The organism is Pseudomonas sp. NPDC078416 (genome assembly GCF_050268485.1).
Classification (GTDB): domain Bacteria; phylum Pseudomonadota; class Gammaproteobacteria; order Pseudomonadales; family Pseudomonadaceae; genus Aquipseudomonas.
In genome coordinates, this window is record NZ_JBNNGV010000001.1 from 338,136 (window position 1) to 395,806 (window position 57,671).

The following is a 57,671-nucleotide window of genomic DNA, read 5'->3' on the forward strand; positions in this document are numbered from 1 at the left end:
CGAAACTCAGCTATTACCTGCTGCGCGGCTTCGTCAAAGCCATCGACCGGCGTTTCAGCGAAAACTCAAACGCCCCGACCTTTCTGCCTTTCTTGCTGGCGGATCCGTTGCAGCCACGACACCTGCCGACGGTATGGGTGGGCGCGTTGGCCAAATGGATCGAGCGCATCGAACGTGCACCGCGAAGCCGCCGCAGCCCGCTCATCGTGCAGGGCGAGTCGGACATGACCGTGGACTGGAAACACAATCTGCCGGTGCTCAAGGACAAGTTCGCTGAGCTGCAGATCTTCATGCTGCACGAAGCGCGGCACCATCTGGTCAACGAGTCACCCGAGCTGCGCGCGCGGTTTTTTGAGTTTCTGACGGAGCGAATGGGGTAGGGGCTATCCATTCTGTAGGAGCGTGGCTTGTCCCGCGATCTGCCGCGCAGCGGTAGCAGCTGCGGTGATTACGGCATGTCAGGATGATGGGTTTACGAACTTGCGGCCGGTTCCCGTCCGATCGCGGGACAAGCCACGCTCATACGCTTCCTGGAGCAGCGATAACAGCTACTTTACGTTCTGCCCGACCGCCAATCCCGCGCGAACAGCGGCCAGTGCTGCCTTGTAATAGGCTTTGCCTTCGTTGGACTCGGCGAAGGTCGCGAATTCGTCTAGCTCGCCGTCCGACAGGTCCCGGTACACATAAAGCAATGTGTTGTTCACGTCCTTGCCAATCTGCCCCATCAGCCGCTGACGCTGACTGTCGAGCATCGCCTGGGTCGTGCCGCCGCCCATCAGGCCTGGAATCATCGAGCTCAGGCTGTCGGCGGCGACGCCCGCAATGGCCATGCTGACCTCGGCGCCGGCTTCCTTGGCGGGGAGGGCGTTGGCCAGGTGCCCGATGATCAGCAGACGGTTGTCGTCGGCCTGGATGTGCGGCAGGCCTTGGGCGTTTTTGGCCAGTTGATCCGGGCGCGTCGCAGTGAGTTCGGCATTGACGATCTTGCGACCCAGAGGCGACTGGAAAAACTGCAGCGCAGGGTTCGGGTCCTGCAGCGTCTGGCGCAGCATTTGCTCCCCGCGCTGATCCATCGCCTGCGGCGCGAAACGCTGATTGCTGTTGCTCACCAGAGCGTCGAATACAGCGGGCGGAAGGCTGTTGCGGTAACGCTGCTGAGCGGCTTTCAAGGCATCGACAAAATGAGCGCGTTGTTCCGGCCAGCCGGCGAGCGTGTACAGCTGATCGTGGCCGTCTGCCCAAGCGGGCAAAGTGCAGAACATCAACAGCAGGAAAAACAGACGGCGCATTAGAGACTCCTGTCGGCAGGCCGCCATTCTCGGTGGGGCAGCGGGGATTTGTCGAGTTAACACTTGCCAGACCCCGCTAAAAACCTTGGGTTCGATCAGCAGTCGGGCGAAACCGCCGGGCGTAATCAAACCCGCAAAAATATTCCTCATTCGCCGTACTGCAGGCCCTGTCGGATTAATCGGCGTATGGATACTATGCGCGCCATGCGCATATCCCCTGATCACCCGCTGCTGTTGCGAATCGTCGACGACCTGGCCGAGCGTGGCTGGTCGCAGCAGAACATCTTCCTGCCCGACACCCTGACCCGCGAACTGGCGCTTGAATGCCGCACGCGTGCCGTTCAGGGCGAGCTCGCACCTGCTGCGGTGGGGCGCGGGCCGGCGCAGGAGGTTCGCGAGGGGATTCGCGGCGATCACATTCAGTGGCTGGAAGCGGGGCAGGCCGAGCCGTGCGATCGCTATCTGGACCTGATGGAGAGCCTGCGTCAGGCGCTGAACCGAGGCCTGTTTCTGGGTCTTGAGGATTACGAAAGCCACTTCGCGCTCTATCCGCCGGGGGCCTTCTACCTCAAGCACGTGGACCGCTTTCGCGATGACGACAAACGCATGGTCTCGGCGGTTGTTTATCTAAACGACGGCTGGTTGCCGGAGCACGGCGGCCAACTGAGGATGTACCTCAAGGACGGTGTCGAGTATGACGTGCAACCCACCGGCGGCTGCCTTGTGGTGTTTCTCTCCGGCGACATGCCACACGAAGTCATGCCCTCGACCCGCGAGCGGCTGTCGCTGACCGGATGGTTCAGACGGCGCGGGAACGAGCCGTTCGAGTTGTAACTGGCTTGCTGTCCGTCTGCATCCGCCCAACATGAAATCTTCTACATCCAGCCACTCAGCGAAATACTTCGCGTCCAACCGCAGCTAAGGTAAAGGTCGTTCCTGAGCGGTTGGCTGTCGGGATGAAGAGGCTTCAATCCCCGAACCCGCCAATCGCACATCGATAAAAACGGAGAGATCATGAAGACGTTATTCGCGAGAACTGCCCTGACCGGACTGCTGCTGGGGGCGAGCTTCCTCGCCCAGGCCGCCGACATCCCTCGCACGGCATCGCCGGCGGGCGCCGAGGTTTACATCATCTCGCCGAAGGACGGCGCGACCGTCAACGGCGCATTCAAGGTGCAGTTCGGCCTCAAGGGCATGGGCGTTGCCCCGGCCGGCGTTGACGTTCCGGACACAGGCCATCATCACCTGCTGATCGACGTCAAGGATCAGCCCGACATGACCGCGCCGCTGCCGACCACCGACAACATCCGTCACTTCGGCAAGGGCCAGACTGAAACCGAGCTGAATCTCACACCGGGTCAGCACACCCTGCAACTGCTGGTTGGCGACAAGAACCACGTTCCCCTGAACCCGCCGGTCGAGTCGCAGAAGATCACCATCACGGTGAAATAACGCGTATCGCGTATCGCGCATCGCGCATCGCGCATCCGCAGATGCCATAGATGGCGTGGACTCCGCCGTCCGATGGCTGGCGTGAGATTCGTAGGAGCCGGCTTGCTGGCGAAGGCGTCAGGCCAGATGCATCAATGGCGCATGAAAAAACCTTCGCCAGCAAGCCGGCTCCTACGGATTGAGGTACGCCGCATAGGCGTGTGTCGCCGCAATCCAGGTGTAGGAGCGCGCTCGCCCGCGAACGCGATCTGTCTGTGCCACCCATGTTGGATGACTCACCGCGAATGAAGGGGCGAATGCGCAGCGCACAAAAAAAGGAGACCCGAAGGTCTCCTTTTTTATCAACCTGAAACCAGCGATTTAGAACAAAACGCGGCTACGAATGGTGCCTTTGATGTGCTGCAGTTTCTCTTGCGCCAGATCGGAGTACTCGGCGTCGACGTCGATCACCACGTAACCCACTTTCTCGTTGGTCTGCAGGAACTGACCGGAGATGTTGATGCCGTTTTCAGCGAAGACCTTGTTGATCTCCATCAGCACGCCCGGAATGTTCTCGTGAATGTGCAGCAGGCGGTGCTTGCCAGGGTGAGCCGGCAGGGCCACTTCCGGGAAGTTGACGGAAGAAACCGACGTACCGTTGTCGCTGTACTTGACCAGTTTCTCTGCCACTTCCAGACCGATGTTGGCCTGGGCCTCAGCGGTCGAGCCGCCGATGTGCGGGGTCAGGATCACGTTGTCCAGGCCGCGCAGCGGGCTTTCGAACACGTCGTCGTTGGAGCGGGGCTCGACCGGGAACACGTCGATGGCCGCGCCGATCAGGTGCTGATCCTTGATCGCGTCAGCCAGTGCGTCGAGTTCGACCACCGTGCCGCGTGCCGCGTTGATCAGGATGGCGCCCTTCTTCATCGTGCGAATTTCTTTCTCGCCGATCATCCACTGGGTTTCGTTGGTTTCCGGAACGTGTAGGGTGACGATATCAGCCATGCCCAGCAGCTCGTTGAGGCTGGATACCTGAGTGGCGTTGCCCAGCGGCAGCTTGGTCAGGGTGTCGTAGAAGTACACCTGCATGCCCAGGCCTTCAGCCAGGACCGACAGCTGAGTGCCGATCGAGCCGTAGCCGATGATGCCGAGCTTCTTGCCACGAATCTCGAACGAATTGGCCGCGCTCTTGATCCAGCCACCGCGATGGCAGGAAGCGTTCTTCTCCGGGATACCGCGCAGCAGCAGGATGGCCTCGGCCAGCACCAGCTCCGCCACCGAACGGGTGTTGGAGTAAGGGGCATTGAACACAGCGATGCCGCGTTCGCGGGCTGCGTTCAGGTCAACCTGATTGGTACCGATGCAGAAACAGCCGACCGCGACCAGTTTCTTGGCGCTGTCGAACAGTTCTTCAGTCAGTTGGGTGCGGGAACGAATACCGATGAAATGAGCGTCGGCAATCTTTTCCTTCAGTTCGGCTTCCGGCAGAGACTTGGTGTGGTACTCGATGCTGGTGTAACCGGCGGCCTTGAGGACGTCGACCGCGGACTGGTGGACGCCTTCGAGAAGAAGGAACTTGATCTTGCTCTTGTCGAGGGAAGTCTTGCTCATCTGCGTAAACCTGTGTTCCGGAGAGAAATGGCAGTAAGTGAAGCGCGCGCAAATCGGCCGAAAGCTCGATTGGCGGGGGGCGTATGCTAGCATATGCACCCCGCGAAACATCCCATTCCTGGACGTGAGCCGTTCTCAGGATGACCATGAATTGTTCGAGAGTTCTGTTGATGACCCATCCTGCGCTGATAGATGAGCTGAAGACCCTGGTTGAGCCCGGCAAGGTCCTGACCGACGCCGATTCCCTCGAAACCTACGGCAAGGACTGGACCAAACATTTCGCCCCGGCGCCCACCGCCATCGTCTTCCCCAAGACCACCGAACAGGTGCAGGCGATCGTCCGCTGGGCCAACGACCGCAAGGTTGCGCTGGTCCCTTCGGGCGGCCGCACCGGGTTGTCCGCGGCCGCCGTTGCCGCCAATGGTGAGGTGGTCGTCAACTTCGATTACATGAATCAGGTGCTCGAACTCAACCTGACGGATCGCACTGCCATCTGCCAGCCTGGCGTGGTCACCAAGCAGCTGCAGAATCTCGCCGAAGAAAACGGCCTGTATTACCCGGTGGACTTCGCCTCGTCTGGCTCCAGCAATATCGGCGGCAACATCGGCACCAACGCCGGCGGGATCAAAGTGATTCGCTATGGCATGACCCGTAACTGGGTCGCGGGGCTCAAGGTGGTCACCGGCAAGGGCGACCTGCTCGAACTGAACAAAGACCTCATCAAAAACGCCACCGGCTACGACATGCGTCAGCTGTTCATTGGCGCCGAAGGCACGCTGGGGTTTGTGGTCGAAGCGACCATGCGCCTGGACCGCGCGCCGAAAAACCTCACCGCGATGGTTCTCGGTACCACCGATTTCAACGCCATCATGCCGGTGCTGCACGCGTTCCAGAGCAAGCTGGACCTGACCGCATTCGAGTTCTTCTCGGACAAGGCGCTGGCCAAGGTCATGGCGCGCGGTGACGTGCCGTCCCCGTTCGAAACCGAATGCCCGTTCTACGCGCTGCTGGAATTTGAAGCGACCACCGAAGAGGTGGCCAACCACGCGCTGGAAACCTTTGAGCACTGTGTTGAGCAGGGCTGGGTGCTGGATGGCGTGATGAGCCAGAGCGAACAGCAACTGCAGAACCTGTGGAAACTGCGCGAATACATTTCTGAAACCATCTCCCACTTCACGCCGTACAAGAACGACATCTCGGTCACCGTTTCGAAGGTCCCGGCGTTTCTCGCTGAAGTGGACGCGATCGTTGGCCAGCATTACCCGGATTTCGAAATCGTCTGGTTCGGCCATATCGGCGACGGCAACCTGCACCTGAACATCCTCAAGCCGGAAAACCTGAGCAAGGACGAGTTCTTTGCCAAGTGCGCGACGGTGAACAAGTGGGTGTTCGAGATCGTGCAGAAGTACAACGGCTCAATCTCCGCAGAACACGGCGTCGGTATGACCAAGCGTGACTACCTGCACTACAGCCGCTCGCCGGTGGAGATCGAATACATGAAAGCCGTCAAAGCGGTATTCGACCCGAACGGCATCATGAACCCCGGCAAAATCTTCGCGGTGTAAAGCGGCGTTCACTGTCGAATAACATCGCGATGCGCCTCACGCCGTTTGATGGTTTCGGCAGGGCGCAAATCTGTAGGAGCCGGCTTGCTGGCGAACTCGGTCGGTCAGATATGAAATGTCGACTGACACAACAAGCATTTCAGGAGCGCTCATGAGCTATCAGCACAAGTACGTCGACGGCACCAAGGTTCACTTTCCGCTGGGTAAAGTCGTCTGCATCGGCCGCAATTACGCCGAGCACGCCAAGGAGCTGGACAACCCGGTGCCGACCGAGCCGCTGCTGTTCATCAAGCCGGGCAGCTGCGTGGTCGGGATCGAGGGTGGCTTCAGCATTCCTCAGGACCGGGGTTCGGTGCACTACGAAGCCGAGATCGTCGTGCTGATCGGCAAGCCGCTGAGCAAGAACCCAAGCCGCGAAGAAGTCCTCGACGCGATATCCGGCTTCGCCCCGGGCCTGGACCTGACGCTGCGCGACGTGCAGTCGAAACTGAAAGAGAAAGGCCTGCCGTGGGAAATCGCCAAGTCTTTCGACGGCGCGGCGGTCATTGCCCCGTTCGTCTCCGCTGACGCTTATCCCGATCTGACCGACATCGCCATCCGCCTGACCATCAACGGCGAAGTCCGCCAGGACGGCAACAGCAGCCACATGCTCAACCCGATCGTGCCGATGATCCAGCACATGGCGTCGCAGTTCTCTCTGCAGGCCGGTGACCTGATCATGACCGGCACGCCGGCAGGCGTAGGTCCATTCAACGTCGGCGATGAGATCGTGCTGGAGCTGACAGGCCAGAGCCGTTTCGAAAGCGACGTGCGCTAATGGCATACCGCGAAAGTCGTCTGAGTTTCCGTTGGTGGTGGTTGCTCATCGCCGCGCTGGTGATTTTGGCCGGTCTGTCCTACGCCTGGCACTGGGACGATCGCGGCATGTTGTGGCTGCGCGAGCGCAACGTCACGCCGGCCGAGCGCGCGGCGGGCATCTGGCTGCCGGATTACAAGGTCGACATCGACGCCAAGCCACTGGCCGGCATGGAAAAGGACGAGGCCTCGGACCTGTCCTACGATCCGTCGACCAAAACCCTGTACTCGGTGATGGGCAAAAATCCTTTCCTTTCCGAGATCACGCTGACCGGCGATGTCATTCGCAAGATCCCGCTTGAAGGCTGGGGCAACCCCGAGGGTGTTGCCGTTCTGGGCGACGGGCTGATTGCCATCGTCGATGAGCGTCAGCACCTGATGACCATCGTCCACGTCACCCCTGACACCAAAACCCTGAACATCGCCGACTTCCCCAAGTACGATCTCGGTCCGTCGAAGGATCAGAACAAAGCCTTCGAAGGCATCGCCTGGGACCCTCGGGATCAGCAGTTCCTGTTTGGCGAAGAGCGTCCGCCTGCGTTGTACAGCTGGAAAGCCGATGGCAGCAGCGAAGTGAAGGGCGAGAAGCGCAAGCTGATCAACGACAACCTGATCGTGCGCAATCTGTCGTCCCTGTACGCGGACCAGAAGACCGGGCATTTGCTGGTGCTGTCCGCCGAGTCGCATATGTTGCTGGAGCTGGACGGCAAGGGTAATCAGGTCAGCTTCATGACCCTGCTGCGCGGTTTCAATGGCCTGAGCGAAACCATCCCGCGCGCCGAAGGGGTGGCGATGGACGAGAACGGCACCATTTACATGGTCAGCGAGCCCAACCTGTTTTACACCTTCAAGCGGCAGTAAGCCTCTGCCGGCTTCGCCTGGAACGTCTGTCGGGGCTTCTCATGGCCCCAAAAAGTCGAAACGAGATGTCACATGGCTTTCAGTTTGGCTTCAGAATACGGTGCTATTAAAGTCGCCCCACTGAAGTCGAGCCCCCTGCATGCGTCGTGTCACCCCGTTCCAGAGCGTCGCGCTCACGTTACTTGTCTTGTTGATACTGACCGCGTCCTTTTTCGTGGCGCGCGAATACCGGGTCATCGAGCGGCTCTGGTTCAACTGGTACGTGTTCTGGCAATCCAGCGACGCTCAAGCGCTGGGCCTCGACGCCTATGAGGTCGAGATTGAGGCGCGGGCCATCGACGGCCTGAAGGCCAATGTCTCGGCGCTCAGCTTCGATCCGCAGCGCAAAACCCTTTTCACCGTGACCAACAAAAATCCCGAGCTGGTCGAGTTGAGCCTGGAAGGGCGGATTCTCAGACGAATTCCCCTGACCGGGTTCGGGGACGCCGAAGCGGTCGAGTACATCAGCCCCGGTATCTACGTCATCAGCGACGAGCACAGTCAGCGGCTGATCAAGGTTCACGTGGATGACGACACGACATTCCTCGACGCCGCCGATGCCGAACAGTTGACTCTGGGCATCGACGCCGGCGGCAACAACGGCTTCGAAGGGCTGGCTTACGATAATCAGGGGCGTCGCCTGTTCGTCGCCAAAGAACGCCGACCGGTGCAGATCATCGAAGTGCGCGGCTTTCCTGACGCGGGAACCCATTCTCCAAACATTCTTGAAGTGACGTCCAGCAAACAGCGGGATGCGGGCCTGTTCGTGCGCGACCTTTCCAGCCTGCAGTTCGATGAACGAAGCGGGCATTTGCTGGCGCTGTCGGATGAGTCGCGGCAGATTCTTGAGCTGGACACTGAAGGCCGGCCGGTCGCCAACGTGTCGCTGACCAAGGGCAGCATGGGCCTGAGCAAAAGCGTGCCCCAGGCCGAGGGCATCGCCATGGGGGACGACGGCACGTTGTACGTCGTGAGCGAGCCGAATCTGTTTTACGTGTTCAAGAAACGCTGAGGGCAAGGCATCTGCGCTAGGATTCGCCTTGCCCCGCAATCATTAGCGCTTGAGGGTTTTCACGCCTTCTTGAGTGCCCAGCAGCAGCAGATCCGCCGGGCGCGCGGCGAACAGGCCGTTGGTGACGACGCCGACGATGTTGTTGATCTGCGCTTCCACTTCCGCCGGGTTGGTGATGTTCATGTTGTGCACATCGAGGATGATGTTGCCGTTGTCCGTCAGCACGCCTTCGCGGTAAACCGGGTCGCCGCCCAGCTTCACCAGTTCGCGGGCCACGTGGCTGCGGGCCATCGGGATCACTTCCACCGGCAGGGGGAACGCGCCCAGCACCGGCACCAGCTTGCTGGCGTCAGCGATGCAGATGAAGGTTTTGGCCACGGCGGCAACGATCTTCTCGCGGGTCAGGGCTGCGCCGCCGCCTTTGATCAGGTTCAGGTGCTCGTCACTTTCGTCAGCGCCGTCGACGTAAAACTCCAGGTCGCTGACCGTGTTCAGCTCATACACCGGAATGCCGTAGCCCTTGAGGCGCGCAGCCGTTGCGTCGGAGCTTGCGACTGCGCCGTCGAACGCGCCTTTGTGCAGGGCCAGTGCGTCGATGAAGCAATTGGCGGTAGAGCCGGTGCCCACGCCCACGACGCTTTTGTCGTCGAGTTTCGGAAGGATGAAATCGACGGCGGCCTGGGCAACGGCCTGTTTGAGTTGATCCTGGGTCATGCGAGGTGGGCTCCGGTTACAGGGAATAGCGATAGGTCCGAGGGCCGGCAGTATAACGACATGCCGTGGTCAAAGCCTGAGTCTTGATGTGGTCGTGCGCCGGGGCGAGGGGTAGACTTCCGGGTCTTGCCCCTTCGCCAGCGATTCTTCCCCGATGCTCGAGCACTACGTCAAAAAGATCCTCAATTCCCGCGTCTACGACGTTGCCGTGGAAACCCCGCTGCACGCCGCCCGCCAGCTGTCTGCGCGCTTGGGCAACAATGTGCTGCTCAAGCGCGAAGACCTGCAGCCGGTGTACTCCTTCAAGATTCGTGGCGCCTACAACAAGCTGGCGCAGCTGAGCCCGGAAGAGCTGGCGCGGGGCGTGGTGACGGCATCGGCGGGCAATCATGCCCAAGGCCTGGCGCTGGCGGCGAAGACGCTGGGCGTGTCGGCGACCATCGTGATGCCGAAGACCACCCCCGAGATCAAAGTCGAAGGCGTGCGCTCCCGGGGCGGAAAAGTCGTACTCCATGGCGATTCGTTTCCCGAGGCGCTGGCGTATTCGCTGAAGCTGGTTGAGGAACACGGCTACGTCTACGTTCACCCGTACGACGACCCTGACACCATTGCCGGGCAAGGCACGGTGGCGATGGAAATCCTGCGTCAGCACCAGGGGCCACTGGATGCGATCTTCGTGCCGGTCGGTGGTGGCGGGTTGATTGCCGGCATTGCGGCGTACGTGAAATACCTGCGCCCGGAGATCAAGGTGATCGGCGTCGAACCGGACGATTCAAACTGCCTGCAACAGGCCATGGCCTACGGCGAGCGCGTGGTGCTGCAGCAGGTCGGGCTGTTTGCCGACGGTGTGGCGGTGGCGCAGATCGGTCAGTACACCTTCGAGATCTGCAAGGACTACGTTGACGAAGTCATCACCGTCAGCACCGATGAAATCTGCGCGGCGATCAAGGACATCTACGACGACACCCGCTCGATCACTGAACCCTCCGGCGCCCTGGGCGTGGCCGGGATCAAGAAGTACACCGAACAGTACGAAGTCACCGGGCAGACGTTTGTGGCCATCGACTCTGGCGCCAACGTCAACTTCGACCGCTTGCGCCATGTCGCCGAGCGCGCTGAACTGGGCGAAGGCCGCGAGGCAATCATTGCCGTGACCATTCCGGAACAGGCGGGCAGCTTCAAAGCCTTCTGCGAGGCGATTGGCAAACGACAGATCACCGAATTCAACTACCGCTACCACACTGACCGCGAGGCGCACATCTTCGTCGGCGTGCAGACTCACCCCGACACCGACCCTCGCAAGGCCCTGATCGCGAGTCTGACGGAACAGGGTTTCCCGGTGCTCGACCTGACCGACAACGAACTGGCCAAGCTGCACCTGCGGCACATGGTGGGTGGGCATTCGGAGCGGGTCAGCGATGAGGTGGTGCTGCGCTTCGAATTCCCGGAGCGGCCAGGTGCGCTGTTCAACTTCCTGAACAAACTGGGTGGGAAGTGGAATATTTCGATGTTCCACTATCGCAACCACGGCGCGGCGGATGGTCGAGTGGTGGCGGGGTTGGTGGTGCCGGAAGACGAGCGGCATCTGGTGCCGCAGGCGTTGGCGGAGATTGGTTATCCATACTGGGACGAAACGAAGAACCCGGCGTACAAGCTGTTTTTGGGGTGAGCTCCGAAGACTGACACTGCTGACTTCAGCGGTTCATGCCCGGACCTGTAGGCGCGAGGCTTGTCCCGCGATCTGCCGGGAACCGGCAGCAATACGGTGCATGCGGTCTCCGGACTGAAGAAGCAAGGTCGCTCATGGGCTGCGGCTTCGCGCCAGATCGCGGGACAAGCCACGCTCCTACAGGATCAACAGCGGCGGCGACATACAACCGGCTGCTAATCTTCAAACACCGCCATAAACAGGGACACGAACACAATGGAACACTTCGCTGCACTGAAAATCCTGCACGTCGTCAGCACGGTCCTGCTGTTCATCTGCGCGCTGGGGCTGATCGTGTGGATCGTTCGCGGCCGCCGGGCGGGCGATGCGACGGTGCAGAACCGCGCCATGCAACGGCCGTGGGCATTCGTCTGGGTGCTGATGGGCGTATGCCTGCTGACCCTGCCGATCAGCGGCTGGTGGCTGGTGCACTACGCCGGCTGGCCGCTGGGGCAGACCTGGCTGCTGGCGGCGAGCGTACTGTATCTCTTCGGCGCCTTGAGCTGGGCCTGGCTGGCGGTGAGGGTCAACCGTCTGCGCCGGCCGGTCATCGTCGGCAACTCCCGCTTCACCCTGGCGCTGGCTATCTTCAGCGTCGTCTGCTTCGTGGCGATTGCCGGTCTGATGGGTGCCAAACCGGTTTAAACCTCATTTCGCAGTGACACCAGAGGCAGACCATGGATTGGGGTTGCCTGACCCATTTTTTCGCGGGCAAGCGCGCTCCTACAGAGGCGCGGTGACTTGTAGAAATGAGCTTGCCCGCGAAGGCTTTTCAATCGCGCAGTGAAATCACCGGCCAGCCGCGACGGGTGGCTTCGGCGCGCAGCTTCTCATCAGGATCGACCGCCACCGGGTTCGCCACCTGCTCCAGCAGTGGCAAATCGTTCATCGAATCACTGTAGAACCAGCTGTCATCCAGGTTGAAGCCGTTTTCTTCGATCCAGCGATTCAAGCGGGTGACCTTGCCCTCACGAAAGCATGGCACGTCGGTGGTGTGCCCGGTGTAGCGGCCGTCGACGATCTCGCACTCGGTCGCCAGCAGCGTGTCGATGCCCAGCCTTGCCACGATCGGTGCGGTCACGAAACGGTTGGTCGCGGTGATCACCACCAGCTTGTCGCCAGCGTCGCGGTGCTTGGCGATGAGGGCCATGGCCTTCGGCAGGATCAGGGGCTCGATGCAGTCGCGCATGAATTCCCGGTGCCATTCGTCGAGCTGCGCCATGTCAGTGCGGCCGAGAATCTCCAGGCTGAAATTCAAGTAGTCGGTCAGGTTCAGCGTGCCAGCCAGATAGTCCTGATAGAAAGCATCGTTGCGCGCCTTGTAAGCAGCGCCGTCCAGGATGCCGCGTTCGCACAGGTAATCGCCCCAGGCGTGGTCGCTGTCGCCGCCGAGAAGGGTGTTGTCGAGGTCGAACAGGGCCAGGCGCATGGGCTTTACTCGCTGAATTATCAGAAAAAAGAGCACAAGAATACGAGGTTTGCCTAAGAGATCGCATCTATTAATGCAGTTGTCACGATAAGCTGTCCCAGCCTCGTTGCTGCCTTCACGATCTTTGTGGAACAATGCGGCGACATGCGTTTGCGAGGTTGTGGCCGTGATCGACCCCGATGGTTTTCGCCCTAATGTCGGGATAATTCTGACAAATGATGCTGGCCAGGTCTTATGGGCTCGGCGCATCAATCAAGACGCCTGGCAGTTTCCGCAAGGGGGTATCAACCCTCAGGAGACCCCGGAAGACGCGCTTTACCGTGAATTGAATGAAGAAGTCGGGCTGGAACGGCATGATGTTGAAATTCTTGCCTGCACCCGGGGTTGGTTGCGCTATCGTCTGCCGCAACGACTGGTCCGTACCCACAGCCAGCCGCTGTGCATCGGCCAGAAGCAAAAATGGTTTCTCCTGCGCCTGATCTCCAACGAGCAGCGGGTGCGGATGGATTTGACCGGCAAACCGGAGTTCGATGGCTGGCGTTGGGTCAGTTATTGGTACCCGTTGGGCCAGGTGGTGACATTCAAGCGCGAAGTATATCGCCGCGCACTCAAAGAGCTTGCCCCGCGCCTGTTGGCGCGCGACTGACACGGAGTTCGACCCCGAGCCATGCTCAATACGCTGCGCAAGATCGTCCAGGAAGTTAACTCCGCCAAGGATCTCAAGGCGGCGTTGGGCATTATTGTATTGCGCGTAAAAGAGGCCATGAGCAGCCAGGTCTGCTCGGTCTATCTGCTCGATCCTGAAGCGAATCGCTTCGTGCTGATGGCCACCGAAGGCCTGAACAAGCGCTCGATCGGCAAGGTGAGCATGGCCCCGAACGAGGGCCTCGTAGGTCTGGTCGGTACGCGTGAAGAACCGCTGAACCTCGAAAACGCCGCCGATCACCCTCGCTATCGCTACTTTGCGGAAACCGGCGAAGAGCGCTACGCCTCGTTTCTCGGTGCGCCGATCATCCACCACCGCAGGGTAGTGGGCGTTTTGGTCATCCAGCAAAAGGAGCGCCGTCAGTTCGACGAGGGCGAAGAAGCCTTCCTTGTGACGATGAGCGCGCAGCTCGCCGGCGTTATCGCCCATGCGGAAGCTACCGGCTCCATCCGCGGCTTAGGCCGGCAGGGCAAGGGCATTCAGGAAGCCCGATTCGTCGGCGTGCCGGGTTCACCGGGTGCTGCCGTCGGCACCGCGCTGGTCATGCTGCCGCCGGCTGACCTCGAAGTCGTGCCGGACAAAACCGTCACTGATATTACCGCTGAACTCAAACTGTTCCAGACCGCCCTTGAAGGCGTGCGCAATGACATGCGCACCCTTTCGGCGAAGTTGGCGACACAATTGCGTCCTGAAGAGCGCGCGCTGTTCGATGTGTACCTGATGATGCTCGACGATGCGTCACTGGGCAGCGAAGTCACCAACGTCATCAAGACCGGCCAGTGGGCCCAGGGCGCGTTGCGTTCGGTGGTCAACGAACACGTTAAACGCTTCGAGCTGATGGACGACGCCTACCTGCGTGAGCGCGCATCGGACGTCAAAGACCTGGGTCGCCGTCTGCTCGCCTACCTTCAGGAAGCGCGTCAGCAAACACTGGTCTACCCCGACAACACCATTCTGGTCAGCGAAGAGCTGTCGCCCGCCATGCTCGGCGAGGTGCCGGAAGGCAAGTTGGTGGGCCTGATTTCGGTACTCGGCTCGGGTAACTCCCACGTCGCCATTCTGGCCCGGGCCATGGGGATTCCCACGGTCATGGGCGTGGTGGACCTGCCGTACTCGAAAGTCGACGGCATCCAGCTGATCGTCGACGGCTACCACGGCGAGGTCTTCACCAACCCCTCCGAGATTCTTATCAAGCAGTACTCCGTCGTCGTCGAAGAGGAGCGTCAGCTCTCTCAGGGCCTCGACGCGCTCCGTGAGTTGCCGTGCGTGACCCTCGACGGTCACCGCATGCCGCTGTGGGTCAATACCGGTCTGCTGGCAGACGTGGCCCGTGCGCAACAGCGAGGCGCGGAAGGCGTTGGCCTGTACCGCACCGAAGTGCCGTTCATGATTCAGCAGCGGTTCCCGAGCGAAAAGGAACAGCTCGCTATCTACCGTGAGCAACTGGCGGCGTTCCACCCGTTACCGGTGACGATGCGAACGCTGGACATTGGCGGCGACAAGTCGCTGTCGTACTTCCCGATCAAGGAAGACAACCCGTTCCTCGGCTGGCGCGGTATTCGCGTCACGCTGGACCACCCGGAAATCTTCCTGGTGCAGACCCGCGCCATGCTCAAGGCCAGTGAGGGCTTGAACAACCTGCGGATTCTGCTGCCGATGATCTCCGGCACCCACGAAACCGAAGAGGCGCTGCACCTGATCCACCGGGCATGGGGCGAAGTGCGCGATGAAGGCACTGACGTGCCGATGCCGCCGGTGGGCGTGATGATTGAAGTGCCGGCGGCGGTCTATCAGACCCGTGAGCTGGCGCGCCAGGTGGATTTCCTGTCTGTCGGCTCAAACGACTTGACCCAGTATTTGCTGGCGGTCGACCGCAACAACCCGCGCGTGGCGGATTTGTACGACTACCTCCACCCGGCGGTGCTCCAGGCCTTGCAGAGCGTGGTGCGCGATGCCCACGCCGAAGGCAAGCCGGTTAGCATTTGCGGCGAAATGGCCGGTGATCCTGCGGCGGCGGTGCTGCTGATGGCGATGGGCTTCGACAGCCTGTCAATGAACGCCACCAACCTGCCGAAAGTGAAGTGGATGCTGCGTCAGATCAACCTGAGCATGGCCAAGGACCTGTTGGCCCAACTGATGAAGAACGACAACCCGCAAGTCATCAGCAGCTCGTTGCAACTGGCGCTGAGGAATCTGGGCCTGTCGCGGATGATCAATCCGGGGTCGGTGAAGGGGCATTGAGGGCTGGCTGACTCAGTACCGATCTTGATGGCTGCCTATGGTCTTTACGAGCCGGCTTGCTGGCGAATGCGATTATTCAGCGACACTGATGGTGCCTGACACACACGGTTCGCCAGCAAGCCGGCTCCTACAGAGAAATCGTGGTATGTCAGTTACATCTGTGTCTGTGCGGTGTAACGCCTGCCGCTTTCCCGGCTAAATCCGGTCCCACAAAACCTGATGCCGGTTAAATCTGCAGGTCCACCTCTCCCAATCTCCCGCCATACGGCCCGAAGCTGCGCTCGATCAGGCGCCGGCTGCCGTCCCCATTAACCAGCAACACCGTGCTCGCCCGCGTGCCGTAATTGGGGCTGGCAATGAACACGCTCGACAGCAACTTTTCCGTCGCAAGCCCCACGCCGGTGTTCGGCAGTTCAGCCTCTGGCGCAGGCCCGTGATCGGCAAGAAAACCAAACAGCGCTTCGGGATCAGGAGTGTGCAGTTGTTCGGACAGGGCGGCTTTGGCTTTCACCAGCTTTGGCCACGGCGTGTCGAGGCCGGCGTTGGACACCCCGTAAACGCCTGCTTCCAGGCGAAGGGGTGTCGGATCGTTCGCATTGAGGAAATGCAACTGGTGACGATCACCCACCAGCAAGTTGAACCCGCCGTACTCCGTCGCCCGAGTCGCGGTGTCGCTCAGATACTCATCCATGGACACATCGCTGCTCAAAAAACCAGCAACCAATTCGCCCCGCGAACGACGGCCGGGCGGCTTGCCCGGCTCGCGGATATTGGTCAGCGCTGCGAATCGTCCGTCAGCATTGATCCCCAGCCACGTCCCACCCGCTTCTAGATCGCGCCCGGCATACACCTGCGGCGCGTCTTCCCACTGCGCCAGCGGCAGAGTAGGACGGGCGTAGAACTCGTCACGATTGGCCGCCAGAATCAGCGGCTGAGGGTGCGACGGTCGCCACGCGAAGACGATAAGGCACATGGATGACTCCTTTTTGAGCCACTTTACCCACCCCGCACGCCGACATCCATCGCACTCTGCTAGAGCGGATCGGCGCGGTCCGGTAACATGCCGCACTGTTTTTGAGAGATGTCCGCGCCAGCCGTGGCGACATCGTCGGCGTGCGGGTTTGCCAACGCGGTCGCTCTTGCACCAAGTTTCATCATTATTGGGTGGCACCACCTGCTACCGCCGCCGCATAGTTCTGCTTCGTCGCTCAATGAGCGCTTCTATTTCAAGGAGTCGCAATGCTGCCTTACCCGCAGATTGACCCGGTAGCCGTGGCCATCGGTCCGCTGCAAATTCACTGGTACGGCCTGATGTACCTGGTCGGCATCGGCAGTGCCTGGTACCTGGCATCCCGTCGCCTTAATCGCTTTGACCCGACGTGGACCAAAGAAAAGCTCTCGGACATGATTTTCTGGGTCGCCATGGGCGTCATCGTCGGTGGACGGCTGGGCTACGTGCTGTTCTACGATCTGCCCAACTACATCGCCAACCCGCTGCTGATCTTTGAAGTGTGGAAGGGCGGTATGGCGTTCCACGGCGGCTTCATCGGCGTGATGATCGCGACGTACTGGTTCGGCAAGCGCAACGGCAAGTCATTCTTCCAGCTCATGGACTTCATCGCGCCCATGGTGCCGATTGGTCTGGGCGCCGGGCGCATTGGCAACTTCATCAACGCTGAACTGTGGGGCAAGCCGACCGATCTGCCCTGGGCCATGGTGTTCCCGCCCTATAGCGATCCTGCGCAACTGCCGCGCCATCCGTCGCAGCTCTACCAGTTCGCGCTGGAAGGTGTGGCCTTGTTCGTCATTCTTTATTTCTACTCGCGCAAGCCGCGCCCGACCATGGCGGTTTCCGGCATGTTCGCGCTGTTCTACGGCATCTTCCGCTTCGTGGTGGAATTCGTCCGCGTGCCGGACGCCCAGCTGGGTTATCTCGCCTGGGGCTGGGTCACCATGGGGCAGATCCTCAGCCTGCCGATGATCATTGGCGGTCTGGTGCTGATCTGGCTTGCCTACCACCGCGCGCCCGCTGCCAACAACGCTGCAGCGTGACGCGCCGGGTACATCTGCTGAACGCCGGGCCTGAAGGGTTCGGCGGATTCACCGAAACAGAGGGCCTCTGGTCATGAAGCAATACCTTGAACTGCTGCAGGACGTCATCAACAACGGAACCCGCAAGGGCGACCGCACCGGGACCGGCACCACGGCCGTGTTCGGTCGGCAGATTCGCCACAACCTGGCCGATGGCTTCCCGCTGCTGACCACCAAGAAGCTGCACTTCAAGAGCATCGCCAACGAACTGATCTGGATGCTCAGCGGCAACACCAACACCAAATGGCTGAACGAGAACGGCGTGACCATCTGGGACGAGTGGGCCACCGAAGACGGCGACCTCGGCCCGGTGTATGGCGCGCAGTGGACCGGCTGGCCGACCAAGGACGGCGGCAAGATCAACCAGATCGATTACATGGTCGACTGCCTGAAAAACAACCCGAACAGCCGCCGCATCCTGTTCCACGGCTGGAATACCGAATACCTGCCGGACGAGAAGCTGTCGCCCCAGGAGAACGTCAAGGCCGGACGCCAGGCCCTCGCGGTCTGCCATCTGCTTTACCAGGCCTTTGTGGCCGACGGCAAGCTGTCCATGCAGTTGTACATCCGCAGTTCCGATGTCTTCCTCGGCCTGCCGTACAACATCGCTGCGCTGGCGCTGCTGACCCACATGCTGGCTCAGCAATGCGACCTGATCCCCCACGAGATCATCGTCAGCCTGGGCGATACCCACGCCTATTCCAATCACGAAGAGCAGATCGCGACGCAGCTGACCCGTACGCCACGACAGTTGCCGCAGCTGAACATCAAGCGTCGCCCGGAGAGCATCTACGACTACCGATTCGAAGATTTCGAGATCGTGGGTTATGACGCCGATCCGAGCATCAAGGCGCCAGTGGCTGTCTAGTCGCCGATCCGGCCCGTTCGCTGAACCTGTAGGAGCGCGCTTGCCCGCGAATGCGATCTGTCAGTGCTGTGACGTTGCCTGACACACCGCATTCGCGGGCAAGCGCGCTCCTACGCCCATTCGGGCAGAATCTGGTTCCAGATTGGCGTAATAATCCGTTCATGAGCGGAGACTATTGAGCAAGCGATAAGCGATTGAAAACCTCTATCTCCCCAGTGCGCAGTGACAATGAGCTAAAGCGCGTCCATTTCCCTATCGTTCTCCCCATCGGACAGACAAAGGGCGACCTCAACAGAGGTTGCCCGCCAGACCCTTTGTGGAGAAACACCCATGAGCAACAAACTCACGACCGCTTTCGGCGCCCCTGTAGTCGACAACCAGAATATCCAGACCGCCGGCCCCCATGGCCCCGCGCTGCTGCAGGATGTCTGGTTCCTCGAGAAGCTCGCCCATTTCGATCGTGAAGTTATCCCGGAGCGTCGCATGCACGCCAAGGGCTCCGGCGCATTTGGCACCTTCACCGTCACCCATGACATCACTCGCTACACTCGCGCGAAAATCTTTTCCGAGATCGGCAAGACCACTGAAATGTTCGCCCGTTTCTCCACCGTTGCCGGTGAGCGTGGCGCAGCCGATGCCGAGCGGGATATTCGCGGCTTCGCATTCAAGTTCTACACCGAGGAAGGCAACTGGGACATGGTCGGCAATAACACACCGGTGTTCTTCCTGCGCGACCCGATGAAGTTTCCCGACCTGAACCACGCCGTCAAACGCGACCCGCGCACCGGCATGCGCAGTGCCGAAAATAACTGGGATTTCTGGACTCAACTGCCGGAAGCGCTGCACCAGGTGACCGTGGTCATGAGCGAGCGCGGCATCCCTCGCAGCTACCGCGAAATGCACGGTTTCGGCAGCCACACCTACAGTTTCCTCAACGCCCAGCACGAGCGGTTCTGGGTCAAATTCCACTTTGTCTCGCAGCAAGGCATCGCCAACCTGACCGACGCCGAAGCGCAGGAACTGGTCGGCCGTGACCGCGAGTCCCATCACCGCGATCTGTACGAAAACATCGAGCAGGGCAACTTCCCGCGCTGGAAGCTGTTTGTGCAGATCATGCCGGAGAAGGAGGCAGGCTCGTACCCGATCAACCCGTTCGACCTGACCAAGGTGTGGCCGAAAGGCGACTATCCGCTGATTGAAGTGGGCGTTGTCGAGCTGAACCGCAACCCGGAGAACAACTTCGCTGACGTTGAGCAGGCGGCATTTGCGCCTTCCAACGTGGTGCCCGGCATCAGCTTCTCGCCGGACAAAATGCTGCAAGGTCGGCTGTTTTCCTACGGCGATGCCCAACGCTACCGTTTGAGCGTCAACCATCATCAGATCCCGGTGAACTCACCGCGAGCGGCGTTGCACGTGAACAGCTACCACCGCGACGGCTTGATGCGTATTGACGGCAACCGTGGCGGCATGACCTCTTACGAACCGAACACCAAGGGCGCGTTTCAGGAACAGCCGGATTTCAGAGAGCCGCCGCTGTCCATCGAAGGCGCAGCCGCTCACTGGAACCATCGCGTGGATGGCGACTACTACTCGCAGCCGGGCAACCTGTTCCGCCTGATGAACGCCCGGGAGAAGCAGTCACTGTTCGACAACACCGCCCGCTCGCTGCGCGGCGTGTCGGCGCCGATCATTCAGCTGCACATCGAACATTGCTCGATGGCCGACCCCGAGTACGGGATTGGTGTGGCGGCGGCGGTTGAGCGTATTCACAACGCCTGATCATCGCTGAACGCAAAGCCCCCGGCTGATGAGGCCGGGGGCTTTTTCATGAGTGCGGTTTAAGCGGGCGTACGCTGGGTTCGGGCCATTGCACGGATCTGTGTCGTACACAAATCCGTAGGAGCCGGCTTGCTGGCGAACGCAATTGGCCTGAAGCGGGGATGTCGACTGATGCAATGGGTTCGCCAGCAAGCCGGCTCCTACAGATCCGCGTTAGCTGTAGCATCCAAGAGCGATCGGGATGGCTATAGGCGTCTGGCCGTCCTTCGCTGCTCATCAATGCCCATGGCTGCGCCCGACATGGGAGTGTTCGACGTCTGCGGTCACGACACTTCCGCTGAGTTCCAGTCGATCCAGAATCCCGCAGTGATCCGGTGCGCCTTCGCTGCAGCGTTGGCGCAGGTCCACCAGTTGCTCCTGCAGCGCTTGCAGGCTCGCGACGCGGGCGTTCACGTGCTGGATGTGTTCGTCGATCAGCGCGTTGACGTTCTCGCACTGATCCCGCGGACTGTCGCGCAGGGCCAGCAGGCTGCGGATTTCGTCCAGCGTCATATCCAGGCTTCGGCAATTGCGGATGAAGGTCAGTCGTTCGACGTGTTCCTGAGTGTACAAACGGTAGTTGCCTTCGCTGCGCGCGGGTTCGCTGAGCAGACCCTCGCGCTCGTAGTACCGAATGGTTTCCACCGGACATTCCGTGAGTTTTGCCAGTTCGCCGATTTTAAATGAAGGGTTCATGCGCAAGATCTCAATAGGACGCTTGACCCTATAGTGGCTACAGGGTGTTCACTTGGCAACACGCACATTTAGAGACTCAATCCATGAGTGACTCTGTACACACATCTTCCCCGCACAAGCCTGCCCACGACGCGCACGACCATGCCGAGCACGAGCACGATGGGCATGACCATTCGGCCCATGACCACGCTGACCACGATCACGCCGGTCACGACCACGGGCAAGCCAAACTCACGCCCGTGCACAAACACGACCACGCTGCCCACGCCTGCTGCTCCCACGACAGCGCACCCTCCGTCGTGACCATCGATGGCGCGTCAGACGCAGACGGCCAGCTCAGCAGCTTCCGCATCGAAGCCATGGACTGCCCCACCGAGCAGACGCTGATCCAGAACAAGCTCGGCAAGATGAAGGGCATTCAGAAGCTTGAATTCAACCTGATCAACCGCGTGCTGGGCGTGTGGCACGAGTTGCCGTCTACCGATCCTATCCGTGAAGCCATTGGCTCGCTGGGCATGCAGGCGGACTTGATCGAAGAGGGCGCTGACAAGGAAACCGCGTCGCTGCCGCCCGCCAACAAGCCGTGGTGGCCGTTGGCGTTGTCGGGTGTCGCTGCGTTGACTGCGGAAGTCATTCACTTCACCAACGCTGCGCCGACGTGGGTCGTTGCCATCGTCGCGCTGATTGCCATTTTCAGCGGCGGCCTGACTACCTACAAAAAGGGCTGGATCGCCCTGAAAAACTTCAACCTGAATATCAATGCGCTGATGAGTATCGCTGTGACCGGCGCGGTGCTGATCGGGCAGTGGCCAGAAGCGGCGATGGTGATGTTTCTGTTCACCGTCGCCGAGCTGATTGAAGCCAAGTCGCTGGACCGTGCCCGCAACGCCATCGGCGGCCTGATGCAGCTGACGCCGGAAACCGCGACCGTGCAGCAGAACGGCGAGTGGCTTGAGGTTGAGGTCAAGGATATTGCGCTGGGCAGCGTCGTCCGGGTTAAACCGGGCGAGCGCATCGGGCTGGACGGTGAAGTGGTTGCTGGCCAGTCGAGCATCGATCAAGCGCCGATCACCGGTGAAAGCCTGCCGGTCGAGAAAACTGTGGGCGACAAGGTTTTTGCCGGCACGATCAATCAGGCCGGTTCGCTGGAATACAAGGTGACCGCCGCTGCCAACAACTCAACGTTGGCGCGGATCATCCATGCCGTCGAGGCGGCCCAAGGTGCGCGCGCGCCGACCCAGCGTTTCGTGGACAGCTTTTCGAAAATCTACACGCCCGCCGTGTTTGCGCTGGCGCTCGCGATCGCGATCATCCCGCCGCTGTTCATGGGCGCGGCGTGGTTCGACTGGATCTACCGCGCGCTGGTGCTGCTGGTGGTCGCGTGCCCGTGTGCGCTGGTGATTTCCACCCCGGTGACGATTGTCAGCGGCCTGGCGGCGGCAGCGCGCAAAGGCATCCTGGTCAAGGGCGGCGTTTACCTGGAAATGGGGCATAAGCTCGATTACCTGGCCCTCGACAAGACCGGCACCATCACCCACGGCAAGCCGGTGCAGACCGATTACGTATTGCTCGATACCTCACTGGGCGAGCAGGCGCTGGCGATCTCGGCGAGCCTGGCCGGTCGCTCGGATCACCCGGTGTCTCAAGCCATTGCCAAGGCGGCGCAGGACGGCACCCGGCTGCCGGTTGAGGCGTTCGAAGCCCTCGCAGGGCTTGGCGTGAAAGGCGAAGTGCAAGGGCGTTTGTATCACTTGGGCAATCATCGTCTGGTGCATGACGCCGGGTATTGCTCGCCGGAACTGGAAGCGCAACTCGAAGCACTGGAAAGCCAGGGCAAAACCGTGGTCCTGCTGTTCGACGCCTCCGGCCCGCTGGCGTTGTTCGCGGTGGCCGACACGGTGAAGGACAGCAGCCGCGAGGCCATCGAGCAACTGCATGCGCTGGGCGTGAAGACGATGATGCTGACGGGCGACAACCCGCACACGGCCAAGGCCATCGCCGCTCAGGTGGGCATCGATCAAGCCCAGGGCAATCTGATGCCGACCGACAAGCTGCAAGCCATTGAAGCCCTGTACGCGAAGAACCACCGGGTGGGCATGGTCGGCGACGGCATCAACGATGCGCCGGCGCTGGCCCGGGCGGAGATCGGTTTTGCCATGGCGGCGGCGGGGACGGACACCGCCATCGAAACCGCCGACGTGGCGCTGATGGACGATGATCTGCGCAAGATCCCGACGTTTATCCGCCTGTCGCGGGACACGGCGGCGGTGCTCAAGCAGAATATTGCGCTGGCACTGGTGATCAAGCTGATCTTTCTGGCGGTGACCTTCGCCGGGATGGCGACCATGTGGATGGCGGTTTTCGCCGACATGGGCGTGAGTCTGCTGGTGGTGGCCAATGGATTGCGGTTGCTGAAGAGGTAACCGGGCATGTTGCCAAGCTCGCGCCCGCGACAGGGTCGATGTTGCAATCGGACGTGCCGCAGCCTTTGTTGGAGCCGGCTTGCTGGCGAACGCGTCAGGCCAGTCACTTGCTTCGTCGACTGACCCAGTGCATTCGCCAGCAAGCCGGCTCCTACAAATTCAGACCCGCTGTCCGGGCATCAGAAGTCCATTTCCGCCGCGTACGCTGTTGGCAGACGCGGTGTTACTTCCCGTACGTCTCACGCCCCCACGCGATCATTTCTTCCAGCAGCCCTTTCAACACCAACTGCGTCGGCTCCGCCAGATCCGGGCGGTAGTGGAACGGCACGAACTCGTCCATGTACGTGCTCTGGGCCAATTCCAGCTGCACCGCGTGGACATGGTTGGCCGGGTTGCCGTAGTGGCGAGTGATGTGGCCGCCCTTGAAGCGCCCGTTGAGCACATGGCTGTAGTTCTTCGCCGCCGCGCACGCGCTATCCAGACGCCGGGCCAGCGCTTCATCACAGCTCGCACCGTTGAACGTGCCAAGGTTGAAGTCCGGCAGCCGACCGTCGAACAGATGCGGAATGTGCCCACGAATGGAGTGCGCATCGAACAGCAGCGCATAACCGAACTCGGCGCGCAGGCGTTCGAGCTCGCTGCGCAGCGTCTCGTGATACGGCGTCCAGATATTCTCCAGATAAGTCGCGCGTTCTTCCTTGCTCGGCGCCAAGCCTTCCTTGAACAACGGATCGCCTTCGAACAGCGTCGAGGGGAACAGCCCGGTGGTCGCGCCGGCGTACAGCGGCGTGTCGTCTGAGGGGCGATTGAGGTCGATGACGAAGCGTGAATACTCGGCCGACAGCACGCTGGCACCCAATTCATTCGCGAAATCGTAAAGGCGCGGAATGTGCCAGTCGGTGTCCGGCAGGCTCACCCCCTCGTCCACCAGACCGTCCCGCACGGCGGGCGTCAGGTGCAGTCCCGGGTGCGGCATGCTGATCAACAGCGGTACGCGACCGCGCGTGAAACTCAGAACCTTGTCCACAGTATTCCCCTGATTAGAGAGTGCGTTCCACGCCATGACGCACGACGCGTTTTTCCAGATCGCCGCCCAGCCAGTAGGCCAGATCGGAGGGCCGTTCGATGTGCCAGGCGACGAAATCCGCCGTCTTGCCCACTTCCAGCGAACCATGGGTCTCGGCCATGCCCAGCGCTTGAGCCGCGTGGAGGGTTGCGCCGGCCAGGGCTTCTTCCGGCGTCATGCGGAACAGCGTGCAAGCCATGTTGAGCATCAATCGCAGCGACAAGCCCGGCGATGTGCCCGGGTTGAGGTCGGTGGAAATAGCGATCTTCACCCCGTGTTTGCGCAGGGCATCCATGGGCGGCAACTGCGTCTCGCGCAGGAAATAAAACGCCCCCGGCAGCAACACCGCGACCGTGCCTGACGCCGCCATCGCGATGGCGTCCTCTTCGGTCATGAACTCCAGGTGGTCAGCCGACAGCGCCTGATAACGCGCCGCCAGACTTGAGCCGTGCAGCGAAGACAACTGCTCGGCGTGCAGCTTGACCGGCAGGCCCAACTGGCCTGCGGTGATGAACACCTGTTCGACCTGGGCCGGCGAGAACGCCAGGTATTCGCAGAAGGCATCGACCGCATCCACCAGATTTTCAGCCGCCAGCGCGGGCAGCATTTCGCTGCAGATGTGGGCGATGTAGTCGTCGGAGCGGTCTTTGTATTCGGGGGGCAGGGCATGGGCGGCGAGGCAGGTGCTGCGCACGGTGACCGGCAGGTTTTCACCCAGTTGGCGAATCACCCGCAGGATTTTACGTTCGCTGGCGAGGTCCAGGCCGTAGCCGGATTTCATCTCGATCGTGGTGACGCCGTCCCTGAGCAGGTGCAGCAGACGACGTTCGGCGCTGGCGTAGAGTTCTTCTTCGCTGGCGGCGCGAGTGGCGCGTACGGTGCTGGCAATGCCGCCGCCCGCTGCGGCGATCTCCGCGTAGCTGACGCCCTGCAAGCGCTGTTCGAACTCACCGCTGCGGTTACCGCCGAACACGGTGTGGGTGTGGCAATCGATCAGGCCGGGCGTCACCCACGCGCCATTCAGGTCGACGCGCTTGATGTCGCCCTGGTCCGGCAGGTCTCGGAGAGGACCGATCCAGCCGATCTGCGCTGCATCGGTCACGATGGCGGCGTCCTCGATGATCGAGTACGTGCCGTTCGCCATGGTTGCTGCGTGACAGTGGTGCCAGAGCGTTTTCATCAGTACCTCCAGAGAAAAAATCGATCCTGCCTCAGACACGCACCGCAGGAGCCGGCTTGCTGTCGAACCGGATGCGTCATTCAACGGAAACTGCCGTGATTCAGAGCGTTCGCCAGCAAGCCGGCTCCTACACGTTTTGCGTCAGCTGTTTGATGTGGCCTTTATCAGGTTCTGCTTCGGCTTCACCCAGATCCAGTACGCCACCACCAGCAAGCCAATCCACACCGCTCCCACCACCAGCGCGGCCTGGCTGTCCGGGAAATAACCCAGCACGCCGAATACGAACACCATGAACAACGTGGCAACAATCGGCGCGACTGGCCAGAACGGTACCGGGAATTTCAGCTGGGCGACTTCCTCTGCGCTCATCGAGCGGCGCATGGCGATCTGCGTGACCAGAATCATCAGCCACACCCAGACCGTCGCGAAGGTCGCAATCGAGGCGATCAGCAGGAACACGTTTTCAGGGATCAGGTAATTCAGCACGACGCCGCAGAGCAGCGCGACGCCCATCACCAGCACGGTCATCCACGGCACGCCCTGAGCGGATAACTGAGCAAAACCCTTGGGTGCCTGACCTTGTTTCGCCAAGCCGTACATCATGCGTCCGGCGCCGAAGATGTCGCTGTTGATTGCCGAGACGGCCGCGGTGATGACCACGATGTTGAGGACGGTGGCTGCCGAGGAAATCCCCAGGTGATCGAAGATCTGGACGAACGGGCTGCCCTGGCTGCCGATCTGCTGCCATGGATACAGGGACATCAGGACGAACAGCGTGAGCACGTAAAACAGCAGAATCCGCAGCGGCACCGCGTTGATCGCGCGGGGAATCACGCGCTCCGGGTTGCGTGCTTCACCGGCGGTGATGCCGATGATTTCGATGCCGCCGAAAGCGAACATCACCACCGCCAGCGAGGCCACGAGGCCGCCGATGCCGTTGGGCATGAAGCCGCCGTAGGCCCACAGATTGCTCACGCTGCTGACGCCGCCGCCCGAGTCCGAGCCGATGCCGAACAGCATGATGCCGAAGCCTGCGAGGATCATCGCGATGATCGCGCCGACCTTGAGCAGCGACAGCCAGAACTCCGTTTCACCGAACACCTTGACGCTGCACAGGTTGAGCGCGCCGATCAGAAAGACGATGCCGAGCACCCAGATCCAGCGTGGCACCTCTGGAAACCAGAAGCCCATGTAAATGCCGAAGGCGGTGACGTCGGCCAGGCAGACGATGACCATCTCGAAGGCGTAGGTCCAGCCGAGGACAAACCCTGCGAGCGGACCCAGATACGTGGTGGCGTACTCGCCGAACGAGCCGGACACCGGGTTGCGCACGGCCATCTCGCCCAAGGCGCGCATGACCATGTAAACCGCAGCGCCGGCGATGATGTACACCAGCAGAACGGCGGGACCGGCCAGCTTGATAGCCGACGCGGAGCCGTAGAACAACCCGGTGCCAATGGCCGAGCCCAGCGCCATGAAGCGAATGTGGCGAGCGCTGAGCCCGCGTTTCAGATCTGTAGCGTTTTGCGATGTCATTTCACACGTTCCTAGTCTTACTTTTTGCTGCGAAACGAGAGCTGCGCACATCCCTGTAGGAGCGCGCTTGCCCGCGAATTCGGTGTATCAGTCAGCACATCCGTAGCTGACACACCGCAATCGCGGGCAAGCGCGCTCCTACAAAATCATTGCGCTTACATCCTCATTTCAACGACAGGCCATCCCGGCCTGTCCCGATCAGAAGCTCGGCAGCAGGTCAGCAGAAACCAGGTCGCTCAGGCAGTTGGAAGCCAGCAGCTCGATGGCGGCCTCGATATCAGGGGCGAAGAAGCGGTCTTTCTCGTAGAACGGGACTTTGCCGCGCAGCGTGGTGCGGGCGATTTCCAGTTTTTCCGAGGTCTTCAGACCGTTGCGCAAGTCCAGACCCTGACACGCAGCCAGCCATTCTACAGCCAGCACGCCGCGCGTGTTCTCCGCCATTTCCCACAAGCGCTTGCCAGCGGCCGGCGCCATCGACACGTGGTCTTCCTGGTTGGCGGAGGTTGGCAGGCTGTCGACGCTGTGCGGATGGGACAGTGCCTTGTTTTCGCTGGCCAGCGCTGCCGCGGTGACCTGAGCGATCATAAAACCCGAGTTAACCCCGCCGTTGGCCACCAGGAACGGCGGCAGCTGGGACATGTGCTTGTCCATCATCAGCGAGATGCGGCGTTCGCTCAGCGAGCCGATTTCAGCGATGGCCAGGGCAATGTTGTCGGCCGCCATGGCAACGGGTTCGGCGTGGAAGTTACCGCCGGAAATGACTTCGCCTTCGGCCGCGAACACCAGCGGGTTGTCTGACACCGCGTTGGATTCGATTGCCAGCACTTCGGCGGCCTGACGCAGTTGGGTCAGGCAGGCGCCCATGACTTGGGGCTGGCAGCGCAGGGAGTAGGGGTCCTGAACCTTGTCGCAGTCGCGGTGGGAATCGGAAACCTGACTGCCCTCGCCGAGCAGATCGCGATAGGCCGCAGCCGAATCGATCTGGCCGCGCTGACCCCGTGCCGCATGAATGCGCGCGTCGAAGGGCGCGCGGGAGCCGAGCACGGCTTCAACGGTCAGCGCGCCACAGCTCAGGGCACCCGCGAAGAGGTCTTCCGCTTCAAACAGGCCGCGCAACGCGTACGCCGTCGACACTTGCGTGCCGTTGAGCAGTGCCAGGCCTTCTTTGGCCGCCAGCGTCAGCGGCGTGAGCCCGGCAATCGCCAGGGCTTCCACGGCGTTCAGCCATTCGCCCTTGTGGCGCGCCTTGCCTTCGCCCAGCAACACCAGCGACATGTGCGCCAATGGTGCGAGGTCGCCGGAGGCGCCGACCGAACCCTTGAGCGGGATGTGTGGGTAAACCTCGGCGTTGATCAGGGCGATCAGCGCGTCGATGACCTGACGGCGAATCCCGGAGAAGCCCCGACTGAGGCTGTTGACCTTGAGCACCATGATCAAACGGACCAGCTCGTCGCTGATCGGCCCGCCAACGCCCGCGGCGTGGGACAGCACCAGCGAGCGCTGCAGGTTTTCCAGATCGGCGCTGGCGATGCGCGTCGAGGCCAGCAGACCGAAACCGGTGTTGATGCCGTATGCGGTCCGGTTTTCGGCGAGGATCTGCTCGACGCAGGCCACGCTGTCTTCGATCTGCCGATTGGCGCTGCCGTCGAGTGTCAGCCTAACGGGCCGCTGGTAGATCGCGCGCAGTTGGGCGAGGGTCAACTGGCCGGGGATCAGATTCAGCGGGGTCGCCTGATGGGTGTCGGTCACGATGCTGCTACTCCTGAATGGGTATCGGTCGTCTGCGCTGAACCGGCTCCTGCCTGTCCTGCGCGGGGGGCGCTTGCGCTGCGACCGTTGTTGTCGGTGTCGGGGTGAGCGTCTGCCGCATAGTCGCGGCAACGCTGGAATACGGTTTCCAATGACTCTTCGTTCTTCAGCAGGGTCACGCTGCTGGCGATGTCCGGGGCCAGCCAGCGGTCTTCGTCGTAGGCCGGTACGCGCTCGCGCAGCAGACGCCATGCCGCTTCGGTGCCGACGCCAAAGCGCGGCCCCTTGAAAAATTCGAACGCCTGGGCGGCCAGCAAATACTCGATGGCGAGGATCTGCGTCACGTTCTCCAGCACCTTGTGCAGCTTCAGGGCGGCGCTGGTGCCCATGCTCAGATGATCCTCCTGCAGGCCAGACGTCACGTAGTTATCAATGACCGCCGGTTGTGCCAGCTGGCGGTTTTCCGCGCACAGCGAGGCGGCGACGTATTGGGTGATCATCATCCCGGAGTTGACCCCCGGCTGGCTGACCAGAAACGCCGGAAGGCCGCTGACCGTCGGGTTGATCAGCCGGTCCAGCCGTCGCTCGGCAATCGAGCCCAGTTCGGCCATGGCAATCGCCAGCAAGTCAGCGGCCATCGCCACGGATTGGCCGTGGGGGTTGGCCTGGGAGACAACGCGATACGCGTCGGGTGTGCCGAGCAGCAGCGGGTTGTCGGTGGCCGAGTTGAGCTCGATCTCGATCTGCCGTGTGGCGTGGGCCAGCTGGTCGCGGGTGGCGCCGTGGACCTGCGGGATCGAGCGGATGCTCAAGGCGTCCTGGGTGCGAATGCCCTGACTGTTGGCGAGCACTTCACTGCCGGCGAGCAGGCCGCGCAGGTTTTTGCCGACCTGTTGCATGCCGGGGTGCGGCTTGAGCGCGATGATGGTTTCGTCGAAGGCGTCGAGCTGGCCGCGCAGACCCTCGAAGGTCATGGCGCTGATCACGTCCGCCCACTGCATCAGGCGATTGACGTCGGCAATCGCCAGGCAGCTGAGTCCGGTCATACACGGCGTGCCGTTGACCAGGCACAGACCGTCCTTGGCCCCCAGCTCCACCGGCGACAGGCCTTCTTCGCTGAGTGCCTGCAACGCCGACATGACTTGCCCGCGATAACTGACCTGACCCACGCCGAGCAGCGCGACGCCGATGTGCGCCATGTGTGTGAGGTAACCCACTGAACCCTGGGACGGCACTTGTGGCGTGATGCGTCGATTGAGCAGAGCGAGCAAGGCCTCGACCACCTGACGGTGAATCCCGGACTTGCCCTGGCTGTAGTTGATGATCGCGGCGCAGGTGATCGCGCGAGTCTGCTCGTCCGGTAACGCCGGGCCAACGCCGCAGGCATGGCTGAGCAAGGTGTTGCGCGACAGTCGACCCAGTTGCTCGCCCGCCAGCGACACGTTGCACAGCGCGCCGAGGCCGGTGTTCACGCCATAGGCGCGCTCCCCGCTGGCAACGATGCGCTGCACGATCGCCTGGGCATTGTCGATGCGCGCCCACGCGCCCTCGGACAACGACAGCGTCGCGCCATGACGGGCCACGGCGGTCACATCCCGCCAACTGAGCGGGCCTTCGCCGATGATGATCTGTTCTGCTCGCGACATGACCACGGCGTCCTTAGAGAGTCGCCACGCGCCGCTGCACGAAACGATCAACGTAATCGTCGGCAGGCGAGTAGAGGATTTCTTTCGGTGTCCCGACCTGGATCAGCCGACCGTCCTTGAGAATCGCAATGCGATTGCCGATGCGCACGGCTTCGTCGAGGTCGTGGGTGATGAAAACGATGGTCTTCTTCAGGTTCGATTGCAGCTCCAGCAACTGGTCCTGCATCTCGGCGCGGATCAGCGGATCGAGCGCGCTGAACGCTTCGTCCATCAGGATGATGTCGGTGTCAGCCGCCAGCGCCCGTGCCAGGCCGACACGCTGACGCATGCCGCCGGAGAGCTGATGGGGGTACTTTTTCTCGTAGCCCTTCAGGCCCACCGTGGTGATCCAGTGCTGCGCGCGCTCGGCGCATTGCGCTTTGCTTTCGCCACGAACGGTCAGGCCGTAGGCGACGTTGTCGATCACGGTCTTGTGCGGCAGCAGGCCGAAGCTCTGGAACACCATGCTGATCTTGTGCCGACGGAAGTTGCGCAGCGCTTCCATGTCGTAAGTCAGGATGTTCTCGCCATCGACCAGAATCTCGCCGCTGGTGGGGTCGATCAGGCGATTGAAATGGCGCACCAGGGTCGATTTGCCGGAACCTGACAGGCCCATGATCACGAAGATCTCGCCGCTGGAGATGGACAGCGACAGGTCGTTCACGCCGACCACGCAGCCGGTCTGCGCCAGCACCTGATCCTTGCTCTGATTCTGCTGGACCATCGCCAGTGCATCCTTGGCGCGGTTGCCGAAGATTTTGTACACGTTCTTGACGACGATTTTGCCGTCCGGGCTCACCGCACTGTCTGGGCCGCCCGAGTTCGCTGGATTAATTATCTCGACGCTCATTTGTTCGCCTCATGCCGTGGACGGCCGTAGGCCTGCGTAATGCGGTCGATCACGACCGCCAGAATGACAATGGCCAGGCCCGCTTCCAGGCCGCGTCCGACGTTGAGGGTCTGAATGCCGACCAGCACGTCTTCGCCCAGACCGCGGGCACCGATCATCGAGGCGATCACCACCATCGACAGCGCCATCATCGTGGTCTGGTTGATCCCGGCCATGATGCTCGGCAGGGCCAGCGGCAGTTGCACGCCGAACAGTTGCTGCCAGCGGTTGGCGCCGAAGGCGTTGATCGCTTCCATGACCTCGCCGTCGACCTGACGAATGCCCAGATCGGTCAGGCGAATCAGCGGCGGCGCGGCGTAGATGACGGTGGCGAAAATCGCCGGGACCTTGCCCAGGCCGAACAGCATCAGCACCGGAATCAGGTACACGAAGCTGGGCATGGTCTGCATGATGTCCAGCAACGGCATCAGCACCGAACGCAGGCGATTGCTGCGCGCCGACAGAATGCCGAGCGGTATGCCGATGATTACCGAAATGAGCGTGGCCACCAGCATCAGCGCCAGGGTCTGCATCAGCTTGTCCCACAGGCCCACGGCCCCGACCAGGAACAGCAGGCCGACGATGACGACTGTGGTGGTGATCTTGCGGGTCGCGTGCCAGGCGATCAGGCCGACGATGGCCAGCAACAGCCACCACGGCGCAACGCGCAGCAGGCCTTCGAGCTTGACGATGGCCCACAGCAGCGTGTCGGAGATGTGCCGGAACACGTCGCCGTAGTTGGTGACCAGCTTGTCGACCCAGTCATTGACCCAGTCGGCGATGGAGAACGTGAAGCTTTCGGGGAACATATCGTTATCTCGATGTTTAGAGTGGCGGCCTGGTTCCTGTAGGAGCGTGGCTTGTCCCGCGATCTGCCGCGAAGCGGCAGCAAAATCAAACGCTGCGGTGTGTCTGACATACCGCATTCGGCTTATCTACGACCGGTTCCCGGCCGATCGCGGGACAAGCCACGCTCCTACAGACAGCGGTGCCTGTCAGAGAGAGGCATCCACCTTCTTCGCCGCATCCTCGCTTACCCACTGATGCCACACTTCCGGGTGTTCCTTGAGGAAGATCTTCGCCAGCTTCGGCGACTCGATACGCTCCTTGGTCATGCGCGCCAGATTCTGGTTGAGCAGGTCGATCGGGATGTTGACCTTCTCCATCACCGATACAAGCTCAGGCGCCTGTTCGTGGAACGCCTTGGACAGGCCGACCTTGATCTCGATGGTCTTGTTCACGCCGGCTTTCTCTTCCAGACGCACCATGTCCACCTGGCCCATCAGCGGGGTCGGCGACCAGTAGTACGCCAGGATCGGCTCGCCACGCTTGTAGCTGGACAGAATCGCCGCATCCAGCGCCGGGCCGGTGCCAGGGCGGAAGTTGGTGTATTTGCTTTCCAGGCCATAGCTTTTCAGCATCTCGCTGTTTTCCAGCTCGCAGGTCCAGCCGGCCGGGCAGTTATAGAAACGGCCTTTCTCCGGTTCTTCGGCGTCTTTGAACAGGGCTGCGTATTTGCCTAGATCGGCGATGGACTTGAGGTCCGGTGCCTTGGCTTCCAGCTTGCGCTTGGCATCGCCTTCAATCACGTAACGCGGCACGTACCAGCCTTCCACCGCACCCTTCACCGGTGAGCCGACGCCGACCACTTTGCCGGCGGCTTCAGCCTTGTTCCAGACCTCGCTGCGGCCGACCCATTCTTCGGCAAACACTTGAATATCATTGGTGCTCAGGGCGTTTTCCATGGTGATGGAGTTGCCCGGCAGGCTGTCCACTTCGCAGCCGTAGCCCTTGTTCAGCACAACTTGCAGCACGTCGGTCAGCAGCATTGCGCTTTCCCAGTTCAGGCCGGCGAATTTCACCGGCTTGCCGGACTCACACCATCCCGCCGCCTGACTGGCGCCACTGGCGAGCACGCCCGCGGTGAGCAACGTGGATAGCAGGGCCTTTTTCGTGTTCATTGAGTGACGCTCCGGTCTTTTAGTGGATGACGGCAGTAACGAAAACAGACGGCTTCCAGCCAAGGGGAGAGGCACTTGTCGGCCTCGTCCCGCTTCTCTCTCCAGCATGCCCCCTGCAACAGACGTGCATGACGAACGGTCAGTTCACCGCGATGTGCGCAGGTGCAACGGCGCGGCTTGTCTGAGGCGCCTCGGCGTCCGTTGGCAGGATCAGGCGATCGGCCACGTTGCCCGGCCACCTCTTCGCCGCCACGTAGTACAGCACAGCAGGCACGATGAGGCCGATGATCCACGAGATGTCGGTGTCATCAAGGCTCGCCACCAGCGGCCCGGTGTAGAAGTGCGTAGAGATGAACGGCATCTGAATCAGCACGCCCAGCACGTAAATCCCGATCCCCATCCCGTTCCAGCGGCCATAGCGACCGTTCGGGTCCGAGAGCGCCGGGATGTCGTAGCGTTCTTTGGTGATGCAGTAGAAGTCCACCAGATTGATCGCGCTCCACGGTGTGAAGAACGCCAGCAGAAACAGGATGAAGGCCGAGAAGTCCTTGAGGAACGAGTCCTTGCCCAGCAGCGCCAAGGCCGTGGCAATGCCGACCATGGCGAAGATGTACGTCAGCCGCAGCGCGCTGGAGATGTGCCGGTTGCCGCGAAAGCCGCTGACGATGGTGGCAATGGACATGAAGCTGCCGTAGGCGTTGAGCGTGGTGATGGTCACCTTGCCGAACGCGATGCTGAAATACAGCGCTGCCGCGACCGCGCCGGTTCCGCCGAGGCCGACGATGAACGAAACCTCATGATGGGCAAAGTTCTTGCCGGCCAGCGCCGCCGCGAACACGCCGAAGACCATGGACGCCTGCGCGCCGATCACCGAACCCAGGCCCACCGCCCAGAAGGTTTTGCCGGCCGATGTGCTGCGCGGCAGATAGCGCGAGTAGTCCGCCACGTAAGGGCCAAAGGCGATCTGCCAGGACGCCGACAGGGAAATCGCCAGCAGGAAGCTGCTCAGCGAGAAGTGCTTGTTGCCCAGCAACGCGCCAACGTCATTGCCCGCCAGCAGCGCGGCGAACAGGTAGACGAAAGCGATCACGCCGATGAGGCTGGCGACCCGGCCGATCAGGTGGATGACCCGGTAGCCCAGAATGGTCAGTACCACGATGGCGGCGGCGAAGATCACCACGCCCTGCCAGTCCGGCACGTTGATCAGTTGCGCCACTGCTTGCCCTGCGAGCAACGAGCCGCTGGCGGAAAAGCCGATGTACATCAGGCACACCAGCACCAGCGGAATCACCGCGCCATAGACGCCGAACTGCACCCGGCTGGAAATCATCTGCGGCAGGCCGAGCTTCGGGCCTTGTGCCGCGTGGAGCGCCATGACGCCGCCGCCGATGAGCTGTCCGATGAAAAGCCCGATCAGCGACCAGTACACATCGCCGCCCAGCACTACGGCCAGCGCCCCGGTGACGATCGCGGTGATTTGCAGGTTGGCGCCCAGCCAGAGGGTGAACTGGCTGAACAGACGTCCGTGTCGTTCGGCATCAGGGATGTAATCGATCGAACGCCGCTCGATCACGGAAGCAGGTGCAGCACGATCATCTGGAACAGCCATCTCAAACATCTCCGTAAATCGAGTGTTGGCACGCGTACTTGTGCTGCCGAACTTCTGTAGGAGCGCGCTTGCCCGCGATCGCATGATGTCGGGCGCTATCAATGTTGAATGGTCCGACGCTATCGCGAACAAGGTGGAGCGCCACCCCGGTCACTCCTACAGGGAAGTGCTTCTAGTCGTTAATCATCGGCAGGTTCAAACCCTGCTCTTTGGCGCAGTCGATCGCGATCTGATACCCGGCATCGGCATGACGCATCACACCGGTGGCCGGGTCGTTGTGCAGGACGCGGGCGATGCGCTCGGCGGCTTCATCGGTGCCGTCGCAGACGATGACCATGCCCGAGTGCTGCGAGAAGCCCATGCCGACGCCGCCGCCGTGGTGCAACGAGACCCAGGTCGCGCCGCTCGCGGTGTTGAGCAGGGCGTTGAGCAGTGGCCAGTCAGACACGGCGTCGGAGCCGTCCTGCATCGATTCGGTCTCGCGGTTCGGGCTGGCGACGGAGCCGGAGTCCAGGTGGTCCCGACCGATCACCACCGGCGCCGACAGCTCGCCGCTGCGGACCATTTCGTTGAAGGCCAGGCCCAGTTTGGCGCGCTGACCCAGGCCGACCCAGCAGATGCGTGCCGGCAGACCCTGGAAGCTGATGCGCTCACGGGCCATGTCCAGCCAGTTGTGCAGGTGCGCGTCGTCCGGGATCAGTTCTTTGACTTTGGCGTCGGTCTTGTAGATGTCTTCAGGGTTGCCTGACAGCGCAGCCCAGCGGAACGGCCCCACGCCACGGCAGAACAGCGGGCGAATGTAAGCGGGCACGAAACCGGGGAAGTCGAAAGCATGGGCGACGCCCACTTCCTTGGCCATCTGACGGATGTTGTTGCCGTAATCGAACGTCGGCACGCCCATTTTCTGGAAGGCCAGCATGGCTTCGACGTGCTCGGCCATGGATTGCTTGGCGGCCTTGACCACCGCGGCAGGCTCGGTGGCGGCACGCTCGCGGTACTGCTCCCAGGTCCAGCCTTTTGGCAGGTAGCCGTTGAGCGGGTCGTGGGCGCTGGTCTGGTCGGTGACCATGTCCGGGCGCACGCCACGGCGGACCATTTCCGGAAGGATCTCGGCAGCGTTGCCGCACAGCGCGATGGAGATCGCCTCGCCTTCGGCGGTGTATTTGGCGATGCGGGCGAGGGCGTCATCGAGGTCAGTGGCTTGTTCGTCGACGTAACGGGTTTTCAGGCGGAAATCGATGCGGCTCTGCTGGCATTCGATGTTCAGCGAGCAGGCGCCCGCCATGCCGGCAGCCAGTGGCTGCGCGCCGCCCATGCCGCCAAGGCCGGCGGTCAGGACCCAACGGCCTTTCAGGTTGCCGTCGTAATGCTGGCGGCCGGCTTCGACGAAGGTTTCGTAGGTGCCTTGAACGATGCCCTGGCTACCGATGTAGATCCAGCTGCCGGCGGTCATCTGGCCGTACATCGCCAGGCCTTTTGCATCCAGTTCGTTGAAGTGTTCCCAGCTCGCCCAGTGAGGGACCAGATTGGAGTTGGCGATCAGCACGCGGGGCGCGTTGCTGTGGGTCTTGAACACGCCGACCGGTTTGCCGGACTGCACCAGCAGGGTTTCGTCGTCATTCAGGTTCGTCAGGCTTTCGACGATCTTGTCGTAGCATTCCCAGTTACGCGCCGCACGACCGATACCGCCGTAGACCACCAGTTCGCTCGGGTTCTCGGCGACTTCCGGGTCAAGGTTGTTCATCAACATCCGCAACGGCGCCTCGGTCATCCAGCTCTTGGCGGTCAGTTGCGTGCCACGGGCTGCGCGGATTTCAACATCGCGGCGTTTGGTCCATTGCTGAGCAGGGGTGTTGTGGTCAGTAGTCACTTAACAATCCTCGATGATCAATCCGGCCTGGACGCGGGGTCCGTGACGAACGTGGGAATAAGGTTCTGCATGAGTGCCGCCGTTGTCATCCGAACTGGCATGGGGACTTCTTACCGACTCATGCTTACTTGTACATACAAGCATATGCAACCAAGGGGCCAATGTTGGCTTTGAATGCGGATAAAAGGCTTTGGGCCTCTCTGGCGCAGGCTTTTCAACGATCAGCGGGGCGGGGCGGGGAAAGTCGCAGGAGTGGTTGCAGGAAGGAAATTGTTACTTTTCGGTGCGAACGCCCCAGCGCAGTGCGTGGCTGGGGGTAACAAAGGGGTTGAGGACGACCGAGTGCCTGTAGGAGCCGGCTTGCTGGCGAACGAAATTGGTTTGAAATGAAGATGTCGACTGAAACACCGCATTCGCCAGCAAGCCGGCTCCTACAGGCTGCGTGCGAGGTCGACCATCATCCACCGCAAAACCATTCCAGGAGCGCGCTTGCCCGCGATTACGGTGTGTCAGGCAACGGTTAAGTTGGCAGACCTGACGCATTCGCGGGCAAGCGCATTCCTGCATCGGGATCAGCGATTGAGATCAGTGCTGAGCCAGCTTGCTGCGCAACAGCCACACCCCGGCAAGCGCCGACGCGATCGAGCCCAGCAACACGCCCACTTTCACTTCATCGATCAGATGCGCGGCGCCCGGGAAGGCCAGGTTGCCGATGAACAGGCTCATGGTGAACCCGATCCCGCAGAGCAGGGCCACGCCATATAGCTGCGGCCAGTTGCTGCCTTCCGGCAGTGTCGCCAGCCCGGATCGGATCGCCAGCACCGCCGCGAGAAATACACCGATCTGCTTGCCGACAAACAACCCCAGCGCGACACCCAGCGGCACCGGGTCGACCAGGTTGCCGAGAGTAATGCCCGACAGGGACACGCCCGCATTGGCGAAGCCGAAAATAGGTACCACCGCGAACGCCACCCAGTAGTGCATTTTCTCTTCAAGAAACAGCAGCGGCGAGCGGGCTTCCTCCTTGCGCGTGCCCAGCGGAATGGACAGTGCCAGCGCCACACCGGCCAACGTTGCGTGTACGCCTGATTGCAGCACGAAGAACCACAGCAGCAGGCCGAGCAGCAGGTACGGCAGCAATTTCTGCACGCCCATGCGGTTCATGATCACCAGCACGGCCAGCGTCGCGAACGAGGCGCCGAGCATCGGCAGGTTCAGGCCGCTGCTGTAGAACAGCGCAATGATGGTGACGGCGCCCAGGTCATCGAGAATCGCCAGTGCGGCCAGGAACACTTTCAGCGACGTCGGCACCCGCTTGCCCAGCAACGACAGCACGCCAAGGGCGAAGGCGATGTCAGTGGCGGCAGGGATCGCCCAGCCACTCATGGTTTCGGCGTTGCCCATGTTGACGCCGATGTAGATCAGCGCCGGCACCAACATGCCACCCGCTGCCGCAAAACCGGGGAGCGCACGCTGGCCCCATGTGGAAAGACCACCGGCCAATACTTCGCGTTTGATTTCCAGACCGACCATCAGAAAGAAGATCGCCATCAGCCCGTCGTTGATCCACAGCTCGATCGACAGCCCGCCCCAGACACTGTGCAGTGCGGCGAAATACGAGGGGGCGAGGGGGGAGTTGGCGACGATGATCGCTGCGAGGGCGGCACCCATCAGCACGAGGCCGCCTGCCGATTCCGATGCGAGAAAACTGGCAAGGATGGCGAGGGCTCGTGGGCTTTCTTTGTTGTCGTTGAGCGTCGTCATGGTCGTCCCTGTGCTGGCGAAAAAAAGACGCAATCTAACACAGGGGTGGCGGGACTCAGACGCGCGACAGCTCGATCACGCACACACGGCTGGCGCGCGGGGCGTAGAGCACCGTCTCCAGCAGCGTGCCCGGGGCATTGTCCAATTGTAAGCAGTCATGTTTTTCGAGCACTTGCGGCGGGTGCTCGCCGACATTGGCGGCCATCTGCTCGGCGGTGCTGAACACCAGAAACACATCGGCCGAACTGAAAAATCGCTGGGGGTGCATAACATCGATCCATTGCAGTCGCGCGCGGTAACGGGCTGGCGAGTAGATCAGGTTGAAGTCGCGGATCGGACCGTCGAGCAGCGTGCATGACACAGCGCTGTCGCCGCTGAACGCGAACGGATCGGACGGCAGCAGTGGCTCGCTGTCTTTGTCATCGATATTCAGCGTCATGCCTGCGCCTTGCAGCACCGTGATGATGCGCTGATAACCGGGGAACACCGAAAAACCGCCCGACTCGCCGATGTCCGCAATCGACAGCCGCCAGCCGAAGCCTTCCAGGCCTTCGCCGGCATCGCGGGTGATTTCCTCAGTGCTGCCGCCACCGTTTTTCCAGGGCATGCGCGGGTAGTCAGCGGCGCGCAGAACAGTCAGTTGAGTCATTTGCTGAAGCGTCCTTCCAGGCGGTGGCGTGAGCCGGGATGAATCAGGCGGGCGGCCGTCACCGGTTGGCGGCCGGACCAAGTGCGTCGACGCACCAGCAGGCACGGCTCGCCCTTCTCGATCTGCAGCAACTTGCATTCGTCGGGCTCGGCGAGAATCGCCTCAACCACGTGCTCGCCTTCTGTCAGCGGCGCGACCTGGGAAAGGTAGGCGTAGGGCGTTTGTTGGGTGAAATCCTGCTGCAGGTACTCCGGCGCGACGAGGGCGTTGACGAAACGGTCTTCGATTTGCACGGGAATATCGTTTTCGAAATGCACGATCAGCGAATGAAAGACCCGCTGGCCTTCACGCATGTCCAGCGCCAGCGCGCGTTCGGAACCGGCGGCTTCCTCGGTGAGGATGATCACCTGGCAGGTGTGGGCGTGTCCGCGGGCGGCGATCTCATCGGCGATGTTGTGCACTTCGAACAGCGCGGATTGGGTCTTGGGCTCGGCGACAAATGTACCGACGCCTTGCATGCGCACCAGCATTCCTTCAGCGGTCATTTCGCGCAGGGCGCGATTGATGGTCATGCGGCTGAAGCCCAGTTGCGTCACCAGTTCGCTTTCGGACGGCACGCGGTGGTGCGGCGGCCAGGTGCCGTTCTGAATCTGCTGGGTGATCATGTGCTTCACCCTGGCGTACAGCGGCGCCGGACTGTCACCCATCTGGGAAGCCAGCGGCAAATGGGCAGGTGGAGTCGGCACAGAGAAATCCTTGTTGTGGCGTTATTCAGGCGGAAGAGGTTACAGCGTCCACGCTAACCATTAACACGTGTGCCGACAAGCGCGGCGCAGTTTACCGGCCGTATAAACGTCTGTATATGTATAGACAATTTCAAGCAAGGGGTGCCGAGTCATGTCCGTTTTCTTTGCCGAACGCGCGTTATTGCCCACTGGTTGGGCCAGCAACGTACGTTTCGAGGTCAGCGCTGATGGCCTGCTGAGCCAGGTTCAGGCCGATGCCGAACGCGGCGACGCCGAACTGCTCAACGGGCCTGTCGTGCCGGGCATGCCCAATCTGCACTCCCACGCCTTTCAGCGCGCCATGGCCGGTCTGGCGGAAGTGGCCGGCAATCCCAATGACAGTTTCTGGACCTGGCGCGACCTGATGTATCGCCTCGTCGGGCAGATCAGTCCGCAGCAGCTTGGCGTCATCGCGCGGCAGCTGTACATCGAAATGCTCAAGGGCGGCTTCACTTCGGTCGCCGAATTTCACTACGTCCATCAGGACACCACCGGCAAGCCCTACGCCGACCCCGCCGAGCTGGCGCTGCAGGTCAGCCAGGCGGCGAGTTCGGTCGGCATCGGCATGACTTTGCTGCCGGTGCTCTACAGCCACTCTGGCTTTGGCGGCCTTACGCCGAACGAGGGGCAGCGCCGGTTTATCAACAGCACCGACAGTTACCTGGATTTGCAGTCCCGCCTGAAATCCGTGATTGCCGCGCAACCCGCCCAGGCGCTGGGGCTGTGCTTTCACTCGCTGCGTGCCGTGACCCCGCAGCAGATCAGCGAGGTGACGGCCGCCAGCGACCCCCATTGCCCGATCCACATTCATATCGCCGAGCAGCAAAAGGAAGTCGACGATTGCCTGAGCTGGAGCGGTCGCCGGCCGTTGCAGTGGCTGTATGAAAACGTCGATGTCGACGCGCGCTGGTGCCTGGTTCACGCGACCCATGCCCAGCCGGACGAAGTGGCATTGATGGCGAAAAGTCGTGCGATCGCGGGACTGTGCCTGACCACCGAAGCGAATCTGGGCGACGGGATTTTCCCGGCAGTGGATTACATCGCTCAGGGCGGACGCTGGGGCATTGGTTCCGACAGCCATGTGTCGCTGAGCGTGGTCGAAGAACTGCGCTGGCTGGAATACGGCCAGCGTCTGCGCGATCAGCGCCGTAATCGGCTGTACCGGCCTGATCAGCCCATGGTTGGGCGCACGCTGTACGACGCGGCCTTGGTGGGCGGTACCCAAGCGATGGGGCAACCGGTGGGTGCGCTGGAAGTAGGCAAACGGGCAGACTGGCTGGTGCTCGATGGCAACGACCCGTATCTGGCGACGGCATCCGGTGATGCCATTCTCAATCGCTGGTTGTTTGCCGGCAGTGATCGTCAGATCAAGGATGTGATGGTCAATGGCCGCTGGGTGATCCGCGACGGCCACCATGACGACGAAGCGCAGACCAGCCGTGCGTTCGCTCAGGTATTGCGGGAGTTGCTGGGCTGATGCATCTGCGGTGAATGGACCGCTTCGCGAGCAAGGTGGCGCTCCACCTTGCTCGCGATAGGTCAGTCCGCTTTGCCCACTTTCGAATCCGCTACCCGCCAGATCAACTTGGTGGTGTCGTAACCCTGTTGCTGAGCTTTCATCAGCAGGTCGTTGCGCACTGCGTCCGGCACATGAGGCGTGCGCGACAGCAGCCACAGGAACTTGCGGTTCGGGCTGCCAACCAATGCCACCTTGTAGTCGGGGCTCACGTACAGCACCCAGTAATCGCCCTTCGCCACACCCGGGAAGAGGTTCGAGAACCAGTTGTCGAACACGACCCACAGCTTGTCGGTCTTGCCCTGAATCTGCGGTGAAGCCGTTCCGGTTGCCTCCTCCCACTTGCCCTCGATCGTGCGGCAGCGGTTGGTGACAGCGATGTTGCCATCATCCTTCAGCGTGTAGTGCGCTTCGGACTGCGCGCAGTTGCGCTGGAAGAACATCGGCAGCCGCGCGACTTCGTACCACGTGCCCTGATAACGCTTCAGATCGACGTGATCAACCGTCTTCGGCGCCATGGAGTCAGCTTCAGGCTTAACCGCACAGGCGCTGATCCACAAGGCTGCCAGCGCCACCGCGCCGATTTTCATTGCCTGACGAATACTCATTTAAGGCCCTGTCCGGAAAACAGCACGACCTTGTCAGCGGCGTATTGAACGCTGATGAACGTCTTCGCATCGCCCCACGTGCAGCTGGACATCCCCAGCGCACCGGAGCATTCGGTCGGGCTGCCAAGCAGTTGTTCGACCTGCGCCTTGGGCATGCCGGCCGAGATTTTCGAGTAGTTTTCCTGAGTGACCTTGCTGCAGGCCGCCAGCAAAACGCAGAACGACAACACCGCGAGAGTGCGCAAAGACATGAGATGAAGCTCCTGAATCGGATGGGGGGCAGCGTCGCAGCGCCTAATGCCAGCAAATGATGATAACGGCGAATTCAGCATTCGATACATTTCTGTAGGAGCCGGCTTGCTGGCGAACTCGTCGGGACAGGCAACCAGGCGGCGACTGGCCCATTGCATTCGCCAGCAAGCCGGCTCCTACAGACACGCGCTGCTGCTCAATGCGTCAGTCAGCGCTGACATTGGAAAAAAAATGGCCGCTAAAAGCGGCCATTCAGAACTTTATTCCTTGTGATACGCCGTGGCGCGTTCGACTTCTTCCTTCGAACCCAGGAAGACAGCAACACGCTGGTGCAGGCCTTCGGGCTGGATGTCGAGGATGCGCTGATGGCCGTCGGTTGATGCGCCGCCGGCTTGTTCCACCAGGAACGACATCGGGTTGGCTTCGTACATCAGACGCAACTTGCCCGGCTTGGAAGGCTCGCGGGAATCACGCGGGTACATGAACAGACCGCCACGGGTCAGGATGCGGTGGACGTCGCCCACCATCGCCGCGACCCAGCGCATGTTGTAGTTCTTCTTCAGCGGGCCGTCTTCGCCGGCCAGCAGCTCTTCGACGTAGCGCTTGACCGGGGCTTCCCAGTGACGCTGGTTGGACATGTTGACCGCGAACTCCTGGGTGGACTCCGGAATCTTGATGTCTTCGTGGCTGAGGACAAAGCTGCCCATCTCGCGGTCCAGCGTGAAGCCTTTGACGCCGTCACCCAGGGTCAGTACCAGCATGGTCTGCGGGCCGTAGATGGCGTAACCGGCGGCGACTTGCTGGGTGCCTGGCTGCAGAAAAGCCTTCTCGTTCAGGGCTTCGTTCTGGCTCAGGTACTCGTTCGGGCAACGCAGCACCGAGAAGATCGTGCCGACCGGCGCGTTGATATCGATGTTGGACGAACCGTCCAGTGGGTCGAATACCAGCAGGTAGGCGCCTTTCGGGTATTTGCCGGGGATCTGATAGGCGTTGTCCATTTCTTCGGACGCCATGCCGGCCAGGTGACCGCCCCATTCGTTGGCTTCGAGCAGAATCTCGTTGGACATCACGTCCAGTTTCTTCTGCACTTCACCCTGCACGTTTTCGGTGCCCATGCTGCCGAGCACGCCGCCCAGAGCGCCTTTGGATACCGCGTGGCTGATCTCCTTGCACGCACGCGCCACGACTTCAATCAGAAAGCGCAGATCGGCAGGGGTGTTGTTGGTGCGGGTCTGCTCGATCAGATAACGACTCAAGGTAACGCGGGACATGGAGAGCTCCGAAATGGGGGATAAAAACGCGCACAGTCTAGCGTGAGCGGAGATTTAATACTGCCTGTCAGACCGAGTAGGTAGTGATTCAGTTCACGGGCTACATAAGCCTAGCGCGATCAGAGCGATGAATTGGCGGGCATCGTCTGCAATTTTTTCGATGCCGGATCGATTCAGCGTCATCACCCCGACACTTATAATTTGGCGCGTTATTTTGGACGAGACCCGCGCAGTGTGCCGAGCGCCATCCATGCCAGAAAAATCACGCCGAGTATCAGCACGGCCCACAAACCGAGGCGCTTGATGTCGGGGCCACTGGCTTCCGCGGGCGCGGCCGCAGCAACCGGCGCGACCGGCGTGGACGCCAAGGCCGCTCTGCCCAGCGCCGCCAGTTTCTCGGGGCTGACACCGGGAATCAGCGTCGCCAGTGGCAGCGCAGTGCTTTTCACCGTGGCGTTGCCGACGGCGAGGCTGTAAGGCGGTGCGCCGCGACCGAGAAACACCAGTTGCGTGGCGCGCACGGCAAAACTCAGCGCCGGCGCGTCATTGCCCAGGCCGCCGCCACGGTCATCCACCTCAAGTTTCAGCTGCTGCACGACATTGCCGGGCAGCTCCATTTCGTCCTGCACAACGTCCTGACCGTTCTGGCTGAGCCGATAAAGCAGGCCGTTGTCGATCAGTTGCCATGGCGCGTTGCCGTCACGGCGCCCGTACAGCGTGGCGGGCGCGAGGCTGTTAGGTTGTGTGATGTCGATCCGCATGCGTTCAAGCGGCAGGGCCACCGGCAATTGCCACACATACACGCCGGGTTTTTCGACGCGACCATTGATGGCAGGCGACCAGCTCAACGGCAGCACGCCGGGCTGCGTGCCGATCAGTTGCACGGCGTTCAGCGTCGGCGCAGAGAGGGGCGATTGCCACAGAAGACGCAGATAGCGGGCGCTGCGCCCCGGCAGATTGACGACGCGCTGCTCAACCAATTCGTCAGCAAATGACAGCCTCGCCACCTGACCATCGCCCCACCGCTGCCAATGCTGGAGGTCGTCGCTGGCTTCGATGCTGAACCGCTGAAAGCCGTCGCGCTCGCTGCTCCAGTCCAGAATCAGTTGATCCAGCGGCGCGTTGATCGCGCTGGTGTCGAGCAGCCAGCCGCGCAGAATCTCTTCGCCCGCCTCGATCTCACCCTGGGGCTGAACCTCTACCAGCGTGCCGCTGGGCGTGCGCTCGACGCGGATTTTCGGCTCGGCATCTTTCGCGGCGTCGCTGTTGTACAGCGGGAACCACTTCACCGAGACCGGGCTTGCGTCGGCTGCACGCTGGGGCGGGCTTTGGGTGATTGCGTAGGGCTGGGCCTGGCCATCTGCATTGAAAACGCGCACGTCGTTGAGAGTGCTCTGGCGCGCGTTCAACTGCACGCCGAGGGGCAACTCCAGCCGATACCAAGGCCCTTCGCCGCTGATGGTCAGGGGCGCATGGGTGGTGAAATCATCCGGCAGATCCTCCGCCTGGCTGAGCGGGGCCGCGCACAGTATCGAGCCCAGAAAAGGGGCAAGCAGGGCAGCCTTGATGACGAACTGACGACTCAACTGAACACTCCTTACGCGCTTCATTTCGATGCCCGGCTCGCAGCGTCGGCATCGGTCAGACCCTCGCTTCGGGCCGGATGCCGGGGCGGCAGGGGGGCGAAATATCCCACCACCAGCAACAGAACGCCAACGCCGATAAAGGAAATGATTCGCTCCAGACCGCCACGATTGCTCAGCTCGACGAAGAACAGTTTGGCCACGACGATCCCGATCAGTGCGGCGCCGACGATCCACAGGTCGCGTCGGGCGCGCAGATGGCCGACGATCATCAGCGCCAGCGCGGTCAGCGTCCAGACGATGGAAAGGCCGGCCTGCACACGCATTGATTCAAACAGCGCGTCGGGGTACCAGGCCACGCCGGCCCAGTGATGCGCCGTGCGCAGGACCATGGCGGTAATCAGCGCGAACAGCGATGCGCCGGCAATGACCAGCGCCGCTTTCTGCGCACGCCCCTCGCTGACGCCTAACTGCGGCAGCTGCTGGCGGGTCCAGCTGAAGATGCCGGTCAGGGTGATCAGCAAGCCCAGTTCCAACGGGTTCAGCAATGGCAGATAGGGCAGGGGATCGGCAGCGCCTTCGCTGAACCCGTTCGCCAGCCAGAACCAGGCGAGCATCAATCCAGCCATCGGCGCGGCAGCCCAGACACGGTATTCACGCGGATAGGCGCTGACGGGCCAGGGCCACGTGCGGGATGCCGTCATCGCCAGCAGATACAAGCTCGGCAGCAACGCCCATCCCAGCCAGCGCCAGGCGTTATACGCCTCCGACAACGCCAGCAATCCATAACGAAGTTGCAGCGAGAGCACGCCGATGATCAGCCAGCAGCCGATCACATGGGCCGCACTGCGCAGGCGCGGGAGCAGCAGTTTATCGAGCTGCTTCAGTGACCACAGATGAACTGCAAACACCGTGAGCCAGCCCACCCAGCCCCAATTGGCGGCGGGGTTGTAGTAGGTATTGAAACTCATCAGCGCCAGCAACACCGCGCTCATGGGCGTGAGCAGCGTGGACAGTTGTGCGATTCCGGCCCAGTTAAGGCGCAGGGCCGCCATGGTCCACAGCCCGACGCTGACGGCGCCCAACAGCAGCAGCGTCGAAAACTCGGCCTCTTCCGGCACGTAATGGGTGCTGACGCACACCGCTGCGGACCACCACACCGCGCCCCAGATCGACAGCAACGGCTGCAAGAAACGATTGCTCAACGACAAACGCAGGGTGCCGACGCGCTCGACCGTGAAGGCGCTGACCAGACCAGCAAGGGCGATGATCAGCGGTGTCCAGAAGTCGCCGTGATTGAAGTTCGGTACATCCCAGCGACCGACCGCACCCAGGAACGCGATCCCCGCGCCCAGTTGCAGCAGCAGGCCGAAACCCCGAGCCAGCAAGCGGTTCTGGCGCATGCCGAGCCAGAACACCGCCGCGCCTTCGACCGCCCAGGCGACCGTCGTCCATTGCGCGCTCAGGCCAAGTGGAATCGCCAGCGTGCCGAACACCACACCCAGTGAAAGGCACGTTTCGACCAACAGCAATGCCCGGCCCGGTGCGCGCCCGGCCAGAAACCGAGCAATGCCCATATACAGCAAGCCCAGCGCCAGTGCGCTCAAGGCAGCGCCGAATTCGATGTGTTGAACGAGCGCGTACTGCAGGCCAAAACCGACGATGGGCGTCCCGAACAACAGGCTGCCATCGACGTAGTGTGTCTGACGCGCGGACCAGCGCAGGGTGGCTTCCCGGCTGTCGTCGTCAGGCCCAGCGGCGTGTTCTTGCAGCTTGCGCCGGGCGAACAGCAGGCCGATGGCCAGGTACATCAGGAAGAACAGGATCAGGAAGGGTTCGGTGCTCCAGAACAGCTCGGACGTGTACGCATCCATGCCCCAGGCGAAACCGATGCCGAATGTGCCGATGAAGCCGATCAGGTTCAGCGGGCGCCACGCCTTGAACCACGCAATGGCGAAAATGCCGGCGTTGAGCAGGGCGAAATAACTGAACAGCGCGACGTGACTGCCCTCGCCAGAGGACGTCAGCAGCGGCGCGGCAAATCCGCCCAGCGCGGCGACGCAGGCGAGGGCCAGGGAGTTTTGCGTGACGGCGAGAATGGCCGAAAACACGGTGACCGCCACCAGCAGGCTGAATGCCATGCCCGGCGCCAGCAGGGTGTGAACTTTCATCGCGGCGAACACGGTCAGGTACAGCACCGCGACGCCCGTCCCCTGCAGCATCAGCGCGAAGGATTCATTGCGGTGACGCAGCCACCAACCCAGACCCAGCAATGCCAGCGCCGCCACCGCGACGCCGGCATAACGGGCTTCGATCGGAACGACCATGCCTTCGGTGGCGTAGCGCAGCAGAAACGCCAGGCCGAGAAACAGCAGCACCACGCCGACCCGCAACACTGTGTTGCCGCCGAGCAGCCAGTTTTTCGCGCGCAGTAAGGCGCTGTCGAAGAGGCTGTGCTGGGGAGGAGCGGGCTGGGTTGAAGCGTGCTGAGAGGCGGGCACGTAACTCGGGGCTGTGGATGATGGCGCCTGTGCAGGGCGACTCCATTCCGAATCGCCGACATCTGGGGCGGCCGGCTCAAGATCCGGAAGATCCCACAGCAGTTCCGGGCCGTCGTCTGCGATGGGCTGAACATTTAACGGCGCTGACAGGGGCGCATCCGGCAACTGGGCGGCGGCGGAATCCAGCTGGCTTAAGCGTTGTTGTACGGCGTCCAGGTCCAGCCGGGTCTTGGCAAGTTCAGCTTTCTGCGCGGCGGTTTCCCGCGTCAATGCACCAAGCCGGAAGCTCAAACCCGCAGCCAGGCCAATGACCGCGCCGACAGCGCCGCCCAACAGCGACTCATCAAGAAGCGCTCCGATCACCAGACCGGCCAGCAGAAGAATCCATTGCACGCGATGACATCCCTTCTCGGCCGATTACCGGCGATGGCGAAAAGTATATCGGGCGTCAGGAAAGGGGAAACATTTTGTGTCGGGGAAGGAGAACTGAGTCGCTGATGCATCTGGGCGCAAACATATCCGGCGTTCGAATGCTGATCTGTTGATGCTGCTGGCCCAACCGGTGGGTTGAGAGAACGTTGCGTGGTCGGCGCAGACCTGTAGGAGCGCGCTTGCCCGCGAAAGCATTCCGTCAGCAAATAATTAGCCGTCTGATCCACCGCAATCGCGGGCAAGCGCGCTCCTACAGTGGATTTATGTCGTTGGCGAGAGGTGTGATCGAGGCGATTCTGCGGGACCTTCAGCCAGTCATTTCAGTGGGCTGGCTATGCAAAGCAGCGGTGGTCGTTTCGGGGAGAAACGACCACCTCCAGGCTTTTAATCCAGCGCGTTCCAGATTTCGGTCGCGTATTCGCGGATGGTCCGGTCCGAAGAGAACCAGCCCATGCGCGCGGTGTTGAGCACCGCCGAGCGCCACCATTCTTTCGAATCGTGCCAGCGCGCTTCGACCTTGGCCTGGGCGTGCCAGTACGACTCGAAGTCCGCGCAGACGAAGAAGCGGTCGTAGTTGATCAACTGATCGATCAACCCGGCGTAGCGATACGGATCATCCGGCGAGAACACCCCGCCTCGAATCGCTTGCAGCACGTCATTCAAACGCCCGGACGCGGCGATGTCCTGATGCGCGTTGAACTCACCGGCATGCTTGCGCGCTTCGACTTCCTGCGCGGTCATGCCGAAGATGAACATGTGCTCCAGACCGACCTGTTCGCTCATCTCCACGTTGGCGCCGTCGAGGGTGCCGATGGTCAGTGCGCCGTTGAGGCCGAACTTCATGTTGCTGGTACCGGACGCTTCCAGACCCGCCGTGGAAATCTGCTCCGACAAATCCGCCGCCGGAATGATGCTTTCCGCCAGGCTGACGTTGTAGTTGGGCATGAACACCACTTTCAAACGGCCACGCAGCGTCGGGTCGTTGTTGACCGTGCGCGCGATGTCGTTGGTCAGCTTGATGATCAGCTTGGCCGAGTGATAACTGGCCGCCGCCTTGCCACCGAAGATCTTCACGCGCGGCACCCAATCGGTGCTCGGGTCGGCACGCATGGCCTGATACAGCGCCACGGTGTGGAACAGGTTCAGCAACTGACGCTTGTACTCGTGGATACGCTTGACCTGCACATCAAACATCGCCTCAGGGTTAACCACGATGCCCATACGGTCCTGAATGATCGTGGCCAGCGCTTGTTTGCTTTGCAGGCGCTGAGCGGCGAATTCCTTTTGGAAACGTGCGTCGTCGGCCAGGGGCTCCAGTTTCAGCAGCGCGGTCTCGTGGTTGTCGAGCACCTGCTCGCCCAACTCGTTGACCAGCATGGACGTCAGTTGCGGGTTGGACTGGAACAGCCAGCGGCGGAAGGTGATGCCGTTGGTTTTGTTGTTGATGCGGTCCGGGTGCAGCTTGTGCAGATGGGCGAAAACGGTCTTGCGCATCAGCTGCGTGTGCAACGCAGACACACCGTTCACACTGTGCGAGCCGAGGAACGCAAGGTTACCCATGCGCACGCGACGGCCGTTGTCTTCCTCGATCAGCGAGACGGCGCGCAGCAGGTCGAACAGTGCAGGGTCATCTTTGAAGTCTTGGCGAACCTTGTCGATGTGCTGGGCGTTGATCATGTAAATGATCTGCATGTGGCGTGGCAACATGCGCTCCATCAGGCCGACCGACCAGGTTTCCAGCGCTTCAGGCAGCAGCGTGTGGTTGGTGTACGCCAGGGTGCCGACGGTGATGCGCCAGGCCTCGTCCCACTCCACGTCGTGCAGGTCGATCAGGACGCGCATCAGCTCCGCCACGGCGATTGACGGGTGCGTGTCGTTCATCTGGATGGCCACGTGCTCCGGCAGGCTGCTGATGCTGTAGCCCATGTTCTTGTGGCGGCGCAGCAAGTCCTGCAGCGACGCCGAGACGAAGAAGAACTCTTGACGCAGGCGCAGTTCCTGGCCGGCTTCGGTGCTGTCGTTTGGATACAGCACGCGGGAAATACTTTCTGCCCGCACCACTTCCGCCACCGCACCGACGTGGTCGCCGGCGTTGAAGCGTTCCAGGTGCAGGTCCTCCACGGCGCGCGCACGCCAGAGGCGCAGCGTGTTGACCGCTTTGCCGCGCCAGCCCACCACTGGGGTGTCGTAAGCAATCGCGCGGACGGTTTCGCCGGCGGTCCAGACCTGACGGGTTTCGCCCGAGGCATCCAGAACCGGTGCGCCCGCTGCATCAAGCTGGGGCTGCACGCTGCCGCCGAAGCCGATCTGGTAAATCACTTCGGGGCGTTCGAATTCCCACGGGTTACCGAAGTCCAGCCAGTTCTCGGTCTGCTCCTGCTGCCAGCCATCGACAATGGCCTGACGGAAGAGGCCGTGCTCGTAACGAATGCCGTAGCCATGACCGGCAATGCCGAGTGTCGACATGCTCTCCATGAAGCAAGCAGCCAGACGGCCCAGGCCGCCGTTGCCCAGCGCTGCGTCAGGCTCCAGCGAGCGGATCTGCTCCAGGTCGACGTTCAGCCCTTTCAACGCTTCGCGCGCGGTTTCGAGGATGCCCAGGTTGCTGAGGCTGTCGAACATCAGACGGCCGATCAGGAACTCGAGGGAGAGGTAATAAACGCGCTTTTTTTCCTGCCGGTAGACGTAGCGCGTGTGGTTCATCCAGCGCTCGGCCATTTTGTCGCGAGTCGCCAGGGCAATTGCCATGAACCAGTCATGGTCGAAGGCATGGTCGGGATCTTTACCGACGGCATACTCGAGTTTGTTCAGCACAGCTTCTCGGAAGGCTGCCACTTCAGCGTCACGAACGTTGGGTTCCGGAGACATCGGGTACGACCTCAAGTTGTTTTGACGATTAAATGGGTGGGTTGACTGTAGGGCGTGTCATTGGTTATTTCCTCCCGGTCGGATGAAAAATACGCGGTTGCACGACCCTCGGTTCGACTCGAACAAGCTACCTCGGTTCGCCGTCATTGCACACTGGCGGTGAATCTCTGGCGCTTTCCCCTGATCGGGAGACGGCTTGCATTGATCGTTCCACTCTGGCGTTGATCTTGCTCATGCTTGCTGTCAACGGGCATATGCCCGTGAAACAGGGGTTGGAGTTGGCCAGAATCAGGCAGTCATGTTCATTCGCCGATTCGGGTTTATGATGCCCCACGGCAGATAGACCGCAGCCCCTGAACCGGACTTTTGGAGCACCTATGCAGACTTTGTACCCGCAGATCAAACCTTATGCCCGGCACGATCTGGCAGTGGAAGAGCCGCATGTGCTGTATGTCGATGAAAGCGGCTCGCCGGACGGCTTGCCTGTCATCTTCATCCACGGCGGGCCGGGTTCGGGATGCGATGCACAGAGCCGCCGCTATTTCGACCCGAACCTCTACCGCATCATCACCTTCGATCAGCGCGGCTGCGGTCGTTCAACGCCACACGCCAGCCTGGAAAACAACACCACCTGGCACCTGGTCGATGACCTCGAACGCATCCGCACCCACCTGGGCATCGATAAATGGGTGGTGTTCGGTGGCTCGTGGGGTTCCACGCTTTCCCTGGCCTATTCGCAAAAGCACCCTGATCGGGTTCATGCACTGATTTTGCGCGGCATCTTTCTGAGCCGGCCCCAGGACATCAAATGGTTCTATCAAGAGGGCGCCAGCCGCCTGTTCCCGGATTACTGGCAGGACTACATGGCGCCGATTCCGCCGGACGAGCGCGGCGACGTGCTCGCCGCATTCCACAAGCGCCTCACCGGCACCGACCAGATCGCCCAGATGCACGCCGCCAAGGCGTGGTCGACCTGGGAAGGGCGCACCGCCACGTTGCGTCCGAACCCGCAGGTGGTCGATCGCTTCACCGAGCCCCATCGCGCCTTGTCCATCGCGCGCATCGAGTGTCATTACTTCACCAACGGCGCGTTCCTCGAAGAAAACCAGCTGATTCGCGACATGCCGAAGATCGCCCATCTGCCGGGCATCATCGTGCATGGACGCTACGACATGATCTGCACGCTGGACAACGCCTGGGAGCTGCATCAGGCGTGGCCGAACAGTGAGCTGCAGGTCATCCGCGACGCCGGGCACTCGGCGTCCGAGCCGGGGATCACCGACGCATTGGTGCGCGCAGCGTCAGAAGTGGCGCGGCGTTTGCTGGATCTGCCGCCGGAAGAGGCATAAATGAAAGCCTTGCTTCAGCGCGTTTCCCAGGCGCGCGTCGACGTTGGCGGCCAGACCATTGGCGCGATTGATCAAGGATTAATGGTCCTTATTGGCATCGAGCCTCAAGACACGCCCGTCAGCGCCGACAAGATGGTGCACAAGCTGCTTAACTACCGGGTATTCAGTGACGCCGACGGCAAGATGAATCTTTCATTAATCGACGTTAACGGCGGGTTACTGCTGGTCTCTCAGTTCACACTGGCGGCGGATACTAAAAGCGGGATGCGGCCGAGCTTTTCAAAAGCGGCACCCCCGGCACTTGGCGCCGAGCTGTTTGGCTACCTGGTGACAAAGGCCAAAACCTCTCACGCCACGGTGGAAACGGGCCAGTTTGGTGCAGATATGCAGGTGCAGCTGATCAATGATGGCCCCGTGACATTTTTGCTGGAGACCTGAACAGCCCGGTCTGTTTGATGGCCCCGGATTTACCCGCTTTAAACGCAATAAATAGTTTGCGTCACCTGATGCGTTGTAACGCGAGCTACTGGATAATCGCGCGCTACAAAGGCGGGCCAAGGCCCGTCAAATCGGTAAAACGCAGACTGGTCCGACACCGCTTGGGGAATCATTGGCCCCTTTTGGAGTCGGAACAATGCTCGCCAACCCGGCATTTGATAGCTGGCCGTTGGTTTCTTCATCTGTTTTCGGCGAGGGTTGCTCGTGATTGTTAGTCCATGTAATGCACCAAAGAACCCGGGCGGGCGCTTGCGCAGCGCGCTGCTGGCAGGGTCGGCTTTGTTTTGTCTGTTCGGCGCCAGTCAGCTCTGGGCGTTCGATCTCGACGACGTGGCGACAAAGGCCAAAGATCTGGCCGGACAGAAATTCACCGCGCCGAAGAGCAATCTTCCGGCCGAATTCCGCGACATGAAGTTCGCGGATTATCAAAAGATCCGCTTCCTGCAAGACAAGGCAGAATGGGCCAATGACAAGACCCCGTTCAAGGTCTCGTTCTATCATCAGGGAATGCACTTCGACACCCCGGTCAAAATCAACGAAGTCACCGCCAACTCCGTCAACGAGATCAAGTACGACCCGAGTCGTTTCGATTTCGGCGATGTGAAGTTCGATCCCAAGTCGACCGAGAACCTGGGCTACGCCGGTTTCCGCGTCACTTACCCGATCAACAAAGACGACAAGCAAGACGAAATCATGACCATGCTGGGCGCGAGCTACTTCCGCGTCATCGGTAAAGGTCAGGTTTATGGTCTGTCGGCGCGCGGGATGGCGATCGACACAGCCATGCCATCGGGTGAGGAATTCCCTCGTTTCACCGAATTCTGGATCGAGAAGCCGGGCCCGGATGACAATCATCTGGTCATCTTCGCCTTGCTCGACTCCCCTCGCGCCACTGGTGCGTACAAGCTGACCCTGCGTCCGGGCACCAACTCACTGGTTGATGTGCAGTCGCGCATGTACCTGCGTGACAAGGTCGGCAAGTTGGGCGTAGCGCCGCTGACCAGCATGTTCCTGTTCGGTGCAAACCAGCCGTCGAAAGTCCTCAACTACCGTCGCGAGCTGCACGACTCCAGCGGTCTGTCGATTCAGGCAGCCAATGGTGAGTGGATCTGGCGTCCGCTGAACAACCCGAAACACCTCTCGGTCAGCAGCTTCTCGGTTGAGAACCCGCGCGGTTTCGGTCTGCTGCAACGTGGCCGCAACTTCAGCCATTACGAAGACCTGGATGACCGCTACGACAAACGTCCAAGCGCCTGGATCGAGCCGAAGGGCGACTGGGGCAAGGGCACCGTTGATCTGGTCGAGATCCCGACTGCCGACGAAACCAACGACAACATTGTTGCGTTCTGGAAGCCGGAAACCCAGCCAGAGCCGGGTCAGCCGATCGACTTCAACTACCGTCTGCACTGGACCATGGATGAGGATGCCATTCACTCGCCTGACCTGGGCTGGGTCAAGCAGACCCTGCGCTCCACTGGCGACGTGAAGCAATCGAACCTGATTCGTCAACCGGACGGCAGCGTTGCCTACCTGGTCGATTTCGTTGGCCCGACCCTCGCCAAGCTGGGTGAAGATCCGTCGATCCGCAGTCAGGTCATCACCGATGACAACACCGATCTGGTCGAGAACAACCTGCGCTACAACCCGGTGACCAAAGGCTGGCGTCTGACGCTGCGCCTGAAGGTCAAGGATCCGGGCAAGTCGGTTGAGATGCGTGCCTACCTGCTGCGCGAAACCCCTGCCGAGCCAGGCAAGGAACCAGCGGTGATCACTGCTGACAAGTCGGACAAAAAGCCGGCCGCCAAGGCTGACGCCAAGCCTGCTGTTGCCGCTGCGCCCGTCGTTGCTGCACCGAAGGACGAGAAAGCTGAAATCGTTAAAACCGACGCCTTGAAGGCCGGCGATGCGAAAGACGCGAAAGACATGAAGGACGCTAAAGGCCCTAAAGCCGACAGCAAAGATGCCGCGAAGGCAGCCGATGCCACCAAGGTTGCCGAAGCCAAGTCGGACGAGGCGTACAAGCCTGAAGCCGCTCTGGGCGACGCTGCCAAGGCCAACAAAGGCATTAAAGATACCCCGCAGCCAGCGGTACAGGCTGCATCCACCCCACAGGGGCCGGCCATGATTCAACAAGTCCTGACCGAAACCTGGAGCTACCAGTTGCCAGCCGATGAGTAATTCACACGCGGTGCCAGAGCCTTTGAATGAGTCTCTCAGCGAGTACCTGGCGCATTTGCCGATGACCGACGCGCAGCGGGCAGAACTTGCCAGCTGCACCTCGTTCGCTGAGCTGCACGAGCGCCTTTCGGCGCAAACCGTCGCTGATTCCGCCGAGGCCGCCCAGGCTTCGGTGGGTCGTCGCCTTACCCTGACGACCGCTGATGAACTGCACGAAGCCGAGATGCTGAGTGTTGACGCCAGCGGCCGCGTTGTCCTGAAAGCCACGCCGCCGATTCGTCGGACCAAAGTCGTGCCGGAGCCGTGGCGGACCAACATCCTGCACCGCGGCTGGCGTCGACTCACCGGGAAGACCAACCCGCCGCCGCCCAAGGACGATCTGCCACGGGATCTGCCGAAGGCGCGCTGGCGCACCGTCGGTTCGATCCGCCGTTACATCCTCCTGATCCTGATGCTGGGCCAGACCATCGTCGCCGGCTTCTACATGAAAGGCATCCTGCCCTACCAGGGCTGGTCGCTGGTTTCGTTTGACGAAATCAGTCACCAGACCCTTTGGCAGACCGCTGTTCAGGTCATGCCGTACGCGCTGCAGACCAGCATCCTCCTGTTGTTCGGGATTCTGTTCTGCTGGGTATCGGCGGGTTTCTGGACCGCGCTGATGGGCTTCCTCGAACTGCTCACCGGCCACGACAAGTACCGTATCTCCGGTGCGAGCGCGGGCAATGAGCCGATCGAAGCCGGTGCGCGCACCGCATTGGTCATGCCGATCTGTAACGAAGACGTGCCTCGCGTATTTGCGGGTCTGCGGGCGACGTTCGAATCGGTCAAAGCCACGGGCGATCTGGATCGGTTCGACTTCTTCATCCTCAGCGACTCCAACGAAACCGACATCTGTGTGGCCGAGCAGCAAGCCTGGCTGGATGTGTGCCGTGAAACCGGTGGTTTCGGAAAGATCTTCTACCGTCGTCGCCGCCGTCGCGTTAAGCGCAAGAGCGGTAACCTCGATGACTTCTGCCGTCGCTGGGGCGGTGAATACCGCTACATGGTCGTGCTTGACGCTGACTCGGTCATGAGCGGCGAATGCCTGACCAGCCTCGTGCGCTTGATGGAAGCGACGCCGGACGCCGGCATCATCCAGACCGCGCCGCGCGCTTCGGGCATGGACACGCTGTATGCCCGCATGCAGCAGTTCGCAACTCGCGTATACGGCCCGCTGTTCACGGCCGGCCTGCACTTCTGGCAATTGGGTGAATCCCATTACTGGGGTCACAACGCGATCATCCGCATGAAGCCGTTCATCGAGCACTGCGCCCTCGCGCCGCTGCCCGGGAAAGGGGCTTTTGCCGGTGCGATTCTGTCCCACGACTTCGTCGAAGCAGCGCTCATGCGCCGTGCCGGCTGGGGCGTGTGGATTGCCTACGACCTGCCGGGCAGTTACGAAGAGCTGCCGCCGAACCTGCTAGACGAACTCAAGCGTGACCGTCGCTGGTGCCACGGTAACCTGATGAACTTCCGCCTGTTCCTGGTCAAGGGCATGCACCCGGTACACCGTGCGGTGTTCCTGACCGGCGTGATGTCCTACCTGTCGGCGCCGTTGTGGTTCTTCTTCCTGGTGTTGTCCACGGCGCTGCTGGCGGTGAACACGCTGATGGAGCCGACCTACTTCATGGAGCCGCGTCAGCTGTATCCGTTGTGGCCGCAGTGGCACCCGGAAAAAGCCGTTGCCTTGTTTTCCACGACAGTCGTGTTGTTGTTCCTGCCGAAGTTGCTCAGCGTGATTCTGATCTGGGCCAAGGGCGCGACCGGCTTTGGCGGTCGCATCAAGGTCACGATGTCGATGCTGCTGGAAATGCTGTTCTCCATGCTGCTGGCGCCGGTGCGCATGATCTTCCACACCCGCTTTGTACTGGCTGCCTTCCTGGGCTGGGCAGCGACCTGGAACTCGCCGCAGCGTGACGATGACTCGACGCCGTGGAGCGAAGCGGTCAAGCGTCACGGGCCGCAGACGCTGCTGGGCTTTTGCTGGGCGCTGCTGGTGGCCTGGCTGAATCCGAGCTTCCTGTGGTGGCTGGTGCCGATCGTGGGTTCGCTGATGCTGTCGATCCCGGTGTCGGTGATTTCCAGCCGTACGAATCTGGGCCTGAAGGCGCGCGACAACAAGCTGTTCCTGATTCCGGAAGAGCACACGCCGCCGCAAGAACTGGTGTCCACTGACCAGTACACCCACGAGAACCGCTGGCACGCGCTGAATGATGGCTTTGTTCGCGCCGTGGTCGATCCACAGCAGAACGCTTTGGCCTGCGCGCTGGCGACCTCTCGCCATCGCGAAGCCGAGCCGATCGAGTGGATGCGTGTCGAGCGTGTACGTCATGCGATTAAGGGTGGCCCTGAGCTACTGAACAACCACGAGCGCCTGCAATTGCTGAGCGATCCGGTTGCGCTGGCTCGGTTGCACGAGCTGGTCTGGAGCGAAGGTAATTCTGCCTGGCTCAATGCCTGGCGCGCTTCGGTGGAC

General features: G+C 61.5%; 45 protein-coding genes (2 of these 45 cut by a window edge). 20 read left to right on the forward strand and 25 right to left on the reverse strand.

Going from position 1 to position 57,671, the window contains the following annotated elements:
* Positions 1-380: the final stretch of an alpha/beta hydrolase gene (locus ACQKEN_RS01615; protein WP_427683179.1), read on the forward strand. 562 nt of this gene lie to the left of the window's left edge; the window shows 380 of its 942 coding nt (coding positions 563-942); its start codon lies off the left edge, out of view; its stop codon occupies positions 378-380.
* Positions 381-548: 168 nt separating this feature from the next.
* Here the strand turns inward: ACQKEN_RS01615 and ACQKEN_RS01620 are convergent, their stop codons facing one another.
* Complete coding sequence (locus tag ACQKEN_RS01620) at positions 549-1,289, reverse strand: DUF2059 domain-containing protein (RefSeq protein ID WP_427683181.1); 741 nt, start codon at positions 1,287-1,289, stop codon at positions 549-551.
* A 195-nt stretch (positions 1,290-1,484) separates the two neighbouring features.
* Here ACQKEN_RS01620 and ACQKEN_RS01625 point away from each other — a divergent pair, with 195 nt between their 5' ends.
* Together ACQKEN_RS01625 and ACQKEN_RS01630 are read left to right on the forward strand one after the other, a co-directional pair.
* A complete protein-coding gene (locus ACQKEN_RS01625; RefSeq protein WP_065987352.1) occupies positions 1,485-2,123 on the forward strand; it encodes a 2OG-Fe(II) oxygenase in 639 nt (212 codons plus the stop codon).
* Between the two features lie 180 nt (positions 2,124-2,303).
* Entirely contained in the window at positions 2,304-2,741 is a 438-nt protein-coding gene (locus ACQKEN_RS01630; protein ID WP_282369831.1) for a DUF4399 domain-containing protein, read from the forward strand.
* A 360-nt stretch (positions 2,742-3,101) separates the two neighbouring features.
* On the opposite strand, the gene serA is transcribed toward ACQKEN_RS01630, so the two are convergent.
* The gene (gene serA, locus ACQKEN_RS01635) at positions 3,102-4,331 is read right to left on the reverse strand and encodes a phosphoglycerate dehydrogenase (protein ID WP_192171263.1); all 1,230 of its coding nucleotides are present in this window, start codon (positions 4,329-4,331) and stop codon (positions 3,102-3,104) included.
* A gap of 170 nt (positions 4,332-4,501) precedes the next feature.
* On the opposite strand from serA, the gene ACQKEN_RS01640 reads away from it, so the two are divergent.
* The 4 genes from ACQKEN_RS01640 (at position 4,502) to ACQKEN_RS01655 (ending at position 8,663) form a co-directional block, all read left to right on the forward strand.
* A complete protein-coding gene (locus tag ACQKEN_RS01640) occupies positions 4,502-5,896 on the forward strand; it encodes an FAD-binding oxidoreductase (protein ID WP_178086290.1) in 1,395 nt (464 codons plus the stop codon).
* A 151-nt stretch (positions 5,897-6,047) separates the two neighbouring features.
* Positions 6,048-6,713: a fumarylacetoacetate hydrolase family protein gene (locus tag ACQKEN_RS01645; protein WP_265387495.1), complete on the forward strand. Its 666-nt coding sequence runs from the start codon at positions 6,048-6,050 to the stop codon at positions 6,711-6,713.
* Positions 6,713-7,612, forward strand: coding sequence for an SdiA-regulated domain-containing protein (locus tag ACQKEN_RS01650; protein ID WP_427683184.1), 900 nt, complete (start codon positions 6,713-6,715; stop codon positions 7,610-7,612). The genes ACQKEN_RS01645 and ACQKEN_RS01650 overlap by 1 nt, the downstream gene beginning before the upstream one ends.
* A 139-nt stretch (positions 7,613-7,751) precedes the next feature.
* Positions 7,752-8,663 carry an SdiA-regulated domain-containing protein gene (locus ACQKEN_RS01655; protein WP_427683186.1) on the forward strand — a complete coding sequence of 304 codons (912 nt, stop codon included), beginning with the start codon at positions 7,752-7,754 and terminating at the stop codon, positions 8,661-8,663.
* A 42-nt stretch (positions 8,664-8,705) separates the two neighbouring features.
* On the opposite strand, the gene rpiA is transcribed toward ACQKEN_RS01655, so the two are convergent.
* Positions 8,706-9,377 carry a ribose-5-phosphate isomerase RpiA gene (gene rpiA / locus ACQKEN_RS01660; protein WP_427683187.1) on the reverse strand — a complete coding sequence of 224 codons (672 nt, stop codon included), beginning with the start codon at positions 9,375-9,377 and terminating at the stop codon, positions 8,706-8,708.
* A gap of 154 nt (positions 9,378-9,531) precedes the next feature.
* Here rpiA and ilvA point away from each other — a divergent pair, with 154 nt between their 5' ends.
* Together ilvA and ACQKEN_RS01670 are read left to right on the forward strand one after the other, a co-directional pair.
* The gene (gene ilvA, locus ACQKEN_RS01665) at positions 9,532-11,046 is read left to right on the forward strand and encodes a threonine ammonia-lyase, biosynthetic (protein WP_108235527.1); all 1,515 of its coding nucleotides are present in this window, start codon (positions 9,532-9,534) and stop codon (positions 11,044-11,046) included.
* A 255-nt stretch (positions 11,047-11,301) separates the two neighbouring features.
* Complete coding sequence (locus ACQKEN_RS01670; RefSeq protein WP_427683188.1) at positions 11,302-11,730, forward strand: DUF2269 family protein; 429 nt, start codon at positions 11,302-11,304, stop codon at positions 11,728-11,730.
* A 127-nt stretch (positions 11,731-11,857) separates the two neighbouring features.
* On the opposite strand, the gene ACQKEN_RS01675 is transcribed toward ACQKEN_RS01670, so the two are convergent.
* On the reverse strand, positions 11,858-12,514 hold the full coding sequence (locus ACQKEN_RS01675; protein WP_427683190.1) for an HAD family hydrolase: 657 nt from the start codon (positions 12,512-12,514) through the stop codon (positions 11,858-11,860).
* A gap of 166 nt (positions 12,515-12,680) precedes the next feature.
* Here ACQKEN_RS01675 and ACQKEN_RS01680 point away from each other — a divergent pair, with 166 nt between their 5' ends.
* Both ACQKEN_RS01680 and ptsP read left to right on the forward strand, forming a co-directional pair.
* On the forward strand, positions 12,681-13,160 hold the full coding sequence (locus ACQKEN_RS01680) for an RNA pyrophosphohydrolase (protein ID WP_062379340.1): 480 nt from the start codon (positions 12,681-12,683) through the stop codon (positions 13,158-13,160).
* A gap of 21 nt (positions 13,161-13,181) precedes the next feature.
* A complete protein-coding gene (gene ptsP, locus ACQKEN_RS01685) occupies positions 13,182-15,461 on the forward strand; it encodes a phosphoenolpyruvate--protein phosphotransferase (RefSeq protein WP_065986723.1) in 2,280 nt (759 codons plus the stop codon).
* 226 nt (positions 15,462-15,687) lie between these two features.
* On the opposite strand, the gene ACQKEN_RS01690 is transcribed toward ptsP, so the two are convergent.
* On the reverse strand, positions 15,688-16,434 hold the full coding sequence (locus tag ACQKEN_RS01690) for an NRDE family protein (RefSeq protein ID WP_427683193.1): 747 nt from the start codon (positions 16,432-16,434) through the stop codon (positions 15,688-15,690).
* Positions 16,435-16,700: 266 nt separating this feature from the next.
* On the opposite strand from ACQKEN_RS01690, the gene lgt reads away from it, so the two are divergent.
* From lgt to ACQKEN_RS01705, 3 genes are all read left to right on the forward strand, one after another.
* Complete coding sequence (gene lgt / locus ACQKEN_RS01695) at positions 16,701-17,513, forward strand: prolipoprotein diacylglyceryl transferase (protein ID WP_427683195.1); 813 nt, start codon at positions 16,701-16,703, stop codon at positions 17,511-17,513.
* Positions 17,514-17,586: 73 nt separating this feature from the next.
* Complete coding sequence (locus ACQKEN_RS01700; RefSeq protein ID WP_074889717.1) at positions 17,587-18,420, forward strand: thymidylate synthase; 834 nt, start codon at positions 17,587-17,589, stop codon at positions 18,418-18,420.
* Between the two features lie 330 nt (positions 18,421-18,750).
* Positions 18,751-20,199 carry a catalase gene (locus ACQKEN_RS01705; RefSeq protein ID WP_369306926.1) on the forward strand — a complete coding sequence of 483 codons (1,449 nt, stop codon included), beginning with the start codon at positions 18,751-18,753 and terminating at the stop codon, positions 20,197-20,199.
* 276 nt (positions 20,200-20,475) lie between these two features.
* Here ACQKEN_RS01705 and cadR read toward each other — a convergent pair whose 3' ends face one another.
* Positions 20,476-20,934, reverse strand: a complete 459-nt coding sequence (gene cadR / locus ACQKEN_RS01710; RefSeq protein WP_427683197.1) for a Cd(II)/Pb(II)-responsive transcriptional regulator — start codon at positions 20,932-20,934, stop codon at positions 20,476-20,478.
* 83 nt (positions 20,935-21,017) lie between these two features.
* Here cadR and ACQKEN_RS01715 point away from each other — a divergent pair, with 83 nt between their 5' ends.
* Positions 21,018-23,357, forward strand: a complete 2,340-nt coding sequence (locus ACQKEN_RS01715; RefSeq protein ID WP_427683199.1) for a heavy metal translocating P-type ATPase — start codon at positions 21,018-21,020, stop codon at positions 23,355-23,357.
* Between the two features lie 223 nt (positions 23,358-23,580).
* Here ACQKEN_RS01715 and hutG read toward each other — a convergent pair whose 3' ends face one another.
* The 13 genes from hutG to hutC form a co-directional block, all read right to left on the reverse strand.
* Entirely contained in the window at positions 23,581-24,384 is an 804-nt protein-coding gene (gene hutG, locus ACQKEN_RS01720) for an N-formylglutamate deformylase (protein ID WP_427683201.1), read from the reverse strand.
* Positions 24,385-24,397: 13 nt separating this feature from the next.
* Positions 24,398-25,603, reverse strand: a complete 1,206-nt coding sequence (gene hutI, locus ACQKEN_RS01725; RefSeq protein WP_427683203.1) for an imidazolonepropionase — start codon at positions 25,601-25,603, stop codon at positions 24,398-24,400.
* Positions 25,604-25,744: 141 nt separating this feature from the next.
* The gene (locus ACQKEN_RS01730) at positions 25,745-27,139 is read right to left on the reverse strand and encodes an amino acid permease (protein ID WP_427683205.1); all 1,395 of its coding nucleotides are present in this window, start codon (positions 27,137-27,139) and stop codon (positions 25,745-25,747) included.
* A 198-nt stretch (positions 27,140-27,337) separates the two neighbouring features.
* Complete coding sequence (gene hutH, locus ACQKEN_RS01735) at positions 27,338-28,888, reverse strand: histidine ammonia-lyase (RefSeq protein ID WP_427683207.1); 1,551 nt, start codon at positions 28,886-28,888, stop codon at positions 27,338-27,340.
* Positions 28,885-30,534: a histidine ammonia-lyase gene (gene hutH, locus ACQKEN_RS01740; protein WP_427683209.1), complete on the reverse strand. Its 1,650-nt coding sequence runs from the start codon at positions 30,532-30,534 to the stop codon at positions 28,885-28,887. The genes hutH (ACQKEN_RS01735) and hutH (ACQKEN_RS01740) overlap by 4 nt, the downstream gene beginning before the upstream one ends.
* A gap of 13 nt (positions 30,535-30,547) precedes the next feature.
* Positions 30,548-31,423 (reverse strand): quaternary amine ABC transporter ATP-binding protein, encoded by an 876-nt coding sequence (locus ACQKEN_RS01745; RefSeq protein ID WP_427683210.1) that lies wholly within the window; start codon positions 31,421-31,423, stop codon positions 30,548-30,550.
* Positions 31,420-32,271: an ABC transporter permease gene (locus ACQKEN_RS01750; RefSeq protein ID WP_074890829.1), complete on the reverse strand. Its 852-nt coding sequence runs from the start codon at positions 32,269-32,271 to the stop codon at positions 31,420-31,422. Before ACQKEN_RS01750 ends, ACQKEN_RS01745 begins: the two co-directional genes overlap by 4 nt.
* 186 nt (positions 32,272-32,457) lie before the next feature.
* Positions 32,458-33,423: an ABC transporter substrate-binding protein gene (locus ACQKEN_RS01755; protein ID WP_065986702.1), complete on the reverse strand. Its 966-nt coding sequence runs from the start codon at positions 33,421-33,423 to the stop codon at positions 32,458-32,460.
* Positions 33,424-33,562: 139 nt separating this feature from the next.
* Entirely contained in the window at positions 33,563-35,032 is a 1,470-nt protein-coding gene (locus ACQKEN_RS01760) for a purine-cytosine permease family protein (protein WP_427683212.1), read from the reverse strand.
* A 172-nt stretch (positions 35,033-35,204) separates the two neighbouring features.
* Positions 35,205-36,902 carry a urocanate hydratase gene (hutU, locus tag ACQKEN_RS01765; protein WP_427683214.1) on the reverse strand — a complete coding sequence of 566 codons (1,698 nt, stop codon included), beginning with the start codon at positions 36,900-36,902 and terminating at the stop codon, positions 35,205-35,207.
* Positions 36,903-37,487: 585 nt separating this feature from the next.
* The gene (gene nhaA / locus ACQKEN_RS01770; RefSeq protein ID WP_427683215.1) at positions 37,488-38,666 is read right to left on the reverse strand and encodes a Na+/H+ antiporter NhaA; all 1,179 of its coding nucleotides are present in this window, start codon (positions 38,664-38,666) and stop codon (positions 37,488-37,490) included.
* 55 nt (positions 38,667-38,721) lie between these two features.
* Entirely contained in the window at positions 38,722-39,315 is a 594-nt protein-coding gene (locus tag ACQKEN_RS01775) for a HutD/Ves family protein (RefSeq protein WP_427683217.1), read from the reverse strand.
* Positions 39,312-40,022 carry a histidine utilization repressor gene (hutC, locus tag ACQKEN_RS01780; protein WP_427683784.1) on the reverse strand — a complete coding sequence of 237 codons (711 nt, stop codon included), beginning with the start codon at positions 40,020-40,022 and terminating at the stop codon, positions 39,312-39,314. Before hutC ends, ACQKEN_RS01775 begins: the two co-directional genes overlap by 4 nt.
* Positions 40,023-40,212: 190 nt before the next feature.
* On the opposite strand from hutC, the gene ACQKEN_RS01785 reads away from it, so the two are divergent.
* Entirely contained in the window at positions 40,213-41,577 is a 1,365-nt protein-coding gene (locus ACQKEN_RS01785) for a formimidoylglutamate deiminase (protein WP_427683218.1), read from the forward strand.
* A gap of 62 nt (positions 41,578-41,639) precedes the next feature.
* Here ACQKEN_RS01785 and ACQKEN_RS01790 read toward each other — a convergent pair whose 3' ends face one another.
* From ACQKEN_RS01790 to ACQKEN_RS01815, 6 genes are all read right to left on the reverse strand, one after another.
* Entirely contained in the window at positions 41,640-42,134 is a 495-nt protein-coding gene (locus tag ACQKEN_RS01790; protein WP_427683786.1) for a lipocalin family protein, read from the reverse strand.
* Between the two features lie 86 nt (positions 42,135-42,220).
* Complete coding sequence (bamE, locus tag ACQKEN_RS01795; protein WP_427683220.1) at positions 42,221-42,475, reverse strand: outer membrane protein assembly factor BamE domain-containing protein; 255 nt, start codon at positions 42,473-42,475, stop codon at positions 42,221-42,223.
* A gap of 261 nt (positions 42,476-42,736) precedes the next feature.
* Positions 42,737-43,747, reverse strand: coding sequence for a class 1 fructose-bisphosphatase (locus ACQKEN_RS01800; RefSeq protein WP_065986681.1), 1,011 nt, complete (start codon positions 43,745-43,747; stop codon positions 42,737-42,739).
* Between the two features lie 209 nt (positions 43,748-43,956).
* Entirely contained in the window at positions 43,957-45,357 is a 1,401-nt protein-coding gene (locus ACQKEN_RS01805; protein ID WP_427683221.1) for a DUF3999 domain-containing protein, read from the reverse strand.
* Positions 45,354-48,224, reverse strand: coding sequence for a DUF2339 domain-containing protein (locus tag ACQKEN_RS01810; protein ID WP_427683222.1), 2,871 nt, complete (start codon positions 48,222-48,224; stop codon positions 45,354-45,356). The genes ACQKEN_RS01805 and ACQKEN_RS01810 overlap by 4 nt, the downstream gene beginning before the upstream one ends.
* 423 nt (positions 48,225-48,647) lie before the next feature.
* Positions 48,648-51,131, reverse strand: coding sequence for a glycogen/starch/alpha-glucan phosphorylase (locus ACQKEN_RS01815; RefSeq protein ID WP_427683224.1), 2,484 nt, complete (start codon positions 51,129-51,131; stop codon positions 48,648-48,650).
* A gap of 377 nt (positions 51,132-51,508) precedes the next feature.
* Between ACQKEN_RS01815 and pip the strand changes: the two genes are divergently transcribed.
* The 4 genes from pip to mdoH form a co-directional block, all read left to right on the forward strand.
* A complete protein-coding gene (pip, locus tag ACQKEN_RS01820; protein ID WP_427683226.1) occupies positions 51,509-52,480 on the forward strand; it encodes a prolyl aminopeptidase in 972 nt (323 codons plus the stop codon).
* Entirely contained in the window at positions 52,481-52,918 is a 438-nt protein-coding gene (gene dtd / locus ACQKEN_RS01825; protein WP_427683228.1) for a D-aminoacyl-tRNA deacylase, read from the forward strand.
* Between the two features lie 264 nt (positions 52,919-53,182).
* Positions 53,183-55,156, forward strand: a complete 1,974-nt coding sequence (locus ACQKEN_RS01830) for a glucan biosynthesis protein G (protein WP_427683230.1) — start codon at positions 53,183-53,185, stop codon at positions 55,154-55,156.
* Positions 55,149-57,671: the 5' portion of a glucans biosynthesis glucosyltransferase MdoH gene (mdoH, locus tag ACQKEN_RS01835; RefSeq protein ID WP_427683232.1), read on the forward strand. The gene runs 75 nt beyond the window's last position; only the first 2,523 of its 2,598 coding nucleotides appear in the window; the start codon lies at positions 55,149-55,151; its stop codon lies off the right edge, out of view. Before ACQKEN_RS01830 ends, mdoH begins: the two co-directional genes overlap by 8 nt.

Excerpts from the sequence above, each read along its gene's own strand:
- ACQKEN_RS01670 (WP_427683188.1), top strand. The coding sequence starts at position 11,302 with ATGGAACACTTCGCTGCACTGAAAATCCTGCACGTCGTCAGCACGGTC.
- ACQKEN_RS01700 (WP_074889717.1), top strand. The coding sequence starts at position 17,587 with ATGAAGCAATACCTTGAACTGCTGCAGGACGTCATCAACAACGGAACC.
- ACQKEN_RS01675 (WP_427683190.1), bottom strand. The coding sequence starts at position 12,514 with ATGCGCCTGGCCCTGTTCGACCTCGACAACACCCTTCTCGGCGGCGAC.
- ACQKEN_RS01620 (WP_427683181.1), bottom strand. The coding sequence starts at position 1,289 with ATGCGCCGTCTGTTTTTCCTGCTGTTGATGTTCTGCACTTTGCCCGCT.
- ACQKEN_RS01640 (WP_178086290.1), top strand. The coding sequence starts at position 4,502 with ATGACCCATCCTGCGCTGATAGATGAGCTGAAGACCCTGGTTGAGCCC.
- hutH (WP_427683209.1), bottom strand. The coding sequence starts at position 30,534 with ATGTCGCGAGCAGAACAGATCATCATCGGCGAAGGCCCGCTCAGTTGG.
- ptsP (WP_065986723.1), top strand. The coding sequence starts at position 13,182 with ATGCTCAATACGCTGCGCAAGATCGTCCAGGAAGTTAACTCCGCCAAG.
- pip (WP_427683226.1), top strand. The coding sequence starts at position 51,509 with ATGCAGACTTTGTACCCGCAGATCAAACCTTATGCCCGGCACGATCTG.
- ilvA (WP_108235527.1), top strand. The coding sequence starts at position 9,532 with ATGCTCGAGCACTACGTCAAAAAGATCCTCAATTCCCGCGTCTACGAC.
- ACQKEN_RS01650 (WP_427683184.1), top strand. The coding sequence starts at position 6,713 with ATGGCATACCGCGAAAGTCGTCTGAGTTTCCGTTGGTGGTGGTTGCTC.
- hutI (WP_427683203.1), bottom strand. The coding sequence starts at position 25,603 with ATGAAAACGCTCTGGCACCACTGTCACGCAGCAACCATGGCGAACGGC.
- ACQKEN_RS01630 (WP_282369831.1), top strand. The coding sequence starts at position 2,304 with ATGAAGACGTTATTCGCGAGAACTGCCCTGACCGGACTGCTGCTGGGG.
- ACQKEN_RS01625 (WP_065987352.1), top strand. The coding sequence starts at position 1,485 with ATGCGCGCCATGCGCATATCCCCTGATCACCCGCTGCTGTTGCGAATC.
- dtd (WP_427683228.1), top strand. The coding sequence starts at position 52,481 with ATGAAAGCCTTGCTTCAGCGCGTTTCCCAGGCGCGCGTCGACGTTGGC.
- ACQKEN_RS01715 (WP_427683199.1), top strand. The coding sequence starts at position 21,018 with ATGAGTGACTCTGTACACACATCTTCCCCGCACAAGCCTGCCCACGAC.
- ACQKEN_RS01800 (WP_065986681.1), bottom strand. The coding sequence starts at position 43,747 with ATGTCCCGCGTTACCTTGAGTCGTTATCTGATCGAGCAGACCCGCACC.
- ACQKEN_RS01730 (WP_427683205.1), bottom strand. The coding sequence starts at position 27,139 with ATGACATCGCAAAACGCTACAGATCTGAAACGCGGGCTCAGCGCTCGC.
- lgt (WP_427683195.1), top strand. The coding sequence starts at position 16,701 with ATGCTGCCTTACCCGCAGATTGACCCGGTAGCCGTGGCCATCGGTCCG.
- ACQKEN_RS01775 (WP_427683217.1), bottom strand. The coding sequence starts at position 39,315 with ATGACTCAACTGACTGTTCTGCGCGCCGCTGACTACCCGCGCATGCCC.
- ACQKEN_RS01760 (WP_427683212.1), bottom strand. The coding sequence starts at position 35,032 with ATGGCTGTTCCAGATGATCGTGCTGCACCTGCTTCCGTGATCGAGCGG.
- ACQKEN_RS01790 (WP_427683786.1), bottom strand. The coding sequence starts at position 42,134 with ATGGCGCCGAAGACGGTTGATCACGTCGATCTGAAGCGTTATCAGGGC.
- ACQKEN_RS01815 (WP_427683224.1), bottom strand. The coding sequence starts at position 51,131 with ATGTCTCCGGAACCCAACGTTCGTGACGCTGAAGTGGCAGCCTTCCGA.
- rpiA (WP_427683187.1), bottom strand. The coding sequence starts at position 9,377 with ATGACCCAGGATCAACTCAAACAGGCCGTTGCCCAGGCCGCCGTCGAT.
- ACQKEN_RS01645 (WP_265387495.1), top strand. The coding sequence starts at position 6,048 with ATGAGCTATCAGCACAAGTACGTCGACGGCACCAAGGTTCACTTTCCG.
- ACQKEN_RS01745 (WP_427683210.1), bottom strand. The coding sequence starts at position 31,423 with ATGAGCGTCGAGATAATTAATCCAGCGAACTCGGGCGGCCCAGACAGT.
- ACQKEN_RS01690 (WP_427683193.1), bottom strand. The coding sequence starts at position 16,434 with ATGTGCCTTATCGTCTTCGCGTGGCGACCGTCGCACCCTCAGCCGCTG.
- bamE (WP_427683220.1), bottom strand. The coding sequence starts at position 42,475 with ATGTCTTTGCGCACTCTCGCGGTGTTGTCGTTCTGCGTTTTGCTGGCG.
- ACQKEN_RS01785 (WP_427683218.1), top strand. The coding sequence starts at position 40,213 with ATGTCCGTTTTCTTTGCCGAACGCGCGTTATTGCCCACTGGTTGGGCC.
- ACQKEN_RS01805 (WP_427683221.1), bottom strand. The coding sequence starts at position 45,357 with ATGAAGCGCGTAAGGAGTGTTCAGTTGAGTCGTCAGTTCGTCATCAAG.
- ACQKEN_RS01705 (WP_369306926.1), top strand. The coding sequence starts at position 18,751 with ATGAGCAACAAACTCACGACCGCTTTCGGCGCCCCTGTAGTCGACAAC.
- cadR (WP_427683197.1), bottom strand. The coding sequence starts at position 20,934 with ATGAACCCTTCATTTAAAATCGGCGAACTGGCAAAACTCACGGAATGT.
- ACQKEN_RS01750 (WP_074890829.1), bottom strand. The coding sequence starts at position 32,271 with ATGTTCCCCGAAAGCTTCACGTTCTCCATCGCCGACTGGGTCAATGAC.
- serA (WP_192171263.1), bottom strand. The coding sequence starts at position 4,331 with ATGAGCAAGACTTCCCTCGACAAGAGCAAGATCAAGTTCCTTCTTCTC.
- ACQKEN_RS01755 (WP_065986702.1), bottom strand. The coding sequence starts at position 33,423 with ATGAACACGAAAAAGGCCCTGCTATCCACGTTGCTCACCGCGGGCGTG.
- ACQKEN_RS01655 (WP_427683186.1), top strand. The coding sequence starts at position 7,752 with ATGCGTCGTGTCACCCCGTTCCAGAGCGTCGCGCTCACGTTACTTGTC.
- hutC (WP_427683784.1), bottom strand. The coding sequence starts at position 40,022 with ATGGGTGACAGTCCGGCGCCGCTGTACGCCAGGGTGAAGCACATGATC.
- nhaA (WP_427683215.1), bottom strand. The coding sequence starts at position 38,666 with ATGACGACGCTCAACGACAACAAAGAAAGCCCACGAGCCCTCGCCATC.